The organism is Candidatus Stoquefichus sp. SB1, assembly GCF_001244545.1.
GTDB lineage: Bacteria > Bacillota_I > Bacilli_A > Erysipelotrichales > Coprobacillaceae > Stoquefichus.
Genome location: NZ_LN852695.1, coordinates 461,370 through 519,040 on the forward strand (window position 1 = coordinate 461,370; position 57,671 = coordinate 519,040).

Below are 57,671 nucleotides of genomic sequence, written 5' to 3' on the forward strand. Positions count from 1 at the left end.
TTATTATATAACCAAGACCAGCTAATAAAAGTCCACCAGTCATATTTTTTGTTAATATATTTCCTAAAATAATAAAACTTATCATTAATAAGCCAAATATCCAAACAAAACTTACAGATGCAAATAGATTATAAACAGTTGTATCATTCCAAAATAACAAATTATAGAGATAAGTTATTCCAAAACTCAAATAATAACACAATGTCCAAATAAGGCTGACTGAAATGAATTTTGATAAAACAATTGTTTGACGAGGAAATCCTTTGGAAAGAATATTGACTAATGTCCCTTTACTCAGTTCATTTGACATGACTCCACCAAATACGACGAGAAAAATAATAAGACCCATTTGTGGAACGTTTTTAAAAAATTGTGCCCATGAATCAAAAACAGTAGGAGTAGGAATATTCATAACGCCTTCAGGCATAACTAAAGAAACGATTTCAGGAAGATACTTGGCTGTAATAGGATTTAAAAATCCTAAAAGTAGAAATATCATAATTACAATAAAAAGTTTATATGTTCTTAAGTATTCTATAAATTCTTTTCTAGAAAATGCTATGAAAGATTTCATTTGACAACCTCCATAAATAAATTCTCCAAAGTTGGTTCTTCGATAATAACTTTTTCTGCTTTTATATGATTATGATATAGATAATAAAATACTTTCATTTCTGTATCATAGATGTCTTTTGAATTGATAATGATACGTTGATGTTCATCTTGAGTAATATGGAAATCTGAAAATTCCTGTATAAATTGTTCAATATCAGTATAATCATAGAATTGAATTGATAAAGTATTTACAGAATGCTTTGCTTTTACATCTTCTAAAGAACCTTGAAACGCAATTGTTCCATTATTCAAAATTGCAATTTCATCACATATTCTTTCAACATCTGAAAGAATATGCGTTGAAAAGATTATTGTTGTTTTATCTTTTACTTTTTGAAGAATATCTAAAATATCTTTTCTACCAATGGGATCTAATGCTGAGGTAGGCTCATCACAAATTAACAATTGAGGATCATTCAACAAAGCCTGGGCAATACCTAATCTCTGTTTCATTCCTCTTGAAAAACCCGATATACGTTTTTTAGCATGTGAAGATAGTCCGACTAATTCAATTAATTCTTGAGATTTATGTTGGATATCTTTTTTTGTCATACCTGTGACTTGACCACAAAGTTCTAAATATTCTAATGGTGACATAAAGTTATAAAACTCTGGAACATCAGGTAAATAACCAATATATTGATTGGTTTGATTATTACCGTATTTTACTTTTTTTTGACATACAGTAATCTCACCACCATCTGTTTTTAATAAACCAAGAATGGCTTTCATTGTCGTTGTTTTACCAGCACCATTTTGTCCAATAAAACCAAATATTGTGTGTTCCTTAACTGAAAAATGAACATCTTTTAAAACCTCTTGTTGACCAAAACTTTTTTTAATGTGATTTATTTCAAGAATTGTCATCAATCTTCACCTCTACCAAATATAAAATAAACAACTGGTCCAATAAATTGAACAAATAAAACAATAATACACCAAACAATCTTATTGCCAAATTTATAATGTGGATGTCTTAAGACATGAATAAATGAGAAAATAGCTAATGATAATTCTAAAATAATAATAGGTAATAATACTGGTAAATATTTTATAAGTGTATCCATATTAATCCTCCTTGATATTTTTTAATTGATTGAGACAAATTTGAAAACGTTTTTCATTTTGTAATTTTGTTAAGGCTGGGTGACTTAAGGCATTGATAACTGATTCTTTAATAAGTTGAGGACCTCTAGGTGCATGTGTTCCAAGCATTAAATCATTTAACCAATGATCAATGTCTTTAAAAAAATCATCACCATGTAAATTTAAGGAATGAAGATCAGTTGTTAAAAGTAAGTGTGTATATTTTTCAATCATTGTTAATGCTTGTTCAATATTTTTGTAAGTTGTATAAAATATAGCAGCATTTAAATAAACAACAGCAGAGATATTAAAATGTAATTGTTCAATATGAAATATATCCATGATTTGAAAAACGCGATTTAATATTTCTTCACAATATTCTCGTTTATCCATATTCACATTTAATAATGATATAGAATCCTGGATAGTCATTAGAAGATGTTGATAAATATTGCTTTGATAAATTTCATTTGCTTTTTCTACATTTCCTAACATTTGAAAAGCGGCAGCGATCATTTCGGAATCTTGAGATATAGGGCGTGCAGTTTCACCTAAAGTATCCAAGATATCATAAGGTTTTTGTAAAACGAGTAATATTGTGAGTTCTAATGAAATTGCATCTTTAATAAGAGATGGCTGATGACTTTCATTTTCAATACGTTTACAGAGTGAAAGAGCATCATTGGCAATATCATCTTTATTTTCAAAAAGCATGTAATGATTGACATAAAGAACACTCATATAGTATAAAAATTCAAAACATGAATAATATTGTTTTATGAGTTGTTGAGAATGCTCATATGCACTCATTGGATTCTGTCCCATTTCAACAGCAAGATTCTTATATAAAGATTCAATTCGTTCTTTAGTAAGTTGTGGTGAATATCCCATAAGTTCATCAACGGATATATTGAACAAGGCTGCTAATTGTGGCAAAAGAGTAATATCGGGGAAAGTAAAGTTATTTTCCCATTTTGAGACAGATGACTTTGAAACACCAATATATTCTGCTAATTGATCTTGTGTTAATTTGTTTTTTCTTCTGTAATAAACTATATTTTTACCTAAGTTTAGTTCATTCATTTTATTGACCTCCCTCTTATACTTTCATTATAAATTATTCAGTATAAATAACAATGGATTTACAATCAACACATGGAAGAAAAGTTTCCATTTAGGAAACTTATTTAAATAGAAAAATTAAACATAAATTGGTTTGACTTATAGAACGAGTCATGTTATGATGAGCGAGTAATAAAAGGCTACAAATTATAATTCACAATGGGAATTGTTAATGAGCACTTGATGTACAAATTCCTAATGTGAATTTTTTATATCAAAGCTTCCTTTTGTTAACACAAAGAAGGAGGTATTCAAATGAATACAGGTAAAGTAAAATGGTTTAATTCTGAAAAAGGTTTTGGTTTCATCACAGTTGATGGTGGAAAAGATGTATTTGTACATTTTTCTGCAATTGCTGGAAGTGGATACAAAACATTAGAAGAAGGACAAAACGTAAGCTTCGACATCGTTGAAGGTGACAGAGGTCCTCAAGCATCTAACGTTACAGTATTATAATCAAAAGGCAGGATTTCCTGCCTTTTTTCTTTAATTAAAGTATGATTATGAAAATAAATGAAATAAAGTTTGACTTGCTGGATTATACGTGTTAAGGTGATAGAGTAATAGAAGGTACAAATTATAATTCACAAAAGGAATTGTCGTTTAGCGCTTGATGTACAAATTCCTAATGTGAATTTTTTATATCAATGCTTCCTTGTGTTAACATCAAAAAAGGAGGTATTCAAATGAATACAGGTAAAGTAAAATGGTTTAATTCTGATAAAGGTTTTGGTTTCATTACTGCTGATGGAGGGAAAGATATTTTCGTACATTTCTCATCAATCGTTGGTTCTGGATTCAAATCATTAGAAGAAGGACAAAATGTTAGCTTCGATATCACTCAAGGTGATAGAGGAGATCAAGCATCTAACGTAACAGTATTATAATAAAAGAGTTAGGAGAAAATCCTAATTTTTTTTATTTATACAAAAAAGGTGATAACTACTTATCACCCGCCAAAGGACAAATTTTGTCCTTTTTTTTTACGCTTTTTCGCAGAACTTTATATTCTACGAAAGAAATTATAGCATAAATGTTAATATTTTCAATGAAAAATAAGAAAAAAGCATTTTCTTACAAAAAAACCCTCAAATTTTTTTGAAAAGTCCGTTTTAAGTATTTCTTTTTATTAAAGTTCCGTTTTTTTGTTATTTCATCTTTTTTTACTATAATGTATGTATAGGTATGGATTACTTCTGTATGAAAGGAGTCATTAACGATGGTTAAAAGTAATTCAATTCATCATTTAACTTATAAACAAAGGCAACACATTGAAACTCTTTTAAATGAATCCGTTAAGCTTTGCAATATTGCTTCAGAACTTCATAAGGATCCAAGAGGCATCAAAAAAGAAATTGTCAACCACAGGCAACTCTCCGTTAGACAGAATGCAAAAAACAAATGTGGTTTGCAGATTGTCTGTAAAAAATCAAGACTCTGTAATAACTGTGAATCTGGTTTATGCAAATACTGCAGCTATGCTAAATGTTCTACTCTCTGCTGTGATTTCCAGGAACTTCCTGAATGCAAAACAATGAAACGTTTCCCATATGTATGCAATGGCTGTGATAAAATCAAGGAATGCCCTTTACCAAAGGTATTCTATAAGGCTTCTACTGCTCAAACTGAATATGAATTTAATGTTTCAGAACACAAAAAAGGTCCTCAATTAAATGCAGTTCAAATGAAGCAGCTTGATAAGATTATCAGTGATGGTGTGAAACGAGGAATAGCCATTGAAGTCATCATAGAAACAAATCATCTTCATATTGCTCCCAGTACTGTCTATCATTACATTGATCTTAACTTATTGGAAGTCAAGAACATCGATCTGAAACGTAAAGTCAGATATCACCAAAGGTATACAATAAAGCCAAAAGCGAAGCCATTAAACTATGATTATTTAAATAATAGACGATTTGATGACTTTACTCAATATCTACTTGAAAATCCTGGAGTAAATATTTGGCAAATGGATACTTTAATAGGTAAAAAGGGAGAAGGCGAAAATACAGTCTTATCTCTTCTCTATACAAAAACAAATCTTCAGTTGTTTTTCAAACTAAGATCAAACTGTGCAGATGAAGTGAATAGAGTTTTTGAAAGAATCAAAAAGCATCTGGGAAGTGATCTCTTCAAGGAAATATTTGAATGTCTGCTTACAGATAACGGAAAGGAATTTTCAGATCCGTTATCAATTGAAGCAGATTCTCAGACTGGCGAAACACTTACACATGTTTTTTACTGCAATCCAGGAAGAAGTGACCAGAAAGGAAAATGTGAAAAGAATCATGAACACTTTAGAGAATGCATTCCTCAGGGTATAAGTTTTAATCCATATATGCATTCAGATATCATAAAGATATCAAATCAGGTAAACAATTATCCCAGAAAAATGTTAGGCTTTCATTCACCATATGAAAGTACAATGTCATTACTCAATAAAAAAGTATTTGAGCTAAATCAGCTTCATGAGATACCCGCTCATAAAGTTACACTCAAATACCCTAGAAAAGTTTAAAATCAAGATAAATCCATACCTTATCCAAGAATGAAAAACGGACTTTTCAGAACAAATTAAAAAAATTTGAGCTGAAACAGAGTTTTTGTGTACTCATTTTCTTGATTTCACACCCTTATTTTATCACACTTTCAAAATATTTCATCTTCTTTTAATCATTAAAAAGCAGGAAAAAACGGAAGTTTCGAACTCATCGGACTTTCCGTTCAAATTTGAGCTTACAAAAAAACAAAAATATATTGTTTTCTATGAGACAACCCTATCTAATTATTAATATCTTCTATTTATTTATAGAAGATAAATTTAATTATGAGAAGGAGAAATGAAAACATGAGTATGAAATATGTATCAGAAGTCGCAGATGAGTGGTTAGAACTAAAGAGGTTATCAGTTAAATATTCAACATTAGTTAAATATGAGGTAGTTGTTAATAATCATATTAATCCCTATTTTCAAAATTGTCCTATTGATCAAATGGATGATGAAATGATTTTAAGTTTTTTTAATATGTTATTTANCTCTCCGTTAGACAGAATGCAAAAAACAAATGTGGTTTGCAGATTGTCTGTAAAAAATCAAGACTCTGTAATAACTGTGAATCTGGTTTATGCAAATACTGCAGCTATGCTAAATGTTCTACTCTCTGCTGTGATTTCCAGGAACTTCCTGAATGCAAAACAATGAAACGTTTCCCATATGTATGCAATGGCTGTGATAAAATCAAGGAATGCCCTTTACCAAAGGTATTCTATAAGGCTTCTACTGCTCAAACTGAATATGAATTTAATGTTTCAGAACACAAAAAAGGTCCTCAATTAAATGCAGTTCAAATGAAGCAGCTTGATAAGATTATCAGTGATGGTGTGAAACGAGGAATAGCCATTGAAGTCATCATAGAAACAAATCATCTTCATATTGCTCCCAGTACTGTCTATCATTACATTGATCTTAACTTATTGGAAGTCAAGAACATCGATCTGAAACGTAAAGTCAGATATCACCAAAGGTATACAATAAAGCCAAAAGCGAAGCCATTAAACTATGATTATTTAAATAATAGACGATTTGATGACTTTACTCAATATCTACTTGAAAATCCTGGAGTAAATATTTGGCAAATGGATACTTTAATAGGTAAAAAGGGAGAAGGCGAAAATACAGTCTTATCTCTTCTCTATACAAAAACAAATCTTCAGTTGTTTTTCAAACTAAGATCAAACTGTGCAGATGAAGTGAATAGAGTTTTTGAAAGAATCAAAAAGCATCTGGGAAGTGATCTCTTCAAGGAAATATTTGAATGTCTGCTTACAGATAACGGAAAGGAATTTTCAGATCCGTTATCAATTGAAGCAGATTCTCAGACTGGCGAAACACTTACACATGTTTTTTACTGCAATCCAGGAAGAAGTGACCAGAAAGGAAAATGTGAAAAGAATCATGAACACTTTAGAGAATGCATTCCTCAGGGTATAAGTTTTAATCCATATATGCATTCAGATATCATAAAGATATCAAATCAGGTAAACAATTATCCCAGAAAAATGTTAGGCTTTCATTCACCATATGAAAGTACAATGTCATTACTCAATAAAAAAGTATTTGAGCTAAATCAGCTTCATGAGATACCCGCTCATAAAGTTACACTCAAATACCCTAGAAAAGTTTAAAATCAAGATAAATCCATACCTTATCCAAGAATGAAAAACGGACTTTTCAGAACAAATTAAAAAAATTTGAGCTGAAACAGAGTTTTTGTGTACTCATTTTCTTGATTTCACACCCTTATTTTATCACACTTTCAAAATATTTCATCTTCTTTTAATCATTAAAAAGCAGGAAAAAACGGAAGTTTCGAACTCATCGGACTTTCCGTTCAAATTTGAGCTTACAAAAAAACAAAAATATATTGTTTTCTATGAGACAACCCTATCTAATTATTAATATCTTCTATTTATTTATAGAAGATAAATTTAATTATGAGAAGGAGAAATGAAAACATGAGTATGAAATATGTATCAGAAGTCGCAGATGAGTGGTTAGAACTAAAGAGGTTATCAGTTAAATATTCAACATTAGTTAAATATGAGGTAGTTGTTAATAATCATATTAATCCCTATTTTCAAAATTGTCCTATTGATCAAATGGATGATGAAATGATTTTAAGTTTTTTTAATATGTTATTTAATCAAAATAAATATGCAAATAGCACATTATTAACAATTAAATATGTATTAAAATCTATTAATCAATATATACAAATTAAATATGGAACTGAAGGTAATCGGATGGAACTCATAAAAATAGTTAAAAAACCAAATCGTGTGACAACTTTAACTAACTATCAAAATAGTCATCTATCCAATTATTGTTTTCATCATTATGAACCCATATCAATAGCTGTTTTAATTGCATTGTATGGTGGTTTAAGAATAGGGGAAATATGTGCACTAAAGTGGGGAGATATTAATGATGATGAAAGTTATATATCAATTAATAATACTATTGAACGCTTAAAATCTAAAGAATCTACACAAAAGAAAACATCCTTAATGATTCTTAATCCAAAAACAACAAGTTCTAAAAGAATTGTTCCAATACCACTATTTCTATTAGAATATATTCAAAACTATCGAAAACAGATTATTATTCATAGTCAAGATGACTATATTTTAACAAATAGTCAACGTATCCCTGAACCACGGACAACACAATATCGTTTTGCCAAATTATGTAGACAATTTGGTTTTTCAATTAAATTTCATTCACTCAGACATAGTTATGCGACTAACTGCGTTATGCAGGAAATAGATACAAAGTCTTTAAGTGAAATATTAGGACATTCAAATGTTGGGACAACTCTGAATCTCTATGTTCATTCCTCATTAGATTTTAAAAGAAAGCAAGTCGCTAAGATTTCAAAATACTAATTTTTACGCAGAATATAAAGTTCTGCGAAATAATAAAACTTTGAAAGGATGAGGTTTAATGTGTTTTGGTATGTAGTTCATGTCAAACTCAATCGTGCTTCAAAATTAGTTCATTTTTTTAATAAACAAGAAGCAACTGTAGCCTTTATTCCGAAAAAAGAACAATGGTTTAACATAAAAGGTGTTAAAGATTATGTTGTTAGGGATTTGTATCCAGATTATGTGTTTATTAAAAGTCAATTAAATAAGGAAGAGTTTGAAAAACAATTTAATAATTTCTTTAAAACTGTTGAAGGTTTTGTGGATTTATTGGAATATGATGAAGTTTATTCTTTGAAAAAAGAGGAACAAGCATTTTTTGAGAAATTATTTGGTGAAGGAGATATTATCAGACATTCTGTTGGTTCTAATGTTAATCATCGATTTAAAGCAAATAGTGGACCATTAAAAGGATTAGAGGATGCTATTGTTAAGGTGAATCGTCATGGGAGATTTGCAACTTTGAAGAGTAGTTTGTTTAATGGTAAATTTACTGTTGCAATTGAGGTTGAAAGAAGCCTATGAATTGGTATGTTCTCTATACACTTAGCCAAAAATCAAATAAGATCATTACAAATCTTAATAGAAAAAAGGAATTGATTGCGTTTATACCTGAATATGAAATCTGTCATCGAAAGACAAAAGAAATAACAATAAAACCAATGTTTAGCAATTATATTTTTGTAAAGACAGATTTAAATCAAAGTGAATTTAATGATTTATTGTTAAAGATGAAAGATGAAAATGATGGTTTAATTAAGCAATTAAAGAATTGTGAAACTTCTGCTTTAAGAGAAAGTGAGATAGAATTCTTTCAAATGATTTTAGATGAACAATATATTGTGAGACTTTCATATGGTTATCAGGAAAATGGAATAACACATGTGACAAAAGGACCATTAAAACCTTTTGAAAAGCATATTGTAAAAGTTGATAAACATAATCAGTGTGCATATCTTGATTTATTATTCTTTGATAGAAGAATTATGTTAGGTATTGATATTAAATGCAAGAATTAAGTGAAGCGCTTGGTAATCCGCCTTCACAGTAATTTGGAACATAGTATGACTTATTTGGGGTAGGGGAAACTATGTCCAAAATTATATATAAGTTGTACTTCACAGGTGAATAACCTGTGTTTTTTTATGTTCAAAAATGAAATGATGAAAAGGAGGGGAATCATTATTAAGAAGTTATTAATTATAGGAAGTGGTGGTCATGGCAGATGCTGTCTTGATATCGCTAGAGATATGAATATCTATGATCAGATTGCTTTTCTTGATGACAATCATGTTCATGAAACTATTAATGGCTGTGACGTCATTGGAACTGTAGATGAAATGTCTTCATACTATCCTGAGTATTCTGATATCTTTATTGCAGTTGGCAATAATAAATTAAGAAAGAAACTATCAATGCAGGCTAAGGAGATAGGCTATTATTGTCCATCGCTTATCAGTCCTGATAGCTATATTTCAAGATATGCAAATATAAATGAGGGAACTGTTGTCTTTCCTCATTCAGTGATTGAGGCTAATGCTAATATTGGTGAGGGATGTATCATTTCATCAAATGTAACTATTAATCATGATGCAGTGATTGAGGACTACTGTCTGATTTATTGCAGTACTGTCATAAGACCCAATACACTTATTGGTTCTCTGGCAATAATAGGAAACAACTGTACTATTATATCAGGTTCCAAGATAAAGGCATGCAGTGATATAAGGGATGGCTCAGTCATAGAGCCGTCAGATAAATACAGTTTTGAGGTGGGAGTATGATCTATAACAAATATATCAAAAGAATGATAGACTTCATTCTGTCATTAATGGGACTTATCATCTTAAGTCCTGTTTTTATCATTCTCTGTATCTGGATAAAGATGGATTCAAAAGGACCTGTTCTTTTTAAGCAGAAAAGATTTGGAAAGAATAAATCCTATTTCAATATCTATAAGTTCAGAACGATGAGAACTGATACACCAAGTGATATGCCAACACATATGCTTTCTAATCCAGAACAGTATATAACGAAATGTGGAAAGTTCTTAAGAAAGACATCACTGGATGAGCTGCCACAGATCATCAATATATTAAAAGGAGAGATGTCTATCATAGGGCCAAGACCAGCTTTATGGAATCAGGAAGACCTGATAGAGAAAAGAGAGCAGTATCATGCCAATGACATCAGACCAGGACTGACAGGCTGGGCACAGATCAATGGCAGAGATGAACTGGAGATAGAAGTTAAAGCAAGGTTAGATGGAGACTACGTTAAGCGTATGTCTTTTTTGTTTGACCTGAAATGCTTCCTTGGAACAATTACATCAGTATTGAAATCAGATGGAGTTGTAGAAGGGGGAACTGGAGAACTTCATAAGGAGGACAGTTTATGAAGAGGATACTGATAACCGGAGCAAACAGCTACATAGGAACATCATTTGAGGAATATATGAAAGAATATGATGACTATCAGCTTGAAACGCTGGATATGAAGAATCCAGAATGGAGAAATCATGATTTTTCCATATATGATACAGTCTTTCATGTTGCAGGGATAGCGCATGCAGATGTTGGACATGTCAGTGAGGAAGTCAGGAAGCTTTATTATAAGGTAAATACTGAACTGACTACTGAAACAGCAATGCATGCAAAGAAGTCAGGAGTCAGACAGTTCATCTATATGTCATCTCTCATTGTGTATGGAGAAAGTGCACCCTTAGGAAAGAAGAAGATGATTACAGCTGAGACAACACCAGAACCAGCAAATTTCTATGGAGACAGCAAGCTTCAGGCAGATATAAAGCTGCAGGAAATGAATGATGACAATTTCAGGGTCTGCATCTTAAGACCGCCAATGATCTATGGACCAGGATGCAAGGGCAATTATCAGATGCTATCAAAAGTTGCGAAGCGATTACCGATATTTCCGGACATCAGAAATGAAAGAAGCATGCTGTATATAGGGAATCTGTGTTCCTTCATTAAGGAATGCATTGATGAACAAAAACATGGAATATACTTTCCACAGAACAGTGAATACATATCGACATCACAGCTGGTCCTTGAAATAGCAAAAGCAAACAACAGAACCATTCATCTGACAAAGGCATTGAATCCAATTGTCTATATAGCATCAAAGATACCAGGGAAGATAGGTGGAATGTGCAACAAAGCATTTGGAAACATGACTTATGAAAAGGAATGTCCAATTAGCAGATATTCAATGAAACAAGGCATTGAGGAAACGGAGGTTGGCAAATGAAAGATAAAGTATTAATCCTGGCTTCAGTGGCTTCAATGATAGATCAGTTTAATATGTCAAACATAGATATTTTAATTTCTTTAGGGTATGAGGTTCATGTTGCCTGTAACTTTGAAAAAGGCAGTACATGTTCGCAGGAGAAAATAGTACAGCTAAAGAAAAAACTTGGAGAAATAGAAGTTAAGTATTATCAGATTGACTTTACCAGATCGGTATTCAATATTTTACAGGATGTTAAAGCATACAGACAGGTAAAAAGAATAATGGTAGAAAATAGCTATAAGTTTATTCACTGTCATTCACCAATTGGAGGAGTCATTGGGAGACTAGCTTGTAAGAGTACACATACAAGGTGTATCTATACAGCACATGGCTTTCATTTTTATAAAGGGGCACCAATAAAGAACTGGATAGTCTTTTATCCAATTGAAAAGTGGCTATCAAAATATACAGATGTTTTAATAACGATTAGCAAGGAGGATTACAATCGAGCAAAAAACAAATTCAAGATGAAACAATTAGAATATATACCTGGGGTTGGAGTCGATATTGAAAAGTTTCGATTAACAGATATTGATCGTGAGAAATATCGAAAACAGCTAGGATTTACAGAAAAAGACTTTTTAATTTTATCAGTAGGAGAACTTAATAAAAATAAAAATCATCAGGTAATTATAAAAGCAATTAAATCTTTAAAGAATAGTAATATTAAATATATTATAGCGGGTCAAGGAAATCTAAAGAGTGACTTAATGCATTATATTGAAGTGCATAATTTGAGCAATCAAGTTAAACTATTGGGTTTTAGAGAAGATATTCCAGAGTTATGTAAAATAAGTGACGTTTTTGCATTCCCGTCATTAAGGGAGGGACTTGGACTAGCAGCAATAGAAGCAATGGCTGCTGGATTGCCTTTAATTACTTCTAATATTAATGGGATAAATGATTATTCAAAATTTGGAAAGACAGGTTACTCATATAATGCAACTGATGTTGAGGGATTTAGTGATGGGATTAAACTATTATTTTTAGATGTGAAGAAGAGAATTATAATGTCTGAATATTGTAAACAAGTTGCTAAAAAATATGATATAAAATTGGTAAATATTATAATGGAAAAAATATATTTAGGATTGAAGTACGAATGAAAGGAGAAAAGTCATGAAAATACTATATTTTATTTATGGTTTAAATATTGGTGGGGCAGAAACGTATATATATAATACAATAAGTCGGCTAAATAATAGTAAATATCATATTGATTTTGTATTACAAAACAAAAAAAATGATAATCATAACTTAATTAATCTTTGCAAAAAAAACAACTCTAAATTGTATTATGTCAGTCCTTTCACAAAATGGTTTTTTCCTCAATTATTTCAATTAAACAAGATATTAAAAAATAATGAATATCAAATAATACATATTCATATGAATTCAATGTTAAATATTATACCCATAATAATGGGAAGACTGAATGGTTTGAAAATAATCATACATAGCCATAGTACACAAAACAACAGTGGACGAATTGTAGGAAAAGCTATTCATTTGTTCAATAGAAAAATGATATTGAATTTTATTAAAACTGTTAATATAGCTTGTAGCGAAAAAGCTGGAATATGGATGTTTGATAAAAGACCGTTTATTTTAATAGATAATGCTGTTCAAATAGATCAGTTTATTTATAGTAAAGATGCTAAAATTAAATTGAAAGAAAAGAATATGATCTATGAGGAGAAAGTAATAGGTCATATAGGAAGATATGTTGATGTTAAAAATCATTTTTTTATTATTAAAGTATTCAACGAGTACATAAAGATACATCCAAATACAAAACTGGTATTGATTGGAGAAGGAGAATTAAAAGAGCAAGTTAATGAGTATATTTCATATTTAGGAATTGAGAAAAATATAATTGAGCTAAATAATCAATCAAATATAAATGAATATTATTCTTTATTTGATTGTTTTTTATTTCCATCAAAATTTGAAGGATTTCCTTTTGTGTTAGTTGAGGCACAAATCGCTGGACTACCGATAATAGCATCGACGAATGTAACAAAAAGTGTTGATTTATTTGGGAAAATTGAATTTGTATCTTTAGAAAATGATATATCAGATTGGGTTAGTAAAATTGATAAATGTTTAAATCAAAATATAAATCGTAATGAAAACAATAAAGAATTAATGGAAAGTAAATATAACATTGATAATTCTGTAAAAAAAATAGAGAAAATATATATGGGAGAAGATTATGAAGATTTATACTATCACATGTAGCAATGCATATAATTATGGGGCTGTATTACAAGCATATGCATTACAGCAATATTTAATTGGAAATGGCAATGTTGTTGAAATAATTGATTATTATCCCCCTTATTTGAGAAAAATTTCAGAAAAATATAGAAAAAATTATTTTTTAAGATTAATAAGAAGTATTTTATATTTTCCTGATTATTTAATGTCAAAAAGAGTCTTTGAAAAATTTAAACAAGAGTATTTAATAACTACATCTAAATGTTACTCTAAAAATGATATAGACAAGTTAGAAAAGGCAGATCTTTACATTGTCGGTAGCGATCAAGTTTGGAATCCAAACATGGAAAATGGACGAGATGAAAACTATTTTTTGAATTTTAATGGTATAAATAAAATGTCATATGCAGCAAGCATAGCTTGCTATGATTTAATTGACCAATATAAAGCGAACTTTAAAGCTTATCTTAAAGATTATAGTTTAGTAACTGTACGTGAAAGGCAAAATGTTCAAACACTAAAAAATATAGGAATTGAATCAGAGTATGTTCTTGATCCTGTTTATTTGCTATCAAAAACTGAGTGGAAGAAACTATGTAAAATTGAATACACAGAGAAGTACGTTCTGGTTTACGCTTTGCATCATATTCAAGAAATATACAATTATGCAAAAGAACTAGCAAAATCTATAGATGCAAAAGTATATGTAATAAATGTTGAAATAAAAGAAAAACTTCGTGGAAATGATAAGTTTTTCTGGAATCCTGATGTAAATACATTTCTTTCATTAATTGATAATTGTGAAGCTATTGTTTCAAACAGTTTTCATGGTATTTCTTTTGGGCTTATTTTTGAAAAACCGGTTCATATTTTTGATACAGAAAAAAATGATTTAAGAATAAAAAACATTGTTGAAATATTTAATCTAGAAAACCGTTTAATTGATTTAGAATACCCAAATATACTAGATAATAGTATTCAAGTCGAGGGGCAAAAAATAATAGGAGAAGAAGCAAAACGTTCAAAGCAAATATTATTAAATGGAATTAATGAGGTATGTAAGAGAAATGAGTAAAGTATTGATGCTATGGCCTGATATTACTGAAGATATCCCAAAAATGATAGATAAAAACTATCATGAGATAGTCGATATAAAAAATTTATATAACACTAAATATAGTGGGAAGATAAGTAGAACAGTTAGAAAAATTCTATCTGTGATGAATCTATCAACGTATTTCTTTTTTGATGATTGGGTAAATCGTATGGAAGAATATGATATTATAATAATTCATGCAAATCAAATTAATAGAACTGTTCCTCGTACTTTGAGAAAAAAAGGGTTTGATCACCGAATTATTTATTGGTATTGGAATCCAGTATGTAACTCAATTTCTCCTAAAAAAATAAGTAGAAAATACTGTGAATTATGGAGTTTTGATGTTAATGATTGTAAAAAATATGATATGAAATATAATTCAACTTACTACTTTAATTGTTTAAATGCAATTGAAAATGACGTGATTTATGATATGTTTTTTATTGGAAGAGATAAAGGAAGATATGAAACAATAAGGTGTTTAGAAAGTGAGATTCAGAGTATGGGGTATAGCACAAATTTTATGATAATAAAAGACGCAACAAGTCCATCATTTGGAATGTTTTCCAAATTTTTACCATATAAAGATGTGATAGATTTTGTTAAAAAATCGAAATGTATTGTCGAATTCAATCAGGAAGGACAAATGGGTCTGTCATTGCGTGTTATGGAAGCTATATTCTATGATAAAAAAATTATAACAAATAATCACAGTATAAAAAATGAAGTTTTTTATGATGAAAATAGAATATTTATTATTAATGATTATAATCATAAAGATATAAAAAAATTTATCAATTTAGATTATTGTAAAATAGATGACAGTATAAAAGAATATTATGACTTTAAAAATTGGATTTCGAGATTTGTGAAGGAGGTTGAAAAATATTAATTTATTATTATTACTAATTTCATTATTTATTCTTTTTCTTATATTTCTTTATGCTACAAATTTTGACTTATTATCACCAGTATCACTGTCATGTGCTTCGTTTATGTTTGTAACTTTTATTGCATTTAGTTATAATGGATTTTTCAAAATGGATATTTCTTTTACAACTATAGTATTTATTATTAGTAGTTTAATAGTTTTTTTTATTGGTTTTTTATGTTTTTCACATATAAAATTAAATGTAAAATTATTTAAAAAACGAAAAAATCAAGTATGTGGACTCAATATATCAATCAATGTATCAACATTTATTTTAATATTATTAATAATATCTCTATATTTAAATTATAATAATACTTTACATATAGCTCACCTTGTTAATCCAAAAGCAAATATTTTTAATATGTTAGAATATGCAAGAAATGCAATGATTTATATGGATATAAGAAATAGTTTTTTTGTTTCTTTATTAGGATTTATAAGTATTTCAATAGGATATTTATATTCATATGTAATTATAAATAATTACATAATTCATTATAATGATGTAAAATTAAAAATTTTATTGCAAATAATTATTGTAATTATATCATTAGTAATTGCTAGTTTGAGTACAGGAAGAACATTTTTAATTAAATACATAGTTGTTTGTATTGTAATGTTTATATATTTAAAAAAGATATATTTAAATATTAATAAATATAGTATAGGGGTGTTAATAAAAAATGTAAAAATGATTATCTGTGCATTACTTGTTTTTTTTGTTTCGTTCCAATTGCTAGGAATTACAACAGGTAAAACTGGAAAGAAGTCAACTGTTGAAATGATATATGAATATTCGGGCGCTTCAATTATTGCCTTGGACATTTCTATTAATGAATATAATAATAACTATATAGATGATGGTCGATTCTTTGGTGAAGAATCATTCTATGGGTTTTATGGATTTTTAAATGCAATGGGTATAAAAGTTCCAAATACTATATTACATTTGCCATTTGTAACCACTGGCGAGAATCAAAGAACTAATATATATACTGCACTAAGAACATATCTGTATGATTTTGGATATTTTGGTACATATTTAGTACAATTTATTTTAGGATTAATAATAGGTTTTCTATATTCGCTTTTAAGAAAGAATGCCAATAATCCTGTTTATTTATTATTATATGGGATTATATTATACGGAGTTGCTATGCAAGGTATAGAAGAAATACAATTAAGAAATTTTATGTCTATTACAAATATTTTTACAGTTTTATTTTTTGTCTTATTGTATAATTTATTAATAAAGAAAAAATCTTGATTTTTAGTCTATTATTTTATGAAAGAGGTGAATTAGTTGATAAATCCAAGTCAACATAATTGTACAGGTTGTACAGCTTGTATAATGTCTTGTCCAATTAAATGTATACACATGAAACAAGATGAGGAAGGATTTTTAGTACCAAAAGTTGATGCTGAAAAATGTGTGAAATGCAATTTATGTGATCAAATATGTCCTGAACTAAACAGAAAAAACGTTATTAACATAGGAAAAGTATATGCGTTTAAGAATAATGATTTACATATTAGATTAAATAGTTCATCAGGGGGCGCATTTTTTACAGTCGCTAAATATGTTATTGAAAAAAATGGGATTGTATGTGGTGCATTATTTGACAATAACTTAAAATTAATACATAAATGTGTGAGTTGCCTAGAAGATGTTAAAAAAATGATGGGGTCCAAGTATATTCAAAGTTATATTGGTAATGTTTATGAAGAAATAAGAAAAAATTTAGTGGCTAAAAAAATTGTGTTATTTACAGGAACACCATGCCAAGTAGCAGGACTTAAATCATATTTAAGAAAAGAATATGATAATTTATTGACGATTCAATTGATATGTCATGGAGTACCATCCCCATTATTGTTTGAGAAATATAAAATTTATTTAAAAAACAAGTATTCTATAAAAGAAATAGAATATTTATCTTTTAGAAAGAATAATAAATTTGTAATTACAGTACAAGGAGATGGTCGAAAATTATCGTGGAAAGGTAGTATTGATTTGTATTTGCGACCTTTCATTAAAGGTAAAAACTATAGATATTGTTGTTATTCTTGTCAATATTCAAAAAATCATATTGCTGATATAACAATTGGGGATTTTTGGGGAGTAGAAAAATATTATAAACAATTTTGTGATTCGCATGGCATATCTTTCTTAATGCTTAATACAAGCAAAGGGAAACAAATATTTAATCTTATGGAAAATGTTTCTTTCATTCAATCTAAATATGATATTGCTGCAAAAAACAATAACAATCTTTTAAATCCAACAGTACTTAATAAAGATAGATACATATTTTATAAAGATATCAATGATCCAAATTATATAAAGAATCTAAAAAAATTTGTTCCATTAAAAGCTATAGTAGCTTCAAAATTGCCTAATAGTTTACTGGGATTTTTAAGGATGGAGAAAAATGAATAGGAAAGATTTGTTTAGTAACTTAATTATTGCTCTTTTAGCTCAAGGTATTTCCATGATTTTGAGTTTTTTTATTTCATTTATCTTACCTAAAATGTTATCTGTAGAGTTTTTTTCATATTGGCAATTATTTATTTTTTACACTTCCTATGTAGGTTTTTTTCATTTTGGAATAAATGATGGTGTATATCTAAGATATGGTGGTAAGGAACTATCAGATATGAATACAAATTATATTGGAGGACAGTTTAAGATATTATTTGTTATACAGTGTATAATAATTTTAATCAGTATAATACCCTTGCTATTACTTGATATAGATGGAAATAGATTGTTTATAATTGTAATTACACTTATTTATATGGTTATTTTTAATTTATCTAATTATCTTGGTTATATATTTCAAGCAGCTAATAAAACTAAATGGTATTCCTACTCTGTTATAACTGATAAAGTGTTTTTTTTGGTATCAATCATAGTGCTTTTTGTATTAAATGAGTCTCATTATAAAATTTATATAGTATTTTATTTAATAGGCAAAATATTATGCTTGTTGTTTTGTATGTTGAAATCAAAAGAGTTGATAAATAATAAAATATCAAATTATAGTGGCATAATACAAGAATTGAATGAGACAATGAGGGTAGGTATTAAAATTACAATTTCATCTATGGCTAGCATGCTAATTTTGGGTATTGGCAGATTTCTAATAGATAATCATTGGGGAATCGAAATATTTGGTAAGATATCCTTTGCATTATCTTTAACTTCTTTTGCTTTAGCTTTTATAGCACAAGTTAGTATGGTTTTTTTTCCAATACTTAAAAGAATTGACATTAGTACTCAAAAAATTGTATATGAAACAATGAGAATAATGTGTTTTGCATGCATGCCATTGATTTATATTGTCATTATTCCAGCTAAAGAAGTATTAAATATCTGGCTACCACAATATGCAGATAGTATGTTATATTTATCAATATTATTACCTATATGTGTTTTTGATGCAAAAATGAATATGATTTTTAATACATATTTTAAAGCATTGAGGAAGGAAAAAATTTTACTTTTTATAAATCTTTTCGTGTTTATTTTAAGTTGTATTTTAAGTTTGGCAGGTGTATATATATTTAATTCATATATGCTTATTCTTATTTCAATGGTATTTTGTATTATGGTAAGGAGTTCAGTTTCAGAAATATATTTAGGCAAAGTATTAAATTCACTTGATATTACTATAATGATTTATGAGCAAATTTTAGCACTTGTGTTTGTAATTATATCTTTGAATTTTAACTCAACTGTTTCCTTTATTGTAGTAATAGCATTATATCTGATTGAGATTGTACTTTTCAGAAGTACAATTTTTATAACTATTAAAAGATGTTTAAAATTTAAGTAAGGTAAAACATTTTTATAATTACAGGAGGTGAATACATGTATATCAATACAGCAACAAAAGAAACAATGGAGAAATCTATATGTGAAGTATTAAATATCAATCATAAAGAATTAGATGATTTACTTGAAGATTGCTATAACAAGACACAGGCTAATCATCGCATTATGATATTGGATGATCAATATGATTATTTTCAATCCTATGTTAAAGAACATCTTACAAAAGATATAGATCAGATATTGTTTGTTCATTTATCAAGAAGAATCAATGGAGATAATGATGATAATGGATATAATTTTGTTGACTTATTAGTAAAAGAAAATAGTTTATCAACATATCTTAAAAGTTATGGAATCACTTTTAAGTATGATAAATATATAAGAATGTTTATTCATAATAAAGAAGTTAATTTAAATGGTAATGATGAATATGCTTATAAATATTTAAAACAAAGATTTGGATATACTTTTCAGGATTATAGTTTTACAGGTTTTGCATTTATTGATGGTTTAGAAGATAATGATTATTATGAAATGACTAAAGGTGGACCTGAATTACTAGGTTATTTTTATCCTTTTGATATGAATGATTGTCTTATTGATGATTTTATAGTTCATAGTACTTTTTATCAATATGTGTATTTAGTTCCTATTCAAGATATTTATTTTGATAATTATGATGAATTATCAAATCAAGAGAAACAATATCATATATTGGTTAAAACATTACAACGTTTATATTTTTATAAATATGATTCTCTATTTAATGAAAATGATAATGTTGTTATGGGGATAACTAATAACAAGACACTATCTCATCAATACCTTATTGATAAAATTAAAATTGAAGAATGAACAAAAAAGGCGCTAAAATGATTATATTTTTTAGTGCCTTTTTTGTTTGTAAATAGCAGATATTTTGCTACTTAAAATCATTGGATTTTCTTATGTATAATATCATCATTAATTTTAATGAATCTAAATTTTCATTATGATTCTTATCCCTATAAATTAGATTGTCTTTATAATTTATTGACATTATATTTTACTGCCAAATTGTTTAACTAACCTTTCATAAGGTACATTATGATTGACCAACGTTAGTATCTGTATGAATTCTTGTTCATTACATTTATTTAACCACTTCTCAGCATCTTCATGATATTTCATCTTAATAAGCGTATTTAGTAAATTAACCATGCCATATCTTTTTCCTATTTCTTCACCTTCTTCTATCCCTTCTCTTTTTCCTTCTTCTATTCCTTCTTGTCTTGTTTCATTAAGTTCCATCGCATGAAAGAATTCCTTTTCTCTTTCCTCCAGCAATTCTCTAATTAATGCTCCATCTGCTTTAAACATTTCATAGCTTCTTTCCATATATTGGACCATCCCTTCCTTTTCTTCATATTCAATGTTTTCTACTGTATTGTTTGCCATAAGATAGATGACTGCTTCAAACTCACTTAATTTCCTTTGTCCTGCTATTTTGTTTATCGCTTTAAGATTCACATAATAGATATGTATCACACAGTCTCTCATCTGCTTTCCATCTTCATATCTCAATGTTCCATGATTGATGAGATGGATATTATCCTCATTGATGAAGATAACCAGATAGAACTCCTTGAGCTTGCCATAATCCTTTTCTCCATCTGCCAGCTGTATCACAATGCTCTTGCATGCATAATACTGAAACCTTTTGCTGAGAAAGGAATTCAATATTGTATTCTGCATCTCCATATCTACCTGATAGCCATCCTTAGTGATTAAGGTATCCATGATGATTCTCTTGTCAGTCTTGGACAGGGTTGTCAGTTCTGTATTGCTGATTCTTGCATTCGTCATATCCAGATGAGTGATATTCTCTATAAGAAACTTTCTGAATCTAAAGGCATCCAGATGCCCACTGCCACAGTAGTACTTAAAAAACAGGTCTTCCTTATAATCAAGTGCTAATTTATCTGCTTCCATTATTTACCCTCCTATTATATATATACGCAAAAAAAGGAGGAATTTCTTTTTATAATGGAAACATTTTACAACTTTATTATATAATTGCATAAAGCAATTGTCAAATGTGAAATAGTATGTGTGTCTTTAAAAAAAATAATTGAATCATTGCTTAATAAAGTCAATAATATCTGCTTTTTAAAAAATATGAATATTAAGAATTGATAAAACTATTATGTTAAAATATATTCTTTTGTAGAGGTTGTAACAAAAAAATATTTGTTACAATTTTTTATATAAATATATTTGCTTATTGCATATTTTAATGCTTGATTGTATAATAAAGTTAGAAATAATAAATTATTTCTAATAAAAAAAAGAAAAACTAACTTTTTTTGTGTATATAGAAGTATAAGGTTTTTTATATTTTACGATTATACAAGGAGATGAAGTTATGTTTTATTCTTATTCTGATTTGCCTGATGATTTAATTAAGGCAAAAGTTACTCATTATTGTTATGATTATTTTTTCCATTATTTGCTGATACAAAGTGATAAAATTCGGCTTGCTCTTTGTCAGTATATGTCTGAGGATTATACGATAAAGGAAACCTATATTGAAAATAGTGAATCTTATAAGCCGTATTACTATGGTAAAAAGTTAATTATGGATATAGTTGTCAAGGATGATCAAGACAGATATTATAATTTTGAAATGCAGAATTATGATATTCTGGCAGATGATGAATTAAGATTTTCACGTTATATTGACAGATTGTTTGATCGACAAGAAAAAAAGGGTATTGGTTATGATGAAATGAAGGATGTATATCAGCTTATTCTCTACACAGGTAAACCAATAAAGAAGTTTAATCATTATCAACACATTATTACAAGAGGAGATTTTAATTATAAGGTTGTTTTAGAAAATCAAAAGGCACATACAACATTACTGCAACTAAGAAAGATGAAGGAGGATTTAAATATGGAAATAGGATTAAATAAAATTAATCAGTTGGTTTATTTATTTATGAATAATAAACCACACGAAAATAGTGAAATGTGTGAGGAAGTAGAGGAAGCTGTGCAGATTCATAACAAGTATATGAGAAATGATGAAATTATAAAAGGTTATGAATTAGAAAGAGAAAGAATGGTTATAAAAACGAAAACCAACATAGCCAGAAAAGAAGGCAGAGAGGAAGGACTTAAAGAAGGCCAAGATAAAGGGAAAAAGAAGAATGTTATAATAATGTTTTACAATTGGTTGAGCTTATATATGGTGTTCAGGATAATTCATGGATTGATAATTGCAGTTATGAACAGTTATCAAAAGCATTTCAATTGGTTAAGCAAGGATATACATATGAACAGTTAAAAGCAGAAATGTTAAAATAAGATTTAATAAAGGGGTAAATAATGTCAAGATATGATGACTACTTTAGAAATATTGAATTAGAAAGAGAAAGAATGATTATAAAAACGAAAACCAACATAGCCAGAAAAGAAGGACTTAAAGAAGGCAGAGAGGAAGGACTTAAAGAAGGCCGAGATAAAGGGAAAAAAGAAGAATGTTATTATAATGTACCCCTAAATGTGGACACAATAAGAAGAAGGCATCCTATAAGATGGACGAATAAAAAAGGGACAGATTCCTTAATTGTAGACACAGAAAAAAGGGTATTTTAATTTATTGACAACTTCCTAAGGTGTTAATATAGTTATGATACCAGAGGAGGAGTTATGAAAAAATATACTAAAAAACAGATTAAAGAATTAAAAGATAATCCATATACTTTTCAGGTTGATGAAAAAAGAATATTTTTTACTGCCGAGTTCAAGAAAGTATTCTGGCTTAAATATCAGGCTGGTATGAGTCCAAGAATGATTTTTAAAGATCTGGAATATAATCTTGAATATTTTGGTCAAAAACAAATAGACAGCATTGTGCAAAGAATAAAAAAAGAGGGTATGGCGGGTGAATTTACAGAAGGATATACTCGTCAAAAAAGAGTGGCTATCAAACAGCCTGAAGCAGAAGCATCACCACAGACAATCAAACAAATTCAGAACGAATTACAATATCTAAGACAGGAAGTAGATTTTTTAAAAAAAGTATCCAAACAGAAAGAGGATCCTTAAAAATAATAGAAGATACAGGCTATAAATTTGAAATAATTCATGGAATGATAAGCAAAGAAGAAAATGTATTGACAGTCACAGAACTGTGTAAAATAGCTAAGGTGTCACGATCGGGATACTATCGATGGATTCAGGCAGAAGGAAAAAGAGAGGAACGAGAGCAGCAGGATCGTGAAGATTTTGAAATCATTTTAGAGGCATATCAGTATCGGGGATACAGTAAAGGTGCAAGAAGCATCTATATGCGACTGCTGCACCTGAAAGAGCCAGTCATAATGAATGTAAAGAAAATACGAAGATTAATGAAGAAATATAATCTGTACTGTCCAATACGGCAAGCTAATCCATATAGAAGAATGGCAAAGGCATTAAAAACGAATAATGTAGCAGATAATTTATTAAAGAGGGAGTTTAAGAAATATGGAGCAAGAAAAGTTCTTCTAACAGATATAACATATATACCATATAATGGGGAGAGATGTTACCTTTCAACAATATTAGACGCCTTTACCAAAGAAATACTAGCATATGTGTTAAGTGAAACAATGGAGGTAGATTTTGTTTTAGAAACAGTAAATAAATTAATAGATAGACATGGAATATCACTAAGTGAAGAAACATTGGTGCATTCAGATCAGGGATGTCATTATACAAGTTATAGTTTTATTCAGATATTAAGGGATAGAAAATTAAGACAATCAATGTCGAGGAAAGGGAACTGTTGGGATAATGCACCACAGGAAAGTTTTTTTGGACATATGAAAGATGAAATAGACATAAGTGAGTGTAGAGAATATAAAGAAGTTAAATCAATTATTGATGACTGGATGGAATATTATAATAATGATAGATATCAATGGGGATTAGCAAAACTTTCCCCATGTGAATACTATAAGTATATAATGAGTGGTGAATATCCCTTAAAAATAGGGAAAAGTAACAATACATAAATCCCTTCTTCTTTACTTAAAAATGTCCTTGACAAAGGGTACAATTTATATTATAATGTCTTGCAATTGATTGAGCTTATATATGGTGTTCAGGATAATTCATGGATTGATAATTGTAGTTATGAACAGTTATCAAAAGCATTTGAAATGGTTAAGCAGGGATATACATATGAGCAATTAAAAGCAGAAATGTTAAAATAATAAAGAAAGCAGATTCAATGATAAATGTGAATTTGCTTTTTTGATTTCCTCTTTACAAGAGGAAAATAATTGTATGAAAATGGAATTTTTTGGGAGGTTAAAGTATTGTATAATATGTATGATATCAATCTCAATACAGAAAGGAATATAATATGGATAAAAAAAGAATTATAAAATTGATTAAGATTCTTAGTCATGAAAAAAGTCCAATGAGTGGACCAGAGTTATGTGAGCAATTAGGTATTACAGTCAGAACACTTAGAAATGATATCAAAGAATGTCGTAATGAATTATTACAACATGGTATTGAGATTGTTTCTAAACATGCAGTGGGGTATGAACTATCAATTATAAATGAAGAACATTATTATCAATATCTAGAAGATATGATGAAAGAAGAATCAGAGAATCAAATGCTTATTCCTATTTATCCAGAAGAACGTGTCAATTATTTAATTCGTATGTTTTTAACGCAAAACGATTACATTAGAATAGAAGAGATATGTGATATGATTTTTGTGAGTCGTTCTACTTTAAGTAATGATTTAAAAGAAGTAAGAGAAAAATTAAAATACTTTCATCTGGAATTAGAAACAAAACCAGCTTATGGCTTAAAGATTATAGGAAGTGAATTTCATAAACGTTCCTGTATTTCACAATACTTTTATCATACAAATGGAAATGATGAAATGTTTTTATCACAAACAAAGTCAACCAAACAACAAGAAGAGATATCACAAATTCTATATGAGACAATGGTTAATGAACGTTTTAAATTAACAGATATTGGTTTTCAAAATCTCGTTATTCATATTATGATTGCATTATTACGATTAAAAGAAAAACAACAGCAAACCAATTATGAATATGATAATTATGTAAAAAACAGTAAAGAATATGAGATTGCTATTCAATTGTGTAAACAAATTGAACAGCATTTTCATGTTACATTTCCAGATATAGAAATTTATTATATTGCATTACATCTATCTGGTAAAAAAGCAGTTCAATACAATTCCAATTCATTATTCATGAATCAGGAATATGAAAGCTTACTTCAACAAATGATTAAAGAAATTAAAGACAATTATCATATAGATTTCTCTGCTGATATCGATTTACAAACATCATTATCATTACATCTTCAGCCTATGATGAATAGGTTAAAATATGGTATGGTCATTCAAAATCCTTTACTTGAACAAATAAAAATAGAAAATCCTTTAGCATTTGAAATTAGTGTTCTGACAGCTAATATTATTACACAAAAATATCATGTGGATGTCAGTGAAAATGAAATAGGTTATATTGCCTTACATTTTGCTTTAGCAATAGAAAGATATCAAAAACAAGGACCTAAGAAAAATATCATTATTATATGTGCTAGTGGCATGGGAAGCTCACAAATTTTGCTATATAAAATCAAACAAAAATTCAAAGATAATATCAATAGTATCTATGTTACAGAACTTTATGAATTGCCCAATATAGATCAAAGTTTATATGATTTTATATTAAGCACTGTTCCCATCCCTTTTCCTACACAGATACCAGCTATCCATGTACAATATTTTTTAGACAATCAAGACATGATTTCATTAAGTGATTTCTTTAAAAATCAAAAAGAGTTATCTTTTGTTGATAAATATTTTCATGATGAACTCTTTTTTGATCATTTAAAAGGAAAAACAAAAGAAGAATTAATACACGAAATGTGTACATATATACATAAAGTAAAAGATATACCTAATCATTTTGAAAAAGAGGTTTTAAGAAGAGAAACCTATTCTGTAACTGAATTCGGTAATATGATTGCAATGCCTCATCCAATGCAACCTATTACAGATGAAACATTTGTGGCAGTAGGTATTTTAGATAAAGCAATCAAATGGAAACATCAACATGTAAAATACATCTTCTTATTAAGTATTCAAAAAGATTCTCAAGAAGCTTTAGGATTATTGCATGAAACATTATCAACACTTGTTTATGATAAAAAAGCAATGCATGAACTAGAAAAAGATTCATCATTAACTCATTTAAAACAAATATTAAAAAAGATTGCAGATGAACAAAAAGAAAATGATATAGATACATTATTTGGTTAATGATTTCCTCTCTAGAAACGGAAATTGATTCGATTTAAGTGCTACGAAAAATAATTATAATGAAAGTAGGTAGAGTACAAAGATGAAAATTCTATTATGTTGTTCAGCAGGTATGTCATCAAGCATTCTTGTCAAGAGTATGAGACAGGCTGCTATGAAACTTGAAGTTGATTGTGCTATAGCATCAGTAAGTGTTACGCAAGTTCCACAATACATTTCTAAAGTTGATGTTATATTAGTTGCACCACAATTAACTTACGAACTCAATAGAATTCGTGAAAAAGCAGTTCCCTATAAAGTCAGAGTCTTTCCAATCGGCCGAGGAGATTATGGACAAATGAACGGGGAACGAATTCTTTTGCAGACTCTACATAAAATTGAATTATTAAATAGGGAGGAAGTAAAAATGGATAAGTTTTCAGGTTTTGTTGAGGCCAAATTAATGCCGATTGCATTAAAATTTGGTTCAAATAGAGTATTAACAATTATACGTAATGCAATGACAGCATCAATGGCATTATTAATTATTGGGAGTATTGCTACATTATTAGCTAATATTCCTTACGAACCAGTTGCTAATTTCTTAGCACCAGCCAATAATTTCTTTAATACTATTTCAAGTTGTACAACAGGGGTTATGGGATTATTTATTTCAGCATCAATGGGATTTTATGCATCAGATGAATTAGGAACCAAACCATTTCCAACATTGGTAACATCAGTTTCTGCATTCTTAATTACACAATATGATGTAGAAAATGGATTAAATCCTGCTGGATTTGGATCAACTGGATTGTTAACTGCTATTGCCGTTGGATTCACAACAGTTTATATTTTACATTTGTTTGATAAAAAGAATATAATGATCAAAATGCCAGAAGGTGTACCACCAGCAGTAAGTGATGCATTTTCATCATTATTACCTGCAGTAGTTATCTTAGGGTTATGGACATTTATTTCAGTTGTTTTAGGTTTCGATGTTAATGCATCTGTTCAAACATTAATGTCTCCATTATCATCATTTATTTCTACTCCTTGGGGATATGGAATCTATCATATGTTATGTGGTTTTGTATTTTTCTGTGGTATTAATAGTGCTGTTGTATGTAATGTTGCTTTACCATTTATTTTAGCAAATGGAGCAGCAAATGAAGCAGCAGTTGCTGCAGGGCAAGCTCCTATCTTTGCGGCTACATACGGTGTTGATACAATGATTTGGGGTGGAGGAACTGGTGTGACAATTGGATTAGTTTTACTTATGACATTTGTTGCTAAAAGTAAGTTCTTTAAGACATTAGGTAGAATGTCATTTGGTCCAGGAATTTTCAATATTAATGAACCAGTAATCTTTGGAACACCTATTTGTTTTAACCCAATCTTCTTTATTCCATTTGTTATTTTACCAGGTGTATTAGCAACTTCTACAGTTTTATTGATGGAAGCTGGAATTGTTGCAATGCCAACAATTGGTATGGTACCATGGACATTACCACCAATTCTTATTGGTTTCTTCATGACAGGAGGCGCTATTTCTACAACCATTTGGGCAGCCTTAGTTGTTGTTATTTCAGTTGTCGTATATTATCCATTCTTTAAAATGGCTGACAAACAACAATATGAAAAAGAAATTAATGAAAGTCAAGATGATTATGATGATGTATTAGAAACAGGTGGACATTATGAAGCAGTCTAAAACATTTCCAAAAGATTTTTTCTGGGGTGGTAGTATTGCTGCCCACCAATGTGAAGGTGCATGGCAAGAAGGTGGTAAAGGTCCTGCAATTATGGATTATGCGACTGCAGGAAGTTATGAGATACCTCGAGAATTCACTTATGAATTAGAGGAAGATAAAAAATATCCTTCTCATGATGGAATTGATTTTTATCATAGATATAAAGAAGACATCAAAATGTTTGCTGAAATGGGCTTTACAGCTTTACGTATATCTATTGATTGGTCTAGAATTTATCCACGTGGAGATGAAGAGCAGCCCAATCAAGAAGGATTAAATTATTATAGTAAAGTTATAGATGAACTAATTCATTATCATATTGAACCAATTATTACTCTTTATCATTTTGAAATGCCAGTAACTTTAGTAAGAGAATATGATTCTTGGCTAAATCCTCAGGTTATTGATTTTTACTTAAAATATGTAAAAACGGTTGTATCGGCTTTAAAAGGGAAAGTTAAATACTGGGTTACATTTAATGAGATGAATCATATTGATCCTCAAACAGAAGCATCGGATATCTTTACATATATTATTGCTGGAATTAAATATAGTGAAATTAAAGGAAACAAAAAAGAAGTACTAGCAAGAATTGGCTACAATATGACATTAGCTGGAGTAAAAGCTGCCAAGCTGATTAGAGAAATAGATACTCATAATAAAGTTGGGTGTGTTTTTGGAATACATCCAATCTATCCAAGAGATTGTCATCCAGCTAATATTATGAATGCATTTAAAGAAATGGATCGTGATTTTTATCAAATTGATGCCATGTGTAATGGTGAATTTCCAAAGTATAAAATAGAAGAAAATAAAGATTATGGGATTGATATTGAAATCACTTTGGAAGATAAAAAAGCTTTTCAAGAAGGAAAACTTGATTTTATTGGTATGAACTATTATCAAACTGGTGTAGCTAAAGTAGCTGATGAAAGTTTAGAAGATCAGAAACTTTTTGGAGGAGTTCAAAACCCATATCTTCAACAAAGTAAATGGGGATGGGCTATTGATCCAATAGGACTAAGATATTTACTTAATTATACATATCGTAAATATGGATTACCTATTATGATTACTGAAAATGGGTTAGGAGCTGTTGATGAATTGGTTGATGGAAAAATCCATGATGATTATCGTATTGATTATTTAAAACAGCATTTAAGTGAAATGAAAAAAGCAATTGTTGAAGATCATGTTGAATGTATTGGATATCTGATGTGGGGACCTATCGACTTAGTGAGTGCAACAACAGGAGAGATGAAAAAAAGATATGGATTTATCTATGTAAATAAATATGATGATGGAACAGGTGATTTATCTAGACTTCCTAAAGATTCATTTTACTGGTATCAGCATGTTATTGAAACACAAGGAGAAGAACTTTAAAATATTTTAAAAACTTAAAATAATTTTGACATTAATATTTAACCACTATTGTATAAAACGATAGTGGTTTTTAATTATGAATATTTTTAAGCAAGTTACTTGATAAAATAAAGTTAAGCGTTATAATGAAATTGTAAATCATAAAGGAGGATAAGTTTATGAGTTTAATAACAGTAACAAATAATGATTTAGAAACATTAAAAAACAAAGAAGAAGTTGTTGTAGAGTTTTGGGCACCATGGTGTGGATATTGTAAAAGATTAGCGCCTGTTTTAAAACAAGTAGCGAAAGATATAGATATCTATCAAGTTAATATAGATGAATTAGAAGCTTTTAGTGATGAATATGGAGTAGAAACAATTCCTACATTACTTGTATTAAGAAAAGGTGAAGCAAGTGAACCATTGATTGCCCCACAAGCAAAATCAGTAATTAGTGATTGGTTAAAAGAAAATCAAATTTTATAGAAAAGAGGAAAGATGATGGAACAATATGATGTGGTCATAATAGGTGGAGGACCAGCAGGATATAGTGCGGCTTTATATAATGCGAGAAATGCAAGATCAGTATTAGTGATTGAACAACTTTCAGCTGGTGGTCAAATGGCCACAACTGGAAACATTGAAAACTATCCTGGGTTTGATGAAGGAATAGATGGTTTTGATTTGGCTGAAAAAATGCAAAATCAAGCTGAACAATTTGGTGCTGAGACAATGTATGAAACTGTTGTGGAATTAAAATTAACAGAAAATCCTAAAAAAGTCATTACAACGGATGGGACAATTTTAGCTAAGACAGTTATTCTTGCAACTGGAGCACATCCTCGTGAATTAGGTTTAAGTAATGAAGGTCAATTAAGAGGACGTGGAGTTGCTTATTGTGCTACTTGTGATGGAATGATGTTTAAAAATAAAGATGTTGTTATTGTTGGCGGTGGAAATAGTGCAATTGCAGATGCTTTATATTTATCTAAAATATGTCATAGTGTGACATTAATACATCGTCGTGATGAACTTCGTGCATCTCGTGTTTATGAACAACAATTACAAAAGAGTCAAATTCATTTCATTTGGAATAGTCAAGTTGTTGAAATATTGGCCAATCAACATGTCACAGGTGTAAAGGTACTTAATAAAGTTAATCAGGAAATCACTGAAATCAATTGTGACGGTGTATTTGTTGCCATTGGACGTGTTCCAGATACTCAACTTGTCAAAGGACAAATAGAATTAAATAAGAGTGGTTATATTGTTGCAGATGAATCAACACGTACCAATATACCTGGTGTCTTTGCGATTGGCGATGTTCGTCAAAAAGCTTTAAGACAAGTTGTGACAGCAGTGAGTGATGGAGCTGTTTCATCACATTATATTGAGGAATATTTTATGGAACAAGGTGAATAATTTGGAAATATGCAGGAAAACTGTTAAGATAACAGAAAGTCACATATCGCCATCAGAAAGAGCATCAATCATGCAAGAGGTATATAAAGATGTTTAGGGAACTTATACAATTTTATAGTGAACGTTCTGATTTCTTTCTCCCTTTAATATTAGAACATTTACAAATATCAATGATAGCAATCATTATCGCAACAATTATAGGAATATCTGTAGGTATTTTTATTGCTGAAAACAAAAAAACATCACCAATTATTTTAGGGATTGTGAGTTTTTTATACACAATCCCTTCAATTTCAATGTTGGGTTTTCTTATTCCTATAACAGGAATTGGCAATAAGAGTGCTATTATTGCTTTAAGTATTTATGCCTTATTACCGATTATCCGTAATACATATACAGGTATTCAGGGGGTTGATAAAGATATTTTAGAAGCTGCAAAAGGAATGGGAAGTACTCGTTTTCAAATTTTATTAAAAATTAAGCTTCCATTAGCATTTCCGGTTATTTTATCTGGTTTCAAAAATATGACAGTTATGACAATTGCTTTGGCTGGGATTGCTTCATTTATAGGAGCAGGTGGTTTAGGTGTTGCTATTTATCGAGGAATTACAACAAATAATATCACTATGACTATAGCAGGTAGTTTAGCAGTTGCTATCTTAGCTTTTCTTGCTGATTTTTTGATTGGTATATTTGAAAGATATATTCAAAATCGTCATCATAGTCAAAAACAAAAGAAACGTGTTGTTACTGCTTTATTGGTAGTTGTCATTGTATTTTCAGCTAGTCTTTTCTATGTTCCTCATCAAGGGAAAATGGTTCATATTGCGACCAAACCGATGACTGAAGAATTTATTATTGGTGAAATGATGAAGTTATTGATAGAAGATAGAACGGATATACAAGTGGAAATGACAAAAGGCGTAGGTGGCGGAACAAGTAATATTCATCCGGCTATGGTTAAAGGTGACTTTGATATTTATCCTGAATATACAGGAACTTCATGGAGTTTTGTTTTAAAAGAAACAACTATTTCAGATGAAGAGACTTTATATAAACAATTAGTTAGTCAATATGAACAACAATATCAATTAACATGGTTAGGTTTATATGGTTTTAATAATACATATGGTATTGCAGTTACAAAACAATTAGCAGATCGTTATCATTTAAAGACATATTCTGATTTAGCATCTATTTCAAGTCAACTTATCTTTGGAAGTGAGTATGATTTCTATGAAAGAGATGATGGATATAATGCTATGGCTAATGCAAATGATTTTCATTTCAAAAAAACAGTTGATTTAGATATTGGTTTAAAATATGATGCTTTAAAGAAAGGTGAAGTTGATGCTATTATAGCTTTTACTACTGATGGACAATTAAGTGATTCACAAATTGTCTTATTAGAAGATGATCATCATTATTTTGAAAACTATTATGCTGGAACAGTTATTCGACAGGAAACTTTAGAGAAATATCCAGAATTAAAATCAGTTTTAATGTTGTTGAATAATCAAATAAGTGAACAGGAAATGGCAAAAATGAATTATCAAGTTGAAACAGAAAAGCAAAATGAAACAGCTGTTGCTAAGGCATTTTTAGTCAAACAAGGGCTATTGGAGGAATCAAAATGAGTCAAATACGATTAGAAAATATTGATAAATCCTATGGGAATCAATCCATTCTCAAAGATTTCTCTATAGAAATAAAAGATGGTGAAATGATTAGTGTAATTGGTGGTAGTGGTAGTGGAAAAACAACGATGTTAAAACTAATGAATGGTCTGTTAATACCAGATAGTGGGCATGTTTATATAGATGATGTAGATATCCAAACAATTGATCAAAATGAACTTAGAAGAAATATTGGTTATGTCATTCAAAGTATTGGTTTATTCCCACATATGACTATCTATCAAAACATCGCTTATGTTTTAAATCTTCAAAAAACAGATGCTTCTATTATTGAAAAAAGAGTCAAAGAATTAATCCAGTTAATGAATTTAGATGAAGAACTTTTAACACGTTATCCTGATGAATTATCAGGTGGACAAAAACAGCGTATTGGGATAGCACGAGCACTCGCAGCATCACCTCAAATATTACTTATGGATGAAGCTTTTGGAGCTGTTGATGAAATTACAAGACATATTCTTCAAGATGAAATCTTACGTATACACCAAAAGCTACCTATTACAATTATCTTTGTCACACATAATATTCAAGAAGCACTAAGATTAGGCGAACGTGTTATTGTGATGAAGGATGGTCATATTGAACAATTCGATACAAGTGAAGAAATTCAAAGAAATCCTCAAACAGATTTTGTTAAACAATTATTATCATATTTATAGAAACAAAGGCAGAAAATCCTTTGTTTTTTTGATAAATATACAAGTTATTTAATGATTATAGTATAATAAAAGAGAGATAAAGACTTTATAATCATTGAAGTAGGATGATTATCGACTTGATATCATAAGTTACAAATTTGAAGTTGTTTGTATTGAAGAATTGATAGTGTGGGGATTGGAGGGGAAAATGAAGAAATTAATAAACGGCATTGGATTGACAGTTATTATTATCATACTGGCTTTTTATACTATGGAGAAAATGCCTAAGCATACAGATATTAATTGGTATTCGTCTGTTATAGAAGTTCAATCAAATATAAAAGAACAATTTTATGATTTTTATCATCCACATTCATACTTTGATAATACGGCTTCAAAGAAAACATTAACTGAAATAAATCAAATAAGATTTTATACGTTATTGACTGGAGATGATTATACATATGGTTGTCATTTTGATGAGAACAGTGATCAGTTTGGAGTTGTTAATGTAGGCTATGTTGTTTCTAAAAATAAGAATGGTTATATTTATCCACAAATGCGTGACTATCACTTAATAGATGAAGAATTAAATATTTATTATACGTTTCAAGGAGACAGTGATATAGAATTTGTTTACTGTTATGACATGGAACATGCAATAAAAGTAACAGTAGATTATGAAATAAAACAAAATAATGATAGAGAATTCTTAATGAATATAGCCTTAAATATAATGGAAGATAGTATTCTCTTAAATAAGAAGAGTGGCTCTATTGTTTAAATTATCTATTGATTTTTTGTCTGTGATCATCTCTCAATGATTGTTGATAATAATAAATCACTCTATTTCTCATCTGGAATAGAGTGATTTTCATGACGAACTTGACTCAGATATTCGACGGTATCTAAACCAGAGGAATGTTTGAGTATATAGCTAACAAATTGTAATATATGCGACATAATAATTCCTCCTTTGTCTGTTATTATAGAGCAATTGATTATGAATTATGCATTTTTTCTCATTAAGAAATTAATATTTAAACATACAGACAACATATTCTTTCTAAGGAATTGAATGTTCATGACTTATTCATTAGTTGTCAAAAGATAAAGATTAATCATTTTTATATTCTTTTTGAATAAACTGTTTTTGATGAATATTTAATTGTTCAATAATAGGCTTTCCATCTACATAATTCCATCTTTGGATAAAAGTAGGTTCAACGATAAATAATCTTTCATTTTTGAGGTGTGAATATGCCTGATAAGATGATAAAAAATATTTTTTAAAGAGATTACAGAAGTTTGGATGATCTAAAGGATGTCCTATTTCTTTACAGATACCTTCTATTTGAATGTTATCAAGACATAATCCAACGTTTTCATTGCCCTTAATATCTTGGTATTTACGAAAGGTATTATCTGTTTGAAAATAAAAGAGACCATTCATAATAACAAAACTCATTGTTCTAACTGATACTTTATCTTGATAAGATGTGGCTAAAACAATTTTGGCATGATCGCCTATTTGTTGATAAATTTCAATGTATTTATTTGTATAAAGTGTATTCATTTTTTCTCCTTTTATTTTATCAAACCACCATGAAACATGGCTTCATATATTTTGTTTGATTGATAATAAATTTCTTCATATCCATGAAATAAAGAATAGTCACCTATCACTTTTGAAATATAAGTATATTCTCCATTTGTATAAATTTCTGGTCCTCTAAAAGGTCTAAGTTCATCAACCATTAGCAAAGCTTCTTTAAGAAAATGACTATTAAAATCATCACTCAAAACCTGTCCATAATAATTCATAGACCAACAAACCTGTTCATTTTCATAAACAAGTTCTTGACCAGAAAATGAAGAAGCACCAAAGAATGTATCATAATATGTATATTTTCCACTATGGTAAATATAATCATGCGAATCTTTTCTCGTAGATTGAATTTTATTTTGATGAGATGCATATGTTGCTTTTTTAGCCTCAACAAGAAACTTAATCAATTGATTGGTATTTGTTAATTGTGGAGTATCACTAAAACAATCATCATCTTTAATTAAACGATCTATAGTGATTCCAAAAATATGAGATAAGTCAATCATGTATTCTAAACCAGGTGTAATCATGCCATTTTCCCATTTTGTAATTGTTTGTCTAGAAACACAAAGTTTCTCTGCTAACTCTTCTTGTGTCAGCATATTCTTTTTTCGATAATAAATTAATTTGTCATGAAACATAGATGTCCTCCTTACATAGCAATAGTATAACATGATTCATATTAATCACTAGCAAGTATGGTTTACATTTTTGCTACTTTTAATAAGGAAATTATTTTATTATTAAAGTTAACTCAATACTTATTATAATTTAAGATAATAAGTATTGATTTTTGCTTAGTCTAAAATGAATATTTGAAAAGAAGTTATTGTTTTGATATTATTCTTAAAATATTAAGAGTATATTTTCCTTAAAGTAAGAGTTATAATAAAACATTATAGGTGGTGATAAATGATGTACAATAATCGTAAATGGTTAAAGTCAATAGGAATTATGATAGGTTTATTGATAATTTCATCTCTCATTGGGATGCTATTTAAAAATTTAGGATGGCCTGACACCAATATTATTCTTATCTATATATTATCTGTTTTAATGACATCACGTTTAACACAGGGATATATTTATGGAATAGTATGTTCTATTATCGCAACTTTTATGTTTAATTACTTTTTTACAGCACCATTTTATACATTCTCTGTTTATGATTCAAAATACTTTGTAACATTTGTTGTTATGACTATAACTGCAATTATTACAAGCGCTTCTACAACACGCATACAACACTCGACACAGATTGCTAATGAAAATGCTCATCATATGAAAACACTTTATACTCTAACAAATCGTTTATCTGATACATTAGATGATAAAGCACTATGTCAGGTTGTTATTGAAATATTTTCAGATGTTTTGAGTTGTCAGGTTGGATGTATTTGTTTTCATGAACAGATAGATCAAAGTATTATTATGTATGGTAAAAACAATCAAATCAATGAATCAAAGATTGAAAATATAAGAGAATATCAAGGTTATTTTCAGAATATGGAAACATTATACCTATCTATTGATCACAAATATCATTATCCGTTATATGGTATTCATAAAATATTAGGTGTACTCATATTTCCCAAAGAAACGATTGATCAACTTGATGAGAATCAGAAAAAATTATTAACATCTATGAATGAAAGTGTTTCTTTAGCTTTGGATCATATCTTTGCTATAAAGGAACAACTGCGTTTAAAAGAGACGACAGTTAAAGAAAGATATCGTAGTAATTTATTACGTGCTATTTCTCATGATTTAAGAACACCATTGTCAGGTATTATGGGAACATCTGAGATGATTATGGATATGAAACAGCAGGATTGTGAAACTTTTGAATTGGTTAAAGGCATCTATGAGGAAGCAAGCTGGCTCTATCTACTTGTAGAGAATATTTTGAGTTTGACCAAGGTTCAAGAAGGGCAACTTGTTATTCATAAGCAATTAGAAGCATTAGAAGAGGTCATTGGGAGTGCTGTTTATCATGTGACAAAAAATCAAAAGAATCATCATATACAGGTTCATGTTCCAGAACAAGTCTTGATGGTTCCTATGGATGCACAACTGATACAACAAGTGCTTATTAATCTATTAAATAATGCAATGAAACATACATTAGAAAATCAGCCGATTTGTATAAATGCTTATCAAAAAAATCAGAATGCATACTTAGAAGTAGAAGATTATGGGAAAGGTTTGAAAACACAAGATCCTGATCAAATTTTTGAAATGTTTTATACCAATAATACAGTTTTATCTGATGGATCAAAAGGGATTGGTTTAGGATTAACAATCTGTAAAGCCATTATAGAGGCACATGGTGGGATTATTGAAGCTAAAAATTGCAAACTGCATCCAGGTGCAAAATTTATTATACGATTACCAATGGAGGAGCCAAAATGATACAAAGAATATTAGTTGTAGAAGATGATGTTCAAATTAGAAAATTCATTTGTTATTGTTTAGAAAATAATGATTATGAGTATCTAACAGCTGCAAATGGACAAGATGCCTTAAGAAAGATTGCAAATGAGAATATAGATTTAATATTACTAGACTTGGGATTGCCGGATATTGATGGTGTAGATATTATTCGTAAATTAAGAGAATTTTTAGAAATACCTATTATTGTTGTATCAGCAAGAGATAAGGATAAAGAAAAAGCGCAAGTTTTGGATTTAGGGGCTGATGATTATTTAACAAAACCCTTTTCAGCAACTGAACTTATTGCAAGAATAAAGGTAGCTTTTCGACATTACTATCGTTTTAATCAATCACAGTTACAAACTTTCTATAAAGTCAAAGATTTATCAATTGATCTCAATAAGCATTTGGTTTATCTTAATAATCAGGAACTTCATGTAACACCAATGGAATATCAATTACTTACATTGTTTTTTCAAAATATTGGAAAAGTTTTAACAACGCATACAATCATTGAAGAAATCTATGGGAAAGGTTATGGCAATGATACTCAGGCATTAAGAGCATTGATGGCAGGATTAAGGCGTAAAATCGAGAAAAATCCAGCAACACCTGAATATATTATGACAGAAATAGGTGTAGGATATAGACTGAAAGAAGATGGAGAATAAAATCTTCATTCTTTTTTTATATATCGTTTATTGATATTAACACCTTTTTAATATGATGAAGAAAGAACTATATATAATTACTGATATCTGTTATTGTTTTTGTAAGTTTGCTTGCTGTTGTGTATTATGTATTTAAAGATAAATGAGATAGAAATCAATCTATCTCATTTTTTCTTTATACAATCTTAATATCTTTGCTTATGATATTAACACCATCTTAAAATCAATCAGAATATACTATGATTGTCAAAAGAAAAAAGGGGGAATGATTATGACAATCATTATTTCTGCAATCGGTTTGATTGCGATGATTTTGTTATTCTATTATGTTTATATCCTCATGAAAGGAGATAAAAAATGATAGGTACAATTATACAGTATGCTATTTATTTAGTTATTCTTGTTATTTTAGCTATTCCGTTAGGAGCATATATTAAAAAAGCTATGAATGGTGAAAAGACTTTCTTATCAAGAGTTCTTATACCATGTGAAAAACTTGTTTACAAAGTTATGCATGTCAATGAACATGAAGAAATGTCATGGAAGAAATATACTGTGAGTGTTTTGATTTTTTCCGCTGTAGGACTCATCTTCTTGTTTGGGTTGCAGATGTTACAAGGTGTACTGATGGGGAATCCCCAAGGACTTTCAGGGGTTAAATGGGATTTATCATTTAATACAGCAGTTAGCTTTGTAACCAATACAAATTGGCAGGCATATAGTGGTGAATCTACATTAAGTTATTTGACTCAAGCCATTGGATTGACTGTTCAAAACTTTGTTTCAGCAGCAACAGGAATTGCAGTATTATTTGCGCTTATTCGTGGATTTATGAAAGTGAAATCAAAGGGACTTGGAAGTTTCTGGGTTGATTTAACAAGATCAATTATTCATATTCTCATTCCATTAAATTTAGTTATTGCAATTTTATTAGTAGCTGGTGGAGTCATTCAAAATTTGAGTCCAGCCCAGTCAGTATCATTAGTTGAACCTATTGCAGTAAACAGCGAAGGTCAAATTATTGAAAATGCTAAAATTGATGTTGTAGCAAAAACAGTTATGGTTGATGGTCAAAAGATCAGTAGTGCTAAAATTATCACTCAACAATTTGTTCCAATGGGACCAGCTGCTAGTCAGGTTGCGATTAAACAAACAGGAACAAATGGTGGAGGCTATATGGGTGTCAACTCAGCTCATCCATTAGAGAATCCAAATGCTTTTACAAATTTATTAGAAATGATTTCTTTATTGTTGATTCCAGTTGCGCTATGTTTTACTTTTGGAACAATGATCAAAAATAAAAAACAAGGTATTGCAATTTTTTCAGCAATGGCCATTTGTTTAGTCATTGCTTTAGGAACAATTGCGGTTAGTGAGCAATATGCAACACCTCAATTGGCTCAGGGTGGCAACGTTGATATTTCAATGGTTGATCAGTCTGGAGGTAATATGGAAGGAAAAGAATCACGCTTTGGGATAGCGACATCATCAACTTGGGCAGCCTATACAACGGCAGCGTCCAATGGTTCTGTCAACTCAATGCATGATAGTTATACACCAATTGGTGGGATGGTCACCATGCTACAGATGCAATTAGGTGAAGTTATTTTTGGTGGTGTTGGTTGTGGGTTATATGGTATGTTAGCATTTGCTATCTTAACTGTATTTATTGCAGGTCTGATGGTTGGTCGAACACCAGAATTTTTAGGCAAGAAGATTGAACCATATGAAATGAAATGGGCTGTTGTTGTTTGTTTAGCAACCCCAGTTGCTATTCTGGTTGGTAGTGGTATTGCTGCCGCATTACCTAGCACTGCTGACAGTTTGAATAATGGTGGGGCACATGGATTATCAGAAATGCTTTATGCTTATTCATCTTGTGGTGGAAATAATGGCTCAGCGTTTGCTGGATTTAATGCCAATACAGTTTTCTTGAATTTATCACTAGGTCTTGTTATGTTATTTGCAAGATTTGTACCAATTGTAGGAATTTTAGCTATTGCTGGAAATTTGGTTGGCAAGAAAAAAATTGCTGTTACAGCAGGAACACTTTCAACAACAAATGCAATGTTTGTTTTCTTGCTTATCTTTATTGTCTTACTGGTTGGAGCATTGAGTTTCTTCCCAGCGTTAGCACTTGGACCACTTGCTGAATTCTTCAGTATGTTATAAAGGGAGGATATTCATTATGAAAAATGAACAAAAAAATAAACTGGCTAATCGTGCAATGGTCACAAGAGCCATAAAAGATTCGTTTTTAAAACTCAATCCCAAAACGCAATCAGAGAATCCAGTTATGTTACTGGTTTATATATCAGCTATTTTAACAACCATGTTATGGGGATTTTCATTAGTCAATATTCAAGATGCAATGTCTGGTTTTACACTTGCTATTGCGATTGTATTATGGTTGACAGTTCTCTTTGCTAATTTTGCTGAGGCCATTGCTGAAGGACGAGGAAAAGCTCAGGCTGATTCTTTAAGAGCTGCTAGAAAAGATGTTGAGGCACATAAAATTGATTCTGTTCAAGAAAAGGATGAGTTTGTTGTTGTGCCATCAACAGCTTTAGTTAAAGGAGATTTGATTATTGTCAAAGCAGGTGAACAAATTCCTGCTGATGGTGATGTTGTTGATGGAGCGGCATCAGTTGATGAGAGTGCTATTACTGGCGAGTCAGCACCAGTTATTAGAGAGAGCGGTGGAGATCGAAGTGCGGTTACTGGTGGAACAACAGTTTTATCAGATTGGATTATAGTTGAAGTCACAAGTGAACCAGGTCATAGTTTCTTAGATCAAATGATAGCCATGGTTGAAGGTGCTGCCAGAAAGAAAACACCTAACGAGATTGCTTTACAAATCTTCTTAATTGCATTAACAATTATCTTTATTCTTGTAACTGTTTCACTTTATACTTATTCAAGCTTTTCTGCTACCCAAGCAGGTGTAGAAAATCCAACATCAGTCACAACATTAGTTGCTTTGCTTGTTTGTTTAGCCCCAACAACAATAGGGGCACTGCTATCAGCTATTGGGATTGCTGGAATGAGTCGTTTAAATCAAGCCAATGTTTTGGCTATGAGTGGACGTGCTATTGAAGCAGCTGGTGATGTTGATATTTTAATGCTTGATAAGACTGGAACCATTACTTTAGGAAATAGACAAGCTTATGAATTTATTCCAGTCGATGGACACAGTGAACATGAATTAGCTGATGGTGCTCAATTATCTTCATTGGCTGATGAAACACCAGAAGGACGTAGTATTGTTGTTTTGGCAAAAGAAAAATTTAATATCCGTGCACGTAGCTTAGAAGATAAGAATATAGAGTTTATTCCCTTTAGTGCAAAAACAAGAATGAGTGGTGTTAATTTTGATGGACATGAGATTCGCAAAGGTGCTGCTGATTCTATTAAAGATTATATATTACTCCATGGTGGAACATATAGCCATGAATGTGACCAGGCAGTCAAAAGAGTTGCTAATCAAGGTGGAACACCATTAGTTGTTGCAAAAGATCATCAGATTTTAGGTGTTATTCATTTAAAAGATATTATCAAAAGTGGCGTTCAGGAAAAATTTGCTGATTTGCGTAAAATGGGTATTAAAACGATTATGATTACAGGAGATAATCCTTTGACAGCAGCAGCAATTGCAGCTGAAGCTGGAGTTGATGACTTCTTAGCTGAAGCAACACCGGAAGGTAAATTAGAAATGATTCGTGATTTTCAGTCAAAAGGACATCTTGTTGCGATGACTGGTGATGGAACAAATGATGCTCCAGCACTTGCGCAAGCTGATGTTGCTGTAGCGATGAATAGTGGAACACAAGCAGCAAAAGAAGCAGGAAATATGGTTGATTTGGATTCTTCTCCTACGAAACTTATTGATATTGTACGTATTGGAAAACAGTTATTAATGACACGAGGAAGTTTAACAACATTCTCTATTGCAAATGATGTTGCGAAATACTTTGCGATTATACCAGCACTATTTGTAGGGTTATATCCAGGTTTGCAGGCATTAAATATTATGTCTTTACATTCACCACAAAGTGCAGTGTTATCAGCAATCATCTATAATGCCTTGATTATTGTTGCCTTAATTCCACTAGCATTAAAAGGTGTAAAATATCGTGAAGTCTCAGCAGGGAAACTCTTATCAAGAAACTTACTTATTTATGGATTAGGTGGTATTATAGCACCATTTATCTGTATTAAAGTAATTGATATGCTTCTCGTGTTCTGTCATCTTGTATAAAGGAGTGAAGAAAATGAAAATGTTAAAAAGTATTTTACCAAAAGCTCTTATTATCTTTATTATTTTCACAGTAGTTTGTGGTGTTTTATACACAGGAGTCGTAACAGGAATTGCACAGGTTTTCTTCCCTGATCAAGCAAATGGAAGTATTATTGAAGTTGATGGTAAAAAGTATGGCAGTGTACTCTTGGGGCAACAGTATACTGATAATAAGCATATGTGGGGACGTGTTATGAATATTGATGTTTCGACATATACTGATGAAAGTGGAAATCCTATGATGTATGCTAGTCCGTCAAACTTAAGTCCTGCTAGTGAAGAATATGAAGAATTAATTGCTCAGCGTGTTGAGAAGATAAGAAAAGCACATCCAGATCAAAAAGATACTGCAATACCTGAAGATTTAGTGACTTGTTCAGGAAGTGGACTTGATCCACATATATCTATTGCAGCTGCTCATTATCAGATTGAACGTATTGCTAAAGCACAAAATATGAGTCAAGATGAGGTTCAGAAAATTGTTGATCAATGTACAGATGGAAAACTTTTAGGAGTACTAGGTGAAAAAACAGTCAATGTCTTAAAAGTTAATTTGATGTTAGATGGGATTTTAAAATAAAAGGAAAGGAACTGGTTTTGTAAACGAGTTCCTTTTCTTAATCTTTATACTATTTTAATATTGACCATGCTAAAATAGAAAAGAGGGTGATGAGCAATGGAACGATTACAACCAGAGGAAATTCTTAAAAAAATTCAGAATGATGAAGAAAAACAATTACGAGGGCATCTTAAAATATTTTTTGGTTATGCTGCTGGAGTAGGAAAAACCTATGCTATGTTGGAAGCTGCTCAGACAGCTAAAGATAATGGTATAGATGTGGTTGTTGGGTATATTGAACCTCATGCTAGAGTAGAAACAATGAATTTAGTTCATGGTTTGGAATGTTTAACGCCTAAACTCATTAAATATAATCAAATTCAATTAAAGGAGTTCAATATAGATGAAGCATTAAAAAGAAAACCAGACTTAATTTTGGTAGATGAATTAGCTCATACCAATGCTCAAGGCTCAAGACATCAAAAAAGGTATCAGGATATACGTGAATTGTTGAATGCTGGTATTGATGTTTATACAACAGTTAATGTTCAGCATATTGAAAGTCTGAATGATATGGTAGCTTCTATTACTGGTATAATGGTGAGAGAACGTATTCCGGATTATGTCTTTGATGAAGCTGATCAAGTTGAATTAGTTGATATTGAGCCTAATGATTTAATTGAAAGATTAGAAGCAGGAAAAATATATCAGCCTCATCAAGCCCAAAAAGCATTAACAAATTTTTTTAATATAGATAATTTAATAGCTTTAAGAGAAATTGCTTTAAGACGATGTGCTGATCGTATTAATAAGATGAGCAATTCAATACTGTCAGATAAAACTGGTGATTATTTTACAGGAGAGCATATTCTTGTTTGTATTTCTTCTTCACCAACCAATGCTAAAGTTATTCGTACTGCAGCTCGTATGGCATCGGCTTTTAAGGCAAGGTTAACAGCACTATATATTGAAACTTCTGATTATGTGCATATGGATAAACATTGTTTAAAGACACTTAGTGAGAATATGCATTTGGCACAACAATTTGGAGCGAGGGTAGAGGCTATCTGTGGCGATGAAATTGCATATCAAATATCTGAGTATGCGAGACTTTGTCATGTATCTAAGATTGTTTTGGGTCGTAGTCAATCGCGAAAAAAATTCTTTTCTAAATCATCGCTTGTTGAACAGTTAACTTTGGCTGCACCGAATTTAGATATTTATATTATTCCAGTGAAAACTCAAAATACTTATTTTCCTAAAAAAAGTCCAGAAAAAACACAATTTATATTAAAAGATTTTATGAGTTGTATAGGGATTATTCTTATTTCAACATTTATAGGTTTCTTATTTAAAGGGTTAGGCTTTAGTGAAGCCAATACAATTACAATTTATATTTTAGGTGTTTTAATTATATCTATTGTAACAACTCAAAGAATATATAGTATTATCTCTTCATTTATTAGTGTTCTCATGTTCAATTTCTTTTTTACTCATCCTTATTTTACATTCTTAGCCTATGATTCAGGTTATCCAGTTACATTTGTGATTATGTTTATAGCTGCCTTTTTAACTAGTGGTTTAACAGTTCAAATTAAAAAAAATGCGAAGCGTTCTGCTCAAACCGCTTATCGTACTAAAGTTCTATTAGATACCAATCAACTTCTTCAAAAAGAAAAAACAAAAGAAGGAATTATTAATGTTATCTGTCATCATCTGATTCAACTCTTAAATAGAGATATTGTTTTTTATCCTATTGAAAAAAATGAATTACAATCTCCGATTCTTTATTCAGTAAAGCATAATCAAGATATTCAGGACTGTTTAAATGAGAATGAAACTGCTGTTGCAACATGGGTTTATAAAAATAATAAACGTGCTGGAGCGACAACACATACATTAGGAAATGCCAAATGCCTTTATTTAGCATTAAGAGTTAATGAATGTGTTTATGGTGTTGTAGGAATAAGAATCAATCATGATTCATTAGATTCATTTGAACAAAGTATTGTTTTATCGATTTTAGGAGATGGAGCTTTAGCATTAGAAAGTATTCATGCTATTGAAGAAAAATCAAAGGCTGATTTGTTAGCAAAAAATGAACAATTACGAGCAAATTTGTTGCGCTCTATTTCACATGATTTAAGAACCCCTTTAACAGCAATTTCAGGGAATGCTGGGATATTAATTTCGAATGGTGCAATGCTTAATGAAGATAAAAAGAAGGAAATTTATACAGCGATTTATGATGACTCATTGTGGCTAATTAATCTTGTTGAGAATCTTCTTTCTGTAACAAGAATTGAAGATGGAACAATGCATCTTCATATGACAACTGAACTCATTGATGAAGTGATTGATGAAGCAATCCAACATGTTAGTCGTCAAAAAAAAGAACATCATATTTCAGTTGAACAGGACGATGATTTGATTTTAGTCAAGATAGATGCAAGACTTATGATACAGGTTATTATTAATTTAGTAGATAATGCTATTAAATATACACCAGCAGGTTCACATATTATTATCCATGTGTATCAACAGAAAAAGCAAGTTTACATTGATGTCAAAGATGATGGTGAAGGGATTTCTGATGAAATGAAAGAACATATTTTTGATATGTTTTATACTGGTAATAAAAAGATGGCTGATAGTCGCAGAAGTTTGGGATTGGGATTGGCGTTGTGTAAATCTATTGTCAATGCTCATCAAGGGATGATAAAAGTTCTTGATAATCAACCTAAAGGTGCTATATTAAGAGTGATCTTGCCAACAGAGGAGGTTATTTTACATGATTAAGAAATCAACAATTTTAATCGTTGAAGATGATGGAGCAGTTCGCAATTTAATTTCTACAACTTTACAAACTCATGACTATAAATATATATTAGCGACTAATGGTGAAACTGCTATATTAGAGGCTTCATCACATAATCCTGATATTATTCTTTTGGATTTAGGGTTACCTGATATTGATGGTATTGATATTATCAAGAAGGTTCGCAGTTGGTCAAATATGCCTATTATTGTGATTAGTGCAAGAAGTGAGGATACTGATAAAATTGAAGCATTAGATGCTGGTGCTGATGATTATTTAACTAAACCTTTTTCAGTGGAGGAATTATTAGCTAGAGTTCGTGTGACTTTAAGACGCTTAAGTTATATAGAGAATCAGGGAAATAGTAGTTCATCTTTGTTTATCAATGGTGATTTGAAAATTGATTATAGTGCAGGTTGTGCTTATATAAATGATCAAGAACTTCATCTTACACCAATTGAGTATAAGCTTTTATGTTTGTTAGCCAAGAATATGGGAAAAGTTTTAACTCATACTTATATTACCCGTGAAATATGGGGAAGTGCGTGGGATAGTGATGTCGCTTCACTTCGTGTTTTTATGGCAACTTTGCGAAAAAAGATTGAAAAAACATCTGATGCTCCACAATATATTCAAACGCATGTTGGTGTTGGTTATAGAATGTTGAAAGTCGAATAAAATATAGTGGGTAAAAAGAGCATAGATAAATGAAAGGGCATAAACATGCTCTTTTTTGTATTCTCACACAATTCTCACAGCCATATGGACATTATCACACCATTTTCACAAGTTAAATTTTACAATATAAGTGTTAAAGGAGGGAGAATATGAAAACAAAGAAAGGTTTACAAGATTACATTGTTTTAGAACAATCGAGTCAGGAGATAAAAGAACTTTTAAGAAATTCTTCACTGCAATGCGAAAGAAAAGTGACACAGTTATTAACACAGTATCCAGATGCACCTCAGCCTCAAAACTTACTTGGAATTATTGCTGAAGTTAAAGGGGATAAAGTTTTAGCAATGAAGCATTATCGTGCAGCTTGGGCACTAGCTCCAGATTATCGACCTGCTCATGCAAATATTGAGCGTTTGGTTGATATGGAATATCATCGTGAATATTATTTTCATGATCAAGATATTGAAAACATGGAGAATAGAAAGAAACAAAGAGATTTTCATATTATAAGGAGAAGATTAGGATGATGGAATTTTATAAAAAAAGCGTGACATATAGAATAGTAATAATAGGATGTGGGAGATTAGGTGCCAATTTAGCTGATTGCTTATATGATGAAGGGAAAGAAGTCATTGTTGTTGACAAAGAAGAAACAGCATTTAGAAAATTATCTTCATCATATGGAGGTTTAACATTAGTGAGTGATGCAACAGAACTCGATACTTTTGAAGAGTTGAATATTAATAAAAAAACAATTCTTATTGTTGTGACTGATAATGATAATACAAATATTATGATTTCACAGATTGCTAGAGAAGTTTATCATATAAAAACAATTATATGTCGTTTATATGATCCACAAAGAGAATGTGTTTATGATGAATTTCATATTGAAACCATTTGTCCAACATTTTTATCAGTTCATCGCATTGAACATATTTTAAAAGATAAAGGGGTGCAGGAAGCATGAAAAAGAAAGTTTTATTAGTAGGTGGACTGCATAAAGCCATGTCATTAGCTCAATCATTACTTGAAAAGGGCTATGAAGTGACTGCCATTAACAATCATTATGAAGACTGCTTAATGTTAGCTAGCATTGAAGATTTAGAAGTTATTCATGGTGATGGAACAAAACCATTTATCTTAGAAGAAGCAGATACTTCAGGAAAAGATATTGTTATTGCATTAACACAGAAAGATGATGATAATTTAGTGATTTGTGAATTAAGTAAGAAAAAATTTAAAGTCAAGAAAACAGTTGCTTTAGTTCGTGATCCTCAAAAAACAGCATTCTTTTATCAAATGGGAATAGATTCCGTTGTTTGTGCCATTAATGCGATTACGGGGATTATTGAACAACAAGCATTTGTAGATGAAATGAGCAAAACAATATCAATGGAAGATGGACGTGTCAGTATTATTGAATTGAAAATCAATTCTGAAATGCCATCCGTGAATAAGAAATTATGGGAATTAAAAATACCGGCACAAGCGATTATTGGATATATTCTAAGAAATGATCAGGGAATAGTACCACGAGGGGATACCAGAATTTTAACTGGTGATACTTTGATTGTGATTTGTGATACATCTGTTCGCGCTCTTGTAACTAGGGAGATGACAGGACAATGAAACGTATTTTAAAAAGTAATAATTATTATGGACAATTTCTCATTCTTATTGGTATGTTATTGCTTGTTCCTTTAGTAACGATTATCTTTTATCCACAAGATATAAATCAAATCTATGCATTTGTGATTCCTTCTCTTATTGCTATTTTTCTAGGTCTAGGAATATGTTATGTTCATCCTAGAAGAATGCTCCCAGATAATTGGCGAACTTCTATTCATGAAGGCAGTTTAACAGTTCTTTATGCATGGTTAATAGGGATTGTTTTAGGCTCAATGCCATTTGTCATTAGCAGACAGTTATCGTTTGTTCAAGCTTTATTTGAAGCAGTGAGTGGATGGACAACAACTGGTTTATCAGTTGTTGATGTAACAAAGGTTAATCATTTATTTCAGTTTCATCGTTGTTTCATGCAGTTTTGTGGAGGATTGGGTTTTATTATGATGATTCTTTTCTTTGTACAAGAAAATCAAGCTGCTAATTTATATGATGCTGAAGGCCATCCTGATCGATTGGAACCTAGACTTATTAACACAGTGCGTATGATCTTTGGGATTTATTCAGTGTCATTAATTATTGGATCTTTTCTTTATTATATATTTGGTATGAATTGGTTTGATAGTATTTTTCATGCAATGTGTTCATTGTCAACAGGTGGATTTTCAACTCAAGTAGAAAGCATAGGCGCTTATAAGAGTATTGCTATTGAATGGGTAACGATTCTCTTGATGATTATTGGAACAACAAACTTTGCTGTTTTGTTATTAATGGTTAAAAGAAAATGGAAACAAGTTATAAAGATTAGCGAATTAAAATTATTTACTGTATTGGTTATCACCTTTACGATAATCGTTGCTGTATCACTCAGTTATTCACTTTACATATCAGTGAGTGAAAGTTTAAGAATAGCAGTTTTTAATGTGGTTTCTGCTTTATCAACAACAGGCTACGCAACCATGTCATATCAAGATTGGCCAACCCTTGCTGTTTTTGCGTTGATTGTATTAATGTTGATAGGTGGAGGATATGGTTCAACTGCTGGAGGTATGAAACTCACTCGTGTTTATATTGCTTTTCAAACATTGAAAAAAACATTTCGTCAAAAATTGTCCTCAAAACGAAGTGTGAATAAAATTTATCATTATCGTGCACAAGGAAGAACTGAAATTAATGCCTCTCTTATGCAAGATACAGTGAGTTATATTTTGATTTATTTTATTATCTTTTTAATCGGAACAGGTCTCATAACCTTATTTCTAAATTGCGATTTACAAAGTGCAATGTTCGAGTTTGCCTCTGCCTTAGGAACTGTGGGTTTATCTGTTGGGTTAACTGGGCCCCAAACCCCTGCTATCATCTTAATTATAGAAATGTGTGGGATGTTACTTGGTAGACTTGAAATATTTGTTGTATTTATTGGTATAAGTGGCATTTTATATAAAATGAAAAGGCAATTGTTAAGAGAATAGATTGTATTTTAGTCGTTTCCTCTTTAGAAAAGGAAAAATGCTCGATTTAAATAACGATATAAGAAATCTATAATATAGATAAATTCATAACAACTTATTGTTTTATATCATTAACTAAATGACAACATGTTGTGATGAATGATCATAATCATTTAAATTGAAAGAGGGAAAGTAAAAGATGAGGAAATTAAAAGTATTATGTAGTATTTTCGTTATTGCATTATTGTGTGGGTGCCAAAATAACAACACAAAGTCTGATCAAACTTTAGAGTACACGAGTGAAGATATAACACTTACTTCTCAAAGAAATACAGACATACCAGCAACAGTTGTTGTTCCTAAAGGTGAAGAAAAACATCCCTATGTTGTTTTATTGCATGGATTTATAGGTGAGCGTAATGGGTGCAACAATTTTGAACCAACTGCTAATCAACTGGCAGAAAAAGGAATTGCCAGTATTCGTATTGATTTCCCAGGAAATGGTGACAGCAAAGAAGCATATACTGCTTATGATTTGACAAATATGACAAATGATATATCTAGTGCTATAGATATTATGCAATCAAAGTATAATGGTGATCAAAATCATGTTGGTCTTATTGGACATAGTATGGGTGGCAGAATAGTTTCATTATATCTTAATGATAAGATACAAGCAGCTGCTTTATGGGCACCAGCTGCCAATACTGGATTGAAAGGTTTAGCAGATTTTATGGGAGGTAATGAAGAAGTTAATAAAATGTATAATGAAGCCAAAGAAAAAGGTGCTTCATCATTTAAACTTTGGGGAGAACCCTATGTGGATTGCAGTCTAAAATTCTTTGAAGAAAATAAAGCTGCAGATCCATTAAAAAATATTGCTCAATATAATGGAAAACTTATGATAGCTGTTGATGATTTTGATGAATATGTGAGTAAAGAAACAACAAATAATGTCATTAATGCGGCTAAGAAAATAGAAGTCTTAAATGTAGCTAATAGTGATCATGTTTTTGATGCAGCTGATGGTTCAGGGTCACAAAAACCAAGACAACTCCTTGTTGATGAAACAGTACAATTTTTTGTAAACAATTTAAAATAATAAAAGATAGATTTAAATTATTGTTTAACAGTAGTTTAAATCTTTTTTTGTGTTATTATTTAGAAAAAGGTAATAGTGATTTGATATAAATTATGCAAAATTATTTTGCAGTATTTAATCTTTTGTAAAAAATTTAACCATGAGAAAATAAACTTGAGGAATAAATATCCTGACATGATAGATAAGATGAAATAAGCTATATTGATATATCCCCTTTAAATGTTTTTGACTGAATATAGTTTATTTCATTGTCCTCAAATAATAAATGATTAAAGAAGGAGATTAAAAATGGAATTGAAAGAGACGTTTTTGTGGGGTGGGAGTTTATCAGCAAATCAAGTAGAAGGATGCTGGGATAGTGATGGAAAAGGACCAGCAATTATGGATTATATTACATCTGGTTCATATCAAAAAGCACGAGAGATTACAGATAAAATAGATCAAGATCAATACTATCCATCACATACTGGAATTGATTTTTATCATCGCTATCAAGAAGATATCAAGCTTTTTTCTGAATTAGGTTTTAAGGCTTTGCGTATTTCAATTGATTGGTCAAGAATTTTTCCAATGGGTGATGAAGACAAACCTAATTCCAAAGGATTGGAATATTATCATCGAGTAATAGATACGCTTTTAGCATATCATATTGAACCTATTGTTACTCTATATCATTATGAAATGCCAATCAATATAGTTAAAAAATATCATTCATGGATGAATCGTCAAACAATTGATCTATATTTACATTTTTGTAAAGCTGTGATGAATTCTTTGAAAGGAAAAGTGAAATATTGGGTTACTTTTAATGAGATGAATCATATTGACCCACAAACTGAAAATTCAGATCTCTTTACCTATATGATTACAGGAATCAAATATTCAAGTCTGGAAAATCCTAAACAAATCCTAGCAACTATGAGTTATCATATGATACTCGCAAGTGTTAAAGCTGTTGCATTAGCTCATGAGATTGATGAGAAAAATCAGGTGGGATGTGTATTTGGACTCACACCAGTCTATCCAAGGAATTGTAATCCTATTAATGTTATGAATGCTTTTAGGGAAATGGAGAAAGATTATTACCAGATTGATGCAATGGCAAATGGACAATTTCCAGATTATAAAATAGCCGAGTATCAAAAAACTGGTATTCAACTAGATATTACTGAGTCAGATCGTCAGGCATTTATGATAGGAAAATTAGATTTTATTGGAATTAATTACTATATGTCAAGTGTTGCTAAATATGAAGGTGATGACAAACAAGAAGAGGCTTTCTTTGGTGGTGTTCAAAATCCTTATTTAAAGACAAGCGATTGGGGATGGGCAATTGATGGTATAGGATTACGATATATTTTAAACTATACATATCATAAGTATGGAATACCCATTATGATTACTGAAAATGGATTAGGGGCTGTTGATGTTAGAGATGCTAATGGAAATATTGAAGATGATTATCGTATCAGTTATCTAGAAGAACATATTCGAGAGATGAAGAAAGCTATTGTAGAAGATCATGTTGATTGTATTGGCTATTTAACATGGGCACCTATTGATCTTGTGAGTCTGACAACAGGTGAGATGAAAAAAAGATATGGCTTTATTTATGTTGATAAATATGATGATGGAAGTGGTGATTTATCAAGACATAAAAAGAAATCGTTTTATTGGTTTCAAGACATTATAAAAGAGAATGCAAAGCAATTATGATGATTAGTATAGTTTTCGACAAATTATTTATGCACTTTTCAAACTGTTATAAGAATAATGCCAATGCTATAATGAATTTGGGAGATGGGTAACGTGAATAAAAAAATATTAGATTTGTTTCAATCTCAAGACATTATCACACTAGATGAACTCAAGAATTATCTTGGTTTTTCAGAAAGAAAAGTGAGAGAATTTTTAAGTGAATTAAGAGATGCAGGAGATAAGAATGGATTTCAAATTGTGACTGTAAGTAAACGTGGTTATTTTTTACAAATAACAGATGATACAAAATATCAATCTTATTTACATCAACTCAATGATGATTTCCAGCAATCCATTGCTAAAAAAGAGTATCGTATATCATTAATCTTATTCTTGTTATTACAAAATACTGGATTTACTTCAATAAATCAAATCGCTGAAATTCTAGATGTCAGTCGCAGTACAGTGATTAATGATATGAATGATGTCAAAGCACAACTCTTACACAATCATTTGTGTTTAGAATCTCGTTCTCATTATGGGATTAGGGTGTCTGGAGATGAAAAGGACATACGACAGATGTTGTCTAGCATTAGCAGAAAGGTCATAGAGGATCAAAATGTTCATTTGGAATTCTTTGAATTTATTGAGAAATTGGATTTTGATTTGGTGACAGATAAATTTATCTCTTTATTAAATGAATACAACATTATTATGACTAACAATGCTATTGAATCTATATTGTTTCATCTTAAAATCTTGATTTATCGTATTTTACAGAAGAATTATATCAATGAAATTAAGATTAATAAGAATCTGATTGATTCTAACATATTTGCGATTACCAAAAAATTACTCTCCTTTATTGAAAATCAATATTCAATTCAAATCACGGATGATGAAATTGATTTAGTGGCATCACAAATTTTTGGAAAAGCCAGTTCTGAAAAGGTGCCACTCAATCAAAAGATGAAACTGGCAAAATCCATTCGTGAAGCTTTAATAAAGGTGGATAGAGATTTTGATACAAATTTTAGTGAAGATACAGTCTTAAAAGAAAGTTTATTATTACATTTGCATCCATTGATTATGCGTGTGACTTATGGCTTAACATTAAGTGATTCTTTGGTGAAATCAGTATCTGTACAATATATGAATGCTTTTCTCGTTGCTATGCGATTTATAGATTATCATGAGGAATTAAAAGAATATCAGTTATCCCGTGATGAGATAGGATATTTGGCATTACATTTTGCAACTCATATTGAAAGAGAAAATCAAGCCAAGATGCAAAGTATTAAAAAAATTGTTTTTATTGCTGATAGTATGAAGAGTTCAACACTGCTAATTAAAACAAAAATTCAATCTTATTTTCCTTTGGCTAATATTATGGTGATTCCCCATATGTCAGTTGCAAAGCATGATATGGAGGAAATAGAATTAATTATTTCAACTGAGCCTGTTCATTTAGAAAAGGGACAAAATAAAGTTGTTGTCATACATCAAAATCTTGATGAGAAAGATTTTCATAAGATTAAAAATGAAATTATCTTTTCAGGAGAACAATATAAAAATAATGTCTTAGGATTACAGGATTTGTTTTATGAAGATTTGTTCTGGGTTGAAAAAAATGGTGATTATCTTGATTTAATTACTAAAATGTGTGACAAGATGGTTGATAAAGGATATGCAAGGCAAGGCTTTAGAGAATCTGTATTAGAAAGAGAAAAACGTTTTTCTACAATATATGATACAGGTATTGCTTCTCCACATAGTCTTCAACCAATGGGAAATATTGATAGTGTTGGTGTTATCTTGTTGGAAAAGCCAGCAGTATTTCATGATAAAGAAGTGAAGTGTATATTTGTAATTAATGTCAAAAAAGGGCACTTATTATTGCATCAGGAAATTAGTGATTTCTTAATCAAACTGATGAATGATAGCAACAAAATCAAACAATTAGACCTTATAAACACATATCAGAAATTAAGCGTGTTTGTAAAAGAGTTTTTGTAAGGAGTACATATGATGGAAGAAGAAGTTATGACAATTATATTAAATGCTGGGGATGCACGTTCTAAGTGTCTATTGGCTTTAAAGTCGGCAAGAAAAGGAGAATTTGAAAAAGCAAAGGACTTATTAAAACAAGTGAGTCAATCTATGGTGTTGGCTCATGATGTTCAAACAAAACTCATTCAAAAAGAAATATCTGGTAAGAAACAGGAAGTGAGTTTATTAATGGTACATGCGCAAGATCACTTGATGACAGCTATGGCTATTAGAGATATGGTAGAGGAAATGGTCGCTTATGCAGAAGAATTAAATAAGAAAATGGAGGAAAAGTTATGATTAAGAAAATTTTGTTAGCTTGTTCTGGTGGGTTTTCTACAAGTATGTTAGTGCAGAGAATGAAAGAGGCAGCCGCCGCTAAGAATTTAGACATCGAAATATTAGCTGTAGGGGAAGATAATATTTTTGAACAGTTAGATTCAGATGTTCTATTGTTAGCACCACAAATTGCCCATAAATTAGAAGATTTATCTTCAGATCTAGATATGCCAGTTTTCACAATTGACATGATGGATTATGGAATGATGAATGGGGAAAAAGTATTAAATGAGGTTTTAGAAAAAGTTGAATAAGGGAGAGGATAATTATGAAAGGAACGTTTGCACAAAAATTAAGTAAAGCAGTAAGTAAGTTTTCAGGTAATTTAATTGTTAAAACAATTGCTTCTGGAATGGCAAGACTTTTACCAGTTATCATGATTGGATCAATAGTGACTTTATTGATTAGTTTACCAATTGATCCATGGCTAGCATTTTTAGAAAGTTCAGGAATTGGTTCAATTATTACAATTGGATCTAAAATGACAAATGATATTATTACAATTTATCTTGTTGTTTCATTAGCATATGATATGGCGAGATTATTAAAAGTCAATCAACTCAATGCAGTATTGGTTTCAGTTGTGTCATTCTTTATTGTGACACCAATGACTGATGCAATGATTGGGGAAAAGGCCGCAAAAGTATTTACAACAACATATTTAGGTTCAAGAGGTATGTTCGTTGGGATTATCGTTGCTTTATTAGCAACATATTTGTTCTATTTGTTAGCTGAAAAAGGACCAAAGATTAAAATGCCTTCAAGTGTCCCACCAGCTATTACAGCATCATTTGAATCCTTAATACCAGCTATTGGTGTAGCAACTATCTTTATTGCTATTGGAGCAGTCTTCTCAATGACATCTTATGGTGATGTGCATTCCGCAGTATATGCCGTTTTACAAGCACCATTGGAAGGTTTAGGTAATTCAATTTGGGCAATGGTTTTATTAGCATTATTAGGTGAGTTCTTCTGGTTCTTTGGTATTCATGGAAGCAATGTCACAAGTGCTGCGAATAATACTTTGTTTATGCCAGGAGCCATTGAAAATGCATCTAATGTAGCTGCTGGATTACCAGCTACAAATGCGGTTAATTCTTATTTTTTAGAAGCTTTTAAAGGACCAAGACATTGTGTTTTATCAGCCATGTTAGCCTTTATGGCAAAATCAAAACAATTAAAGGCAGTAGGTAAAATTGCTGTTGTTCCAGGTTTGTTTGGAATTAGTGAACCAATGAAGTTTGGGATTCCAATGGTTTTCAATCCAATTATCTTAATTCCAATGTCACTTGCTCCAGTTATTTCATTGTTAATTGCTTATTTTGCGATAAAAATAGGATTTATGTCAATTGTGAGTATTGCTGTTCCATGGGTTGCACCTCCACTTATTGGTGGGTTCTTAGCTGCCGGATGGCAAGGGGCAGTTGTACAATTGATCCAAATGATTGCTATCTTTATTCTCTATTTACCATTCTTCAAAGTGTTAGATAAACGTAAATGTGCTGAAGAAGCACTTAATGAATCACAAGCAAAAGAGGAAACTGTTTCATGACAAAAATCATTACATTAGAGGGAACATTTAATACTCGTGATATGGGTGGAATCATGAATGAAGAGGGAAAATATGTACGATATAATCGTATGATTCGTTCTGACGCATTGAATAAAATAACCAATCATGATGTGGAATATCTTGAAGAATTAGGATTAAAAACAATTGTTGATTTCAGAGGAAAACAAGAAATTGAGAAAGCACCTGATATCAAAATAGCAGGTGTCAAAGAAATTCATTTATCGCCAAACGCAGAAGTTGCTAATCTTGCAAGTGGAAATATTGTCGATGATAAAGTGAAAATTGATACACTGATAAAAGAAGCAAGCACAAAAGAAGGCAGAGCAAGATTACAAGCTCGTACTGATGAAATGAGTGAACAAATGCGAGAGTTAGTGAATAGTCCATATGCCAATAAGCAATATACTGCTTTTATTAATCTTTTGACTAATGAAGACAATCTGCCATTATTACATCATTGTAAAGGTGGAAAAGATAGAACTGGTTTTGGCGCTATGATAACATTATTTATCCTAGATGTCAGTTTAGATAAAGTGAAAGAAGACTATATGCTCACTAAAAAATGTATGTGTGAAAGAAATGAAAAAAGAATGGCTGAGTATCGTCAATATACAGATAATCCGTTTGTATTAGATTATTTATCTGGACTTATGCAAACAAAGGAAATCTATTTTGATGCAGCGATTGATGAAATGATCAAATTAGCAGGTACAATACCAAACTATTTAGAAAAGTATTTGGATGTAACACCTGAGAAAAAAGCAAAGATTAAACAATTATTTTTAGAAGATTAGGCTAGAGATTATTTTCTCTAGCTTATTATTTTAATATGTAGAACTCTTTAATGGAT

57 protein-coding genes (1 of these 57 only partly in view) are annotated in these 57,671 nt (G+C 30.2%); 50 read left to right on the forward strand and 7 right to left on the reverse strand.

Annotation, left to right across the window (positions count from 1 at the left end; all coding sequences use genetic code 11):
* The 4 genes in view from BN1865_RS10300 to BN1865_RS10315 are tightly spaced (at most 1 nt apart) and all read right to left on the reverse strand, a layout consistent with a single transcriptional unit that may run on beyond the window.
* Positions 1-574: the 5' portion of an ABC transporter permease gene (locus BN1865_RS10300; protein WP_050637170.1), read on the reverse strand. Its footprint begins 188 nt before the window's first position; the window shows 574 of its 762 coding nt (coding positions 1-574); it begins with the start codon at positions 572-574; its stop codon lies off the left edge, out of view.
* The gene (locus BN1865_RS10305) at positions 571-1,482 is read right to left on the reverse strand and encodes an ABC transporter ATP-binding protein (protein ID WP_050637171.1); all 912 of its coding nucleotides are present in this window, start codon (positions 1,480-1,482) and stop codon (positions 571-573) included. Before BN1865_RS10305 ends, BN1865_RS10300 begins: the two co-directional genes overlap by 4 nt.
* Positions 1,482-1,682 carry a PLDc N-terminal domain-containing protein gene (locus BN1865_RS10310; RefSeq protein WP_050637172.1) on the reverse strand — a complete coding sequence of 67 codons (201 nt, stop codon included), beginning with the start codon at positions 1,680-1,682 and terminating at the stop codon, positions 1,482-1,484. Before BN1865_RS10310 ends, BN1865_RS10305 begins: the two co-directional genes overlap by 1 nt.
* Before the next feature lies 1 nt (position 1,683).
* Positions 1,684-2,784, reverse strand: a complete 1,101-nt coding sequence (locus BN1865_RS10315; RefSeq protein ID WP_050637173.1) for a helix-turn-helix domain-containing protein — start codon at positions 2,782-2,784, stop codon at positions 1,684-1,686.
* A 294-nt stretch (positions 2,785-3,078) separates the two neighbouring features.
* Between BN1865_RS10315 and BN1865_RS10320 the strand changes: the two genes are divergently transcribed.
* From BN1865_RS10320 to BN1865_RS10410, 19 genes are all read left to right on the forward strand, one after another.
* Complete coding sequence (locus BN1865_RS10320) at positions 3,079-3,279, forward strand: cold-shock protein (RefSeq protein ID WP_028044358.1); 201 nt, start codon at positions 3,079-3,081, stop codon at positions 3,277-3,279.
* 230 nt (positions 3,280-3,509) lie between these two features.
* Positions 3,510-3,710, forward strand: a complete 201-nt coding sequence (locus tag BN1865_RS10325) for a cold-shock protein (RefSeq protein ID WP_050637174.1) — start codon at positions 3,510-3,512, stop codon at positions 3,708-3,710.
* A gap of 332 nt (positions 3,711-4,042) precedes the next feature.
* On the forward strand, positions 4,043-5,344 hold the full coding sequence (locus tag BN1865_RS10330; RefSeq protein ID WP_050635889.1) for an IS30 family transposase: 1,302 nt from the start codon (positions 4,043-4,045) through the stop codon (positions 5,342-5,344).
* A 336-nt stretch (positions 5,345-5,680) separates the two neighbouring features.
* Positions 5,681-6,028, forward strand: coding sequence for an N-terminal phage integrase SAM-like domain-containing protein (locus tag BN1865_RS10335; RefSeq protein ID WP_445082210.1), 348 nt, complete (start codon positions 5,681-5,683; stop codon positions 6,026-6,028).
* On the forward strand, positions 6,025-7,011 hold the full coding sequence (locus BN1865_RS10340) for an IS30 family transposase (RefSeq protein ID WP_050637176.1): 987 nt from the start codon (positions 6,025-6,027) through the stop codon (positions 7,009-7,011). The genes BN1865_RS10335 and BN1865_RS10340 overlap by 4 nt, the downstream gene beginning before the upstream one ends.
* A 330-nt stretch (positions 7,012-7,341) precedes the next feature.
* The gene (locus tag BN1865_RS10345) at positions 7,342-8,271 is read left to right on the forward strand and encodes a tyrosine-type recombinase/integrase (RefSeq protein ID WP_050637177.1); all 930 of its coding nucleotides are present in this window, start codon (positions 7,342-7,344) and stop codon (positions 8,269-8,271) included.
* Between the two features lie 60 nt (positions 8,272-8,331).
* Positions 8,332-8,835 carry a transcription termination/antitermination NusG family protein gene (locus BN1865_RS10350; RefSeq protein WP_232780370.1) on the forward strand — a complete coding sequence of 168 codons (504 nt, stop codon included), beginning with the start codon at positions 8,332-8,334 and terminating at the stop codon, positions 8,833-8,835.
* A complete protein-coding gene (locus BN1865_RS10355) occupies positions 8,832-9,329 on the forward strand; it encodes a transcription termination/antitermination NusG family protein (protein ID WP_050637179.1) in 498 nt (165 codons plus the stop codon). The genes BN1865_RS10350 and BN1865_RS10355 overlap by 4 nt, the downstream gene beginning before the upstream one ends.
* A gap of 126 nt (positions 9,330-9,455) precedes the next feature.
* Entirely contained in the window at positions 9,456-10,094 is a 639-nt protein-coding gene (locus BN1865_RS10360; protein ID WP_232780371.1) for a NeuD/PglB/VioB family sugar acetyltransferase, read from the forward strand.
* The gene (locus tag BN1865_RS10365) at positions 10,094-10,708 is read left to right on the forward strand and encodes a sugar transferase (RefSeq protein WP_050637573.1); all 615 of its coding nucleotides are present in this window, start codon (positions 10,094-10,096) and stop codon (positions 10,706-10,708) included. The genes BN1865_RS10360 and BN1865_RS10365 overlap by 1 nt, the downstream gene beginning before the upstream one ends.
* Positions 10,705-11,577 (forward strand): NAD-dependent epimerase/dehydratase family protein, encoded by an 873-nt coding sequence (locus BN1865_RS10370; protein WP_050637180.1) that lies wholly within the window; start codon positions 10,705-10,707, stop codon positions 11,575-11,577. Before BN1865_RS10365 ends, BN1865_RS10370 begins: the two co-directional genes overlap by 4 nt.
* On the forward strand, positions 11,574-12,725 hold the full coding sequence (locus BN1865_RS10375; protein WP_050637181.1) for a glycosyltransferase family 4 protein: 1,152 nt from the start codon (positions 11,574-11,576) through the stop codon (positions 12,723-12,725). Before BN1865_RS10370 ends, BN1865_RS10375 begins: the two co-directional genes overlap by 4 nt.
* Positions 12,726-12,738: 13 nt before the next feature.
* On the forward strand, positions 12,739-13,860 hold the full coding sequence (locus BN1865_RS10380) for a glycosyltransferase (protein WP_050637182.1): 1,122 nt from the start codon (positions 12,739-12,741) through the stop codon (positions 13,858-13,860).
* Positions 13,835-14,914, forward strand: a complete 1,080-nt coding sequence (locus BN1865_RS10385) for a polysaccharide pyruvyl transferase family protein (RefSeq protein ID WP_050637183.1) — start codon at positions 13,835-13,837, stop codon at positions 14,912-14,914. Before BN1865_RS10380 ends, BN1865_RS10385 begins: the two co-directional genes overlap by 26 nt.
* A gap of 43 nt (positions 14,915-14,957) precedes the next feature.
* Positions 14,958-15,830 (forward strand): WaaS/CpsH family glycosyltransferase, encoded by an 873-nt coding sequence (locus BN1865_RS10390; protein WP_157844117.1) that lies wholly within the window; start codon positions 14,958-14,960, stop codon positions 15,828-15,830.
* Entirely contained in the window at positions 15,817-17,139 is a 1,323-nt protein-coding gene (locus tag BN1865_RS10395) for an O-antigen polymerase (protein ID WP_050637185.1), read from the forward strand. The genes BN1865_RS10390 and BN1865_RS10395 overlap by 14 nt, the downstream gene beginning before the upstream one ends.
* A gap of 36 nt (positions 17,140-17,175) precedes the next feature.
* Positions 17,176-18,312 carry a Coenzyme F420 hydrogenase/dehydrogenase, beta subunit C-terminal domain gene (locus BN1865_RS10400; protein ID WP_050637186.1) on the forward strand — a complete coding sequence of 379 codons (1,137 nt, stop codon included), beginning with the start codon at positions 17,176-17,178 and terminating at the stop codon, positions 18,310-18,312.
* On the forward strand, positions 18,305-19,711 hold the full coding sequence (locus BN1865_RS10405; RefSeq protein ID WP_050637187.1) for an MATE family efflux transporter: 1,407 nt from the start codon (positions 18,305-18,307) through the stop codon (positions 19,709-19,711). The genes BN1865_RS10400 and BN1865_RS10405 overlap by 8 nt, the downstream gene beginning before the upstream one ends.
* 35 nt (positions 19,712-19,746) lie before the next feature.
* Complete coding sequence (locus tag BN1865_RS10410; RefSeq protein WP_050637188.1) at positions 19,747-20,565, forward strand: hypothetical protein; 819 nt, start codon at positions 19,747-19,749, stop codon at positions 20,563-20,565.
* A 183-nt stretch (positions 20,566-20,748) separates the two neighbouring features.
* On the opposite strand, the gene BN1865_RS10415 is transcribed toward BN1865_RS10410, so the two are convergent.
* Positions 20,749-21,681 (reverse strand): Rpn family recombination-promoting nuclease/putative transposase, encoded by a 933-nt coding sequence (locus BN1865_RS10415; protein WP_050637189.1) that lies wholly within the window; start codon positions 21,679-21,681, stop codon positions 20,749-20,751.
* Positions 21,682-22,114: 433 nt separating this feature from the next.
* Here BN1865_RS10415 and BN1865_RS10420 point away from each other — a divergent pair, with 433 nt between their 5' ends.
* The 13 genes from BN1865_RS10420 (at position 22,115) to BN1865_RS10475 (ending at position 34,702) form a co-directional block, all read left to right on the forward strand.
* Positions 22,115-23,038, forward strand: a complete 924-nt coding sequence (locus BN1865_RS10420) for a hypothetical protein (RefSeq protein WP_050637190.1) — start codon at positions 22,115-22,117, stop codon at positions 23,036-23,038.
* Between the two features lie 41 nt (positions 23,039-23,079).
* On the forward strand, positions 23,080-23,349 hold the full coding sequence (locus BN1865_RS10425) for a Yae1 family protein (RefSeq protein ID WP_050637191.1): 270 nt from the start codon (positions 23,080-23,082) through the stop codon (positions 23,347-23,349).
* A gap of 54 nt (positions 23,350-23,403) precedes the next feature.
* Positions 23,404-23,802, forward strand: a complete 399-nt coding sequence (locus tag BN1865_RS10430; protein WP_050637192.1) for an HTH domain-containing protein — start codon at positions 23,404-23,406, stop codon at positions 23,800-23,802.
* A gap of 44 nt (positions 23,803-23,846) precedes the next feature.
* Entirely contained in the window at positions 23,847-24,752 is a 906-nt protein-coding gene (locus BN1865_RS10435) for an IS3 family transposase (protein WP_082189971.1), read from the forward strand.
* Positions 24,753-24,818: 66 nt separating this feature from the next.
* Positions 24,819-24,953 carry a hypothetical protein gene (locus BN1865_RS18965; RefSeq protein WP_255351760.1) on the forward strand — a complete coding sequence of 45 codons (135 nt, stop codon included), beginning with the start codon at positions 24,819-24,821 and terminating at the stop codon, positions 24,951-24,953.
* Between the two features lie 152 nt (positions 24,954-25,105).
* On the forward strand, positions 25,106-27,061 hold the full coding sequence (locus BN1865_RS10440; protein WP_050637194.1) for a BglG family transcription antiterminator: 1,956 nt from the start codon (positions 25,106-25,108) through the stop codon (positions 27,059-27,061).
* 82 nt (positions 27,062-27,143) lie between these two features.
* The gene (locus tag BN1865_RS10445; RefSeq protein ID WP_050637195.1) at positions 27,144-28,754 is read left to right on the forward strand and encodes a PTS transporter subunit EIIC; all 1,611 of its coding nucleotides are present in this window, start codon (positions 27,144-27,146) and stop codon (positions 28,752-28,754) included.
* A complete protein-coding gene (locus BN1865_RS10450; RefSeq protein ID WP_050637196.1) occupies positions 28,741-30,180 on the forward strand; it encodes a glycoside hydrolase family 1 protein in 1,440 nt (479 codons plus the stop codon). Before BN1865_RS10445 ends, BN1865_RS10450 begins: the two co-directional genes overlap by 14 nt.
* A 158-nt stretch (positions 30,181-30,338) precedes the next feature.
* Complete coding sequence (locus BN1865_RS10455) at positions 30,339-30,647, forward strand: thioredoxin family protein (protein WP_050637197.1); 309 nt, start codon at positions 30,339-30,341, stop codon at positions 30,645-30,647.
* A gap of 15 nt (positions 30,648-30,662) precedes the next feature.
* Positions 30,663-31,583 carry a thioredoxin-disulfide reductase gene (trxB, locus tag BN1865_RS10460; protein ID WP_050637198.1) on the forward strand — a complete coding sequence of 307 codons (921 nt, stop codon included), beginning with the start codon at positions 30,663-30,665 and terminating at the stop codon, positions 31,581-31,583.
* A gap of 89 nt (positions 31,584-31,672) precedes the next feature.
* Entirely contained in the window at positions 31,673-33,220 is a 1,548-nt protein-coding gene (locus tag BN1865_RS10465; protein WP_050637199.1) for an ABC transporter permease/substrate-binding protein, read from the forward strand.
* A complete protein-coding gene (locus BN1865_RS10470) occupies positions 33,217-33,939 on the forward strand; it encodes an ATP-binding cassette domain-containing protein (RefSeq protein WP_050637200.1) in 723 nt (240 codons plus the stop codon). Before BN1865_RS10465 ends, BN1865_RS10470 begins: the two co-directional genes overlap by 4 nt.
* A gap of 187 nt (positions 33,940-34,126) precedes the next feature.
* Complete coding sequence (locus tag BN1865_RS10475; RefSeq protein WP_050637201.1) at positions 34,127-34,702, forward strand: hypothetical protein; 576 nt, start codon at positions 34,127-34,129, stop codon at positions 34,700-34,702.
* Positions 34,703-35,035: 333 nt separating this feature from the next.
* Here BN1865_RS10475 and BN1865_RS10480 read toward each other — a convergent pair whose 3' ends face one another.
* Together BN1865_RS10480 and BN1865_RS10485 are read right to left on the reverse strand one after the other, a co-directional pair.
* Positions 35,036-35,494: a pyridoxamine 5'-phosphate oxidase family protein gene (locus tag BN1865_RS10480; RefSeq protein ID WP_050637202.1), complete on the reverse strand. Its 459-nt coding sequence runs from the start codon at positions 35,492-35,494 to the stop codon at positions 35,036-35,038.
* A gap of 11 nt (positions 35,495-35,505) precedes the next feature.
* Complete coding sequence (locus BN1865_RS10485; RefSeq protein WP_050637203.1) at positions 35,506-36,168, reverse strand: DUF5680 domain-containing protein; 663 nt, start codon at positions 36,166-36,168, stop codon at positions 35,506-35,508.
* Positions 36,169-36,439: 271 nt separating this feature from the next.
* Here BN1865_RS10485 and BN1865_RS10490 point away from each other — a divergent pair, with 271 nt between their 5' ends.
* The 18 genes from BN1865_RS10490 to BN1865_RS10575 all read left to right on the forward strand — a co-directional run bounded on the left by BN1865_RS10490 (position 36,440) and on the right by BN1865_RS10575 (position 57,615).
* Complete coding sequence (locus BN1865_RS10490) at positions 36,440-37,939, forward strand: sensor histidine kinase (protein WP_050637204.1); 1,500 nt, start codon at positions 36,440-36,442, stop codon at positions 37,937-37,939.
* Complete coding sequence (locus tag BN1865_RS10495; protein WP_050637205.1) at positions 37,936-38,631, forward strand: response regulator; 696 nt, start codon at positions 37,936-37,938, stop codon at positions 38,629-38,631. Before BN1865_RS10490 ends, BN1865_RS10495 begins: the two co-directional genes overlap by 4 nt.
* Positions 38,632-38,988: 357 nt before the next feature.
* Positions 38,989-40,803 carry a potassium-transporting ATPase subunit KdpA gene (kdpA, locus tag BN1865_RS10500; protein ID WP_050637206.1) on the forward strand — a complete coding sequence of 605 codons (1,815 nt, stop codon included), beginning with the start codon at positions 38,989-38,991 and terminating at the stop codon, positions 40,801-40,803.
* 16 nt (positions 40,804-40,819) lie between these two features.
* Positions 40,820-42,889: a potassium-transporting ATPase subunit KdpB gene (gene kdpB, locus BN1865_RS10505; protein WP_050637207.1), complete on the forward strand. Its 2,070-nt coding sequence runs from the start codon at positions 40,820-40,822 to the stop codon at positions 42,887-42,889.
* A gap of 13 nt (positions 42,890-42,902) precedes the next feature.
* On the forward strand, positions 42,903-43,508 hold the full coding sequence (gene kdpC, locus BN1865_RS10510; protein ID WP_050637208.1) for a potassium-transporting ATPase subunit KdpC: 606 nt from the start codon (positions 42,903-42,905) through the stop codon (positions 43,506-43,508).
* A 96-nt stretch (positions 43,509-43,604) separates the two neighbouring features.
* Positions 43,605-46,286, forward strand: coding sequence for a sensor histidine kinase (locus BN1865_RS10515; protein WP_050637209.1), 2,682 nt, complete (start codon positions 43,605-43,607; stop codon positions 46,284-46,286).
* Entirely contained in the window at positions 46,279-46,983 is a 705-nt protein-coding gene (locus tag BN1865_RS10520; RefSeq protein ID WP_082189972.1) for a response regulator, read from the forward strand. Before BN1865_RS10515 ends, BN1865_RS10520 begins: the two co-directional genes overlap by 8 nt.
* Before the next feature lie 149 nt (positions 46,984-47,132).
* Complete coding sequence (locus BN1865_RS10525; RefSeq protein WP_050637210.1) at positions 47,133-47,510, forward strand: hypothetical protein; 378 nt, start codon at positions 47,133-47,135, stop codon at positions 47,508-47,510.
* Positions 47,507-47,953: a potassium channel family protein gene (locus BN1865_RS10530; protein WP_102134069.1), complete on the forward strand. Its 447-nt coding sequence runs from the start codon at positions 47,507-47,509 to the stop codon at positions 47,951-47,953. Before BN1865_RS10525 ends, BN1865_RS10530 begins: the two co-directional genes overlap by 4 nt.
* Positions 47,950-48,615, forward strand: coding sequence for a potassium channel family protein (locus BN1865_RS10535; protein WP_050637211.1), 666 nt, complete (start codon positions 47,950-47,952; stop codon positions 48,613-48,615). Before BN1865_RS10530 ends, BN1865_RS10535 begins: the two co-directional genes overlap by 4 nt.
* The gene (locus BN1865_RS10540) at positions 48,612-50,081 is read left to right on the forward strand and encodes a TrkH family potassium uptake protein (protein ID WP_050637212.1); all 1,470 of its coding nucleotides are present in this window, start codon (positions 48,612-48,614) and stop codon (positions 50,079-50,081) included. The genes BN1865_RS10535 and BN1865_RS10540 overlap by 4 nt, the downstream gene beginning before the upstream one ends.
* A 178-nt stretch (positions 50,082-50,259) precedes the next feature.
* Positions 50,260-51,162: an alpha/beta hydrolase family protein gene (locus BN1865_RS10545; protein ID WP_050637213.1), complete on the forward strand. Its 903-nt coding sequence runs from the start codon at positions 50,260-50,262 to the stop codon at positions 51,160-51,162.
* A 288-nt stretch (positions 51,163-51,450) separates the two neighbouring features.
* Positions 51,451-52,878, forward strand: a complete 1,428-nt coding sequence (locus BN1865_RS10550; RefSeq protein WP_050637214.1) for a family 1 glycosylhydrolase — start codon at positions 51,451-51,453, stop codon at positions 52,876-52,878.
* Between the two features lie 84 nt (positions 52,879-52,962).
* Positions 52,963-54,876 carry a BglG family transcription antiterminator gene (locus BN1865_RS10555; protein WP_232780372.1) on the forward strand — a complete coding sequence of 638 codons (1,914 nt, stop codon included), beginning with the start codon at positions 52,963-52,965 and terminating at the stop codon, positions 54,874-54,876.
* Positions 54,877-54,888: 12 nt separating this feature from the next.
* Positions 54,889-55,209: a PTS lactose/cellobiose transporter subunit IIA gene (locus tag BN1865_RS10560; protein WP_050637216.1), complete on the forward strand. Its 321-nt coding sequence runs from the start codon at positions 54,889-54,891 to the stop codon at positions 55,207-55,209.
* Positions 55,206-55,502: a PTS sugar transporter subunit IIB gene (locus BN1865_RS10565; protein ID WP_082189973.1), complete on the forward strand. Its 297-nt coding sequence runs from the start codon at positions 55,206-55,208 to the stop codon at positions 55,500-55,502. The genes BN1865_RS10560 and BN1865_RS10565 overlap by 4 nt, the downstream gene beginning before the upstream one ends.
* A gap of 14 nt (positions 55,503-55,516) precedes the next feature.
* On the forward strand, positions 55,517-56,800 hold the full coding sequence (locus BN1865_RS10570; protein WP_050637217.1) for a PTS sugar transporter subunit IIC: 1,284 nt from the start codon (positions 55,517-55,519) through the stop codon (positions 56,798-56,800).
* Positions 56,797-57,615: a tyrosine-protein phosphatase gene (locus BN1865_RS10575; RefSeq protein WP_050637218.1), complete on the forward strand. Its 819-nt coding sequence runs from the start codon at positions 56,797-56,799 to the stop codon at positions 57,613-57,615. The genes BN1865_RS10570 and BN1865_RS10575 overlap by 4 nt, the downstream gene beginning before the upstream one ends.
* Positions 57,616-57,671 lie beyond the last annotated feature (56 nt).

What these genes read in the sequence shown, in the direction of transcription:
- BN1865_RS10305 (WP_050637171.1), bottom strand. Translation starts at nt 1,482, where the DNA reads ATGACAATTCTTGAAATAAATCACATTAAAAAAAGTTTTGGTCAACAA.
- BN1865_RS10310 (WP_050637172.1), bottom strand. Translation starts at nt 1,682, where the DNA reads ATGGATACACTTATAAAATATTTACCAGTATTATTACCTATTATTATT.
- BN1865_RS10315 (WP_050637173.1), bottom strand. Translation starts at nt 2,784, where the DNA reads ATGAATGAACTAAACTTAGGTAAAAATATAGTTTATTACAGAAGAAAA.
- BN1865_RS10320 (WP_028044358.1), top strand. Translation starts at nt 3,079, where the DNA reads ATGAATACAGGTAAAGTAAAATGGTTTAATTCTGAAAAAGGTTTTGGT.
- BN1865_RS10325 (WP_050637174.1), top strand. Translation starts at nt 3,510, where the DNA reads ATGAATACAGGTAAAGTAAAATGGTTTAATTCTGATAAAGGTTTTGGT.
- BN1865_RS10330 (WP_050635889.1), top strand. Translation starts at nt 4,043, where the DNA reads ATGGTTAAAAGTAATTCAATTCATCATTTAACTTATAAACAAAGGCAA.
- BN1865_RS10340 (WP_050637176.1), top strand. Translation starts at nt 6,025, where the DNA reads ATGAAACGTTTCCCATATGTATGCAATGGCTGTGATAAAATCAAGGAA.
- BN1865_RS10345 (WP_050637177.1), top strand. Translation starts at nt 7,342, where the DNA reads ATGAGTATGAAATATGTATCAGAAGTCGCAGATGAGTGGTTAGAACTA.
- BN1865_RS10355 (WP_050637179.1), top strand. Translation starts at nt 8,832, where the DNA reads ATGAATTGGTATGTTCTCTATACACTTAGCCAAAAATCAAATAAGATC.
- BN1865_RS10360 (WP_232780371.1), top strand. Translation starts at nt 9,456, where the DNA reads ATGTTCAAAAATGAAATGATGAAAAGGAGGGGAATCATTATTAAGAAG.
- BN1865_RS10370 (WP_050637180.1), top strand. Translation starts at nt 10,705, where the DNA reads ATGAAGAGGATACTGATAACCGGAGCAAACAGCTACATAGGAACATCA.
- BN1865_RS10375 (WP_050637181.1), top strand. Translation starts at nt 11,574, where the DNA reads ATGAAAGATAAAGTATTAATCCTGGCTTCAGTGGCTTCAATGATAGAT.
- BN1865_RS10380 (WP_050637182.1), top strand. Translation starts at nt 12,739, where the DNA reads ATGAAAATACTATATTTTATTTATGGTTTAAATATTGGTGGGGCAGAA.
- BN1865_RS10385 (WP_050637183.1), top strand. Translation starts at nt 13,835, where the DNA reads ATGAAGATTTATACTATCACATGTAGCAATGCATATAATTATGGGGCT.
- BN1865_RS10390 (WP_157844117.1), top strand. Translation starts at nt 14,958, where the DNA reads ATGATAGATAAAAACTATCATGAGATAGTCGATATAAAAAATTTATAT.
- BN1865_RS10405 (WP_050637187.1), top strand. Translation starts at nt 18,305, where the DNA reads ATGAATAGGAAAGATTTGTTTAGTAACTTAATTATTGCTCTTTTAGCT.
- BN1865_RS10410 (WP_050637188.1), top strand. Translation starts at nt 19,747, where the DNA reads ATGTATATCAATACAGCAACAAAAGAAACAATGGAGAAATCTATATGT.
- BN1865_RS10415 (WP_050637189.1), bottom strand. Translation starts at nt 21,681, where the DNA reads ATGGAAGCAGATAAATTAGCACTTGATTATAAGGAAGACCTGTTTTTT.
- BN1865_RS10420 (WP_050637190.1), top strand. Translation starts at nt 22,115, where the DNA reads ATGTTTTATTCTTATTCTGATTTGCCTGATGATTTAATTAAGGCAAAA.
- BN1865_RS10425 (WP_050637191.1), top strand. Translation starts at nt 23,080, where the DNA reads ATGTCAAGATATGATGACTACTTTAGAAATATTGAATTAGAAAGAGAA.
- BN1865_RS10430 (WP_050637192.1), top strand. Translation starts at nt 23,404, where the DNA reads ATGAAAAAATATACTAAAAAACAGATTAAAGAATTAAAAGATAATCCA.
- BN1865_RS10435 (WP_082189971.1), top strand. Translation starts at nt 23,847, where the DNA reads ATGATAAGCAAAGAAGAAAATGTATTGACAGTCACAGAACTGTGTAAA.
- BN1865_RS10440 (WP_050637194.1), top strand. Translation starts at nt 25,106, where the DNA reads ATGGATAAAAAAAGAATTATAAAATTGATTAAGATTCTTAGTCATGAA.
- BN1865_RS10445 (WP_050637195.1), top strand. Translation starts at nt 27,144, where the DNA reads ATGAAAATTCTATTATGTTGTTCAGCAGGTATGTCATCAAGCATTCTT.
- BN1865_RS10450 (WP_050637196.1), top strand. Translation starts at nt 28,741, where the DNA reads ATGAAGCAGTCTAAAACATTTCCAAAAGATTTTTTCTGGGGTGGTAGT.
- BN1865_RS10455 (WP_050637197.1), top strand. Translation starts at nt 30,339, where the DNA reads ATGAGTTTAATAACAGTAACAAATAATGATTTAGAAACATTAAAAAAC.
- trxB (WP_050637198.1), top strand. Translation starts at nt 30,663, where the DNA reads ATGGAACAATATGATGTGGTCATAATAGGTGGAGGACCAGCAGGATAT.
- BN1865_RS10465 (WP_050637199.1), top strand. Translation starts at nt 31,673, where the DNA reads ATGTTTAGGGAACTTATACAATTTTATAGTGAACGTTCTGATTTCTTT.
- BN1865_RS10470 (WP_050637200.1), top strand. Translation starts at nt 33,217, where the DNA reads ATGAGTCAAATACGATTAGAAAATATTGATAAATCCTATGGGAATCAA.
- BN1865_RS10475 (WP_050637201.1), top strand. Translation starts at nt 34,127, where the DNA reads ATGAAGAAATTAATAAACGGCATTGGATTGACAGTTATTATTATCATA.
- BN1865_RS10480 (WP_050637202.1), bottom strand. Translation starts at nt 35,494, where the DNA reads ATGAATACACTTTATACAAATAAATACATTGAAATTTATCAACAAATA.
- BN1865_RS10485 (WP_050637203.1), bottom strand. Translation starts at nt 36,168, where the DNA reads ATGTTTCATGACAAATTAATTTATTATCGAAAAAAGAATATGCTGACA.
- BN1865_RS10490 (WP_050637204.1), top strand. Translation starts at nt 36,440, where the DNA reads ATGATGTACAATAATCGTAAATGGTTAAAGTCAATAGGAATTATGATA.
- BN1865_RS10495 (WP_050637205.1), top strand. Translation starts at nt 37,936, where the DNA reads ATGATACAAAGAATATTAGTTGTAGAAGATGATGTTCAAATTAGAAAA.
- kdpA (WP_050637206.1), top strand. Translation starts at nt 38,989, where the DNA reads ATGATAGGTACAATTATACAGTATGCTATTTATTTAGTTATTCTTGTT.
- kdpB (WP_050637207.1), top strand. Translation starts at nt 40,820, where the DNA reads ATGAAAAATGAACAAAAAAATAAACTGGCTAATCGTGCAATGGTCACA.
- kdpC (WP_050637208.1), top strand. Translation starts at nt 42,903, where the DNA reads ATGAAAATGTTAAAAAGTATTTTACCAAAAGCTCTTATTATCTTTATT.
- BN1865_RS10515 (WP_050637209.1), top strand. Translation starts at nt 43,605, where the DNA reads ATGGAACGATTACAACCAGAGGAAATTCTTAAAAAAATTCAGAATGAT.
- BN1865_RS10520 (WP_082189972.1), top strand. Translation starts at nt 46,279, where the DNA reads ATGATTAAGAAATCAACAATTTTAATCGTTGAAGATGATGGAGCAGTT.
- BN1865_RS10525 (WP_050637210.1), top strand. Translation starts at nt 47,133, where the DNA reads ATGAAAACAAAGAAAGGTTTACAAGATTACATTGTTTTAGAACAATCG.
- BN1865_RS10530 (WP_102134069.1), top strand. Translation starts at nt 47,507, where the DNA reads ATGATGGAATTTTATAAAAAAAGCGTGACATATAGAATAGTAATAATA.
- BN1865_RS10535 (WP_050637211.1), top strand. Translation starts at nt 47,950, where the DNA reads ATGAAAAAGAAAGTTTTATTAGTAGGTGGACTGCATAAAGCCATGTCA.
- BN1865_RS10540 (WP_050637212.1), top strand. Translation starts at nt 48,612, where the DNA reads ATGAAACGTATTTTAAAAAGTAATAATTATTATGGACAATTTCTCATT.
- BN1865_RS10545 (WP_050637213.1), top strand. Translation starts at nt 50,260, where the DNA reads ATGAGGAAATTAAAAGTATTATGTAGTATTTTCGTTATTGCATTATTG.
- BN1865_RS10550 (WP_050637214.1), top strand. Translation starts at nt 51,451, where the DNA reads ATGGAATTGAAAGAGACGTTTTTGTGGGGTGGGAGTTTATCAGCAAAT.
- BN1865_RS10555 (WP_232780372.1), top strand. Translation starts at nt 52,963, where the DNA reads ATGGGTAACGTGAATAAAAAAATATTAGATTTGTTTCAATCTCAAGAC.
- BN1865_RS10560 (WP_050637216.1), top strand. Translation starts at nt 54,889, where the DNA reads ATGGAAGAAGAAGTTATGACAATTATATTAAATGCTGGGGATGCACGT.
- BN1865_RS10565 (WP_082189973.1), top strand. Translation starts at nt 55,206, where the DNA reads ATGATTAAGAAAATTTTGTTAGCTTGTTCTGGTGGGTTTTCTACAAGT.
- BN1865_RS10570 (WP_050637217.1), top strand. Translation starts at nt 55,517, where the DNA reads ATGAAAGGAACGTTTGCACAAAAATTAAGTAAAGCAGTAAGTAAGTTT.
- BN1865_RS10575 (WP_050637218.1), top strand. Translation starts at nt 56,797, where the DNA reads ATGACAAAAATCATTACATTAGAGGGAACATTTAATACTCGTGATATG.